The organism is Achromobacter denitrificans NBRC 15125 (assembly GCF_001571365.1).
Classification (GTDB): Bacteria; Pseudomonadota; Gammaproteobacteria; order Burkholderiales; family Burkholderiaceae_B; genus Achromobacter; species Achromobacter denitrificans.
On record NZ_BCTQ01000016.1, the window covers coordinates 54,445 to 109,449 of the forward strand.

Below are 55,005 nucleotides of genomic sequence, written 5' to 3' on the forward strand. Positions count from 1 at the left end.
ATGGCCAGACCGTGATCGTGTTCGCGGTGACCGACCCCGAGGCCGGCAAGCGCGGCATCTCCGCCTTCATCGTGCCCACCGATACCCCCGGCTACAAGGTGCTGCGGGTGGAGGACAAGCTGGGCCAGCATGCGTCCGACACCTGCCAGATCGCCTTCGAGGACCTGCGCATCCCGGCCGAGTACCGGCTGGGCGAAGAGGGCGAGGGCTACAAGATCGCCTTGTCCAACCTGGAAGGCGGCCGCATCGGCATCGCCTCGCAATCCGTGGGCATGGCGCGCGCCGCCTTCGAATGCGCGCGCGACTACGCGCGCGACCGGCAGGCTTTCGGCAAGCCCATCATGGAACACCAGGCCGTGTCGTTCCGGCTGGCCGACATGGCCACGCAGATCCACGCGGCGCGCCAGATGGTGCTGCATGCCGCGGCCTTGCGCGCCGCGGGCCGCCCGGCCCTGACCGAGGCGTCGATGGCCAAGCTGTTCGCCTCCGAGATGGCCGAGCGGGTGTGTTCCGCGGCCATCCAGACCCTGGGCGGCTACGGCTATCTGAAGGACTTCCCGGTGGAGCGGATCTACCGCGACGTGCGCGTGTGCCAGATCTACGAAGGCACCAGCGACATCCAGCGCCTGGTCATCGCCCGGAACCTGTAGGGCCTGGCTTGGCCCGGCTCAGCGCCGCGCCGCCGCCCGCCGGCCGCGGCGGGCCCACAGGGCATAGATGAGAAGGTTGCCGGCCACCAGCAGCACCGCCAGGATGATCTGCGTCTCGCGCGTGATGGCTTCGGGATAGATCAGCGGCACCAGGTAGTGCTCGATGAAGCCGACGTCGTAGCCCTGGTCGCCCGCCCGTTGCCGCAGCGACACTTCCAGCGGGGTCAGCGGACAGATCCAGCCCATGCCGATCACCAGCGCGCCCCAGGCGAGCGCGGGCAGATGCAGGTAGGCGATCCAGCGCTTCCAGAGGGCGAGCAGGCCGCCGAACACCACGAAAGCCACGAACAGGCCGTGGACGGCCAGCACCAGGTCGGCCAGCAGGCGATAGTCCATTGCCGCGTCCGCGCCTCAGGTTTTCAGGTCGCGCAGCAGCTTGGTCAGCTCGGGGGCGGTCATCAGCGACACGCCCTGCGCGCGGGCGTATTGCAGCGCCTTGTCCGACACGTCGCCCAGGGCGATGTAGATGGCCTCGCGCGCGCCGCGCCGCTCGCGCTCCGCCTGCAGTTCCCGCAGCGGCTCGACGCCGACGCGGGCGGCCTTCCAGCGCTTGGCGCTGACGATGGCCACGTGGCCGTCCTTGCTGAGCGCGAAGTCGGCGCCAGCGACCTGCAGGCGTTCCACCTCGCAGCCATCGCGGCGGAAGCCGGCCTCGACGGTGCGGGCGAAATCCGTCCACGACATACCGGCCGCCGCCGCGGCCACGGCCTGCACCCGCGTGTCCGAGGGTGCGCGCAACTGTTTGTAGGCCGCCATGATGGCGATGACCGCGAAGGGCACCGCCGCGAAGACGCCCATCGCGGCGTACTCCAGGGGCAGGGCGGCGAAGCCGCCCGCGGACAGCAGCACGGCCACCCCCGCGCTCATCCACCACGGCGAGCGCAGCAGGACGGCGAAGATGGAGTTCTGGGACATCTTGAATTTCATGGCGGCTCGCGGCGTGGCGGGAACGGGGGAGGAAGGGATCAGGCCGGGTCGTCGGCGGCTTCGGCGGCGCGCACGACGATGCGAGCGTCGCCGCAGGTCACGATCTGGCCGGCGCGGATCTTCGCCGTCTTGCGGGTTTCCACGACCCCGCCCACGCTCACGTGGCCTTCGGCCACGAGCATTTTGCCCGCGCCGCCGCTATCGCACACGCCGGTGGCCTTGAGCAATTGGTTGACTTCTATATAGGGGCTGCCTTCGGCAAGCGTGAATTCGATGATGGGCATGTCGCGCGTGATGGGAGTGTGAAGGGGGCGGGGGCTCAGGCCTGGCCGCCGGTGCCGCCGGCCGCGCCGGGCGCGTCGTTCGGCGGTTCCGGCATGGCGGGAGCGGCCGGACGGTTGTTGTTCTCGGCGCGCGCCATCCAGGCGATCAGGGACGAGCGCATCGCTTCCTCGACCGACATCTCGATCGGCTGCACCCATTCCTGCGGCACGAAGACGGTATAGCCCCCGATCATGTAGCCCATGGGCAGGTAGACGGCCACGCGGCCGTCCTGCGAGAAGCCCTCGGGCAGCCCGTCCATGTTGCGCCGCGTGACCAGGCCGACCAGCTCCAGCTGCTGGCCCGGGATGCGCAGGATCACCACCTGCTGCGCCGTGTTCTTGGAGCTGGGCGAGAAATAGTCCGCGAAGCTCTTCAACGACGAATAGATGCTCTTGACCACCGGCAGGTTGGTGAACGGCATTTCCAACAGCGTCAGCACGCGCTGCACCCGTTCCTTGGACACCAGGTAGCCGATCGCGAGAATGCCCAGGATGCCCAGCGCCAGCCCCATGCCCGGCACATAGAATCCGCCGATGAAGGGGCGCAGGAAGGTCAGCGCCACGGCCTCGGTCCAGGCCAGGAAGATATAGAGCAGGTAGATGGTCAGCGCCAGCGGCAGAACGGTAATCAGTCCGCGGAAGAAGTACTTATAGAGACGGTGCATAGGCAAAAGGCAAAGAAAATTGGGGTCGGGTGCGCGGCGGCGCAGGCCGGGGGGTCGCCAGCATAGCAGCCGGCGGGGCACTATCCGGTAACAAACCGCAGGGAAAGCATGCCGCAGGGGCGGCCAGGGGAGGAACAGGCCCTAACGGTCCACGGGCAGGTACAGCGTCTCCTTGATCTCCTCCATGACCACGTAGCTGCGCGATTCGGCGGAGGCCGGGAGACGCTTGAGGATTTCGCCCAGGAGGCGGCGGTACTCGTTCATTTCGGTCAGGCGCGCCTTGACCAGGTAATCGAAGTCGCCCGACACCAGGTGGCATTCCATGACCTCGGGCACGTACAGCAGTTCCTTCTTGACCTTGTCGAACACGTCCCCGGACTTGGCCGACAGCTTGATTTCCAGGAAAACCAGCAGGTTCTTGCCCAGCGCGGACGGGTTGACGCGCGCATGGTAACCCGTGATGACGCCATCGCGCTCCATGCGCTTGACGCGGTCCGAACAGGGGGTGGCCGACAGGTTCACCCGGTCGGCCAATTCGGTCACCGAAATCCGCCCTTCGCGCTGCAGGATATCCAGGATTTTCAGGTCGATACGATCTAGGTCGCGCATTTCACTTTTGGCGATCGGAAAACAGGAGGGGGGCGAGAAAAACCACTGCCAAAGGAATTTTTTCAGTGTCTTTCACTGCGAGGAGGCTCATAGACTACCGAAATTCCTGCACAAAACCAAACACTGGAAAGAATCATGCATGTGATCGTCCTCGGCAGCGGCGTCATCGGCACCACGACCGCCTACTACCTGGCCCGCCAGGGCGCGAAAGTGACGGTGCTGGACCGCCAGCCCGCGGCCGCGCTGGAGACCAGCTACGCCAACGCCGGCCAGGTCTCGCCGGGCTATTCCACCCCCTGGGCCGCGCCCGGCATTCCGCTGAAGGCCATCAAGTGGCTGTTCCAGAAACATGCGCCGCTGGCGATCCGCCTGGACGGCAGCCTGTACCAACTGAAGTGGATGGCCGCCATGCTGGCCAACTGCTCGGCCGACCGCTATTCGGTGAACAAGGAGCGCATGCTGCGCCTGTCCGAATACAGCCGCGACTGCCTGCGCGAACTGCGCGCGTCCACCGGCATCCATTATGAAGAGCGCGCGCGCGGCACCTTGCAGCTGTTCCGCACCGAGGCCCAGCTCGTAGCGGCGCGCCGCGACATTGCCGTGCTGGAAGAAGTGGGCGTGCCCTACGAACTGCTGGACCGCAACCGCCTCGTGACCGCCGAGCCCGCGCTGGCGCGCTCGGTCGGCAAGCTGTCCGGCGGCCTGCGCCTGCCCAACGACGAAACCGGCGACTGCCAGTTGTTCACCACCCGGCTGGCCGAAATGGCCGCGGGCCTGGGCGTGGAATTCCGCTACGGCCAATCCGTTGCCGGGCTGAGCACCGCGGGCGGCCAGGTCACGGGCGTGCGCGTCGGCAACGAGGTCCTGACCGCCGACCGCTACGTGGCCGCCTTCGGCAGCTACACCCGCGGCTTCCTGGAACCGCTGGGCCTGGATTTGCCGGTGTACCCGGTCAAGGGCTACTCCCTCACCATCCCCATGACGGACGAGTCCGCCGCGCCGGTCTCCACCATCCTGGACGAAACCTACAAGATCGCCGTCACGCGTTTCGACAAGCGCATCCGCGTGGGCGGCATGGCCGAACTGTCGGGCTTCGACCTGCGCCTGAAGGACGCCCGCCGCAAGACCCTGGAGCTGGTCGTCAACGACCTGTTCCCGGGCAGCGGCGACGTGGCCCGCGCCGAATTCTGGACCGGCCTGCGCCCCATGACGCCGGACAGCACGCCCATCGTCGGCCCGACCCGCTACGGCAACCTGTTCCTGAACACCGGCCACGGCACGCTGGGCTGGACCATGGCCTGCGGCTCCGGCAAGCTCGTCGCCGACCTGGTCATGGGCCAGCGCCCGGCGATCCGCGCCGACGGCCTGGACCTGTCCCGCTACGACCGCAAATCCTCCGCCAGCCGTCCGCTCGTCCTCGACAGCAAGGGCGCCTGACGGCGCGAGGCGCCTCGTCCCATTGCCTCGGGAGGGTTCGAGGCAAAAAACGCCCCCCGCTGGGGGGCGGCAAGCACGCGTAGCATGCGCGGCGTGGGGGTCCAATACAGGCATCTCTTTTGCCTACAATGGCGCATGACCCATTTCCTGCATACCGCCGACTGGCAAATCGGCCGTCAATACGGCCAGTTCGAAACCGATGACGCGGCCATGCTGGCCGAGGCGCGCTTCGATGTCGTGGCGCGTATCGCCGCCCTGGCGGTCGAACGCCGCGTCGATGCCGTGCTGGTGGCCGGCGACGTCTTCGACACGCAGGGCGTGTCGGACCGCACGATCCGCCGGCTGTTCGCGGCCATGGCGGCCTATACCGGGCCGTGGGTGATGATCGCCGGCAACCACGATGCCGCGCTCGCGGACAGCGTCTGGAGCCGCGCGGCGCAGCTGGGTTGCATCCCGTCCAACGTGCACGTGCCCGTGGGCACGGGCGTGGTCGACCTGCCGGCCATCCGGCTCGCGGTCCTGGCCGCGCCGCTCACGCAACGCCATACCTACGACGACGTGACCCAGGCCTTCGACGCGCTGGAGACCGAGCCCGGCCGCATCCGCGTGGGCCTGGCGCACGGCAGCGTGGCGGGGCGCCTGCCGGACAATATCGACGCCACCAATCCCATCGCGCCGGACCGCGCGGCGCGCGCGCGCCTGGACTATCTGGCGCTGGGCGATTGGCACGGCTGCCTGTCGATCGACGAGCGCACCTGGTATGCCGGCACGCCGGAGCAGGACCGCTTCCGCGGCAACGAGCCGGGCTACGTGCTGGACGTGCGCATCGAGGCGCCCGGCGCGGCGCCGGCGGTGGAGCGGCTGACCACGGGCAAGTACCGCTGGTCGGCCTGGTCGGAAACGCTGAGCCTGCCCAGCGACGCGCAGGCCCTGGCCGAGCGCATGGCCGCCTTGCGCGCCGAGGACGTGTTGCGGCTGGACGTGCAGGGGCACGTCAACATGGAAACCTGGGAGGCGCTGCAACAGGCCGTGGACCGGGCCGCCGCGCAGGTGCGCGCGCTGCTGCCGGATCTCTCCGGGCTGAAACTGGAACCGGACGAAGCCGACCTGGCCGAGTTGCGCGTCAGCGGCTACGTGGGCGAGGTGGCGGCGGAGCTGCAGGCCTTGCAGTCGGACGCCGCGCAGGCGGCGGTCGCGGGCGAGGCCTTGCGCCTGCTGCTGCGGTTCCAGCGCGAAAGCGTCACCCCGGGAGGCGCGAAATGAAGCTCGCGCGCATCGCCCTGGAAGAATTCCGCAAGTTCCGCCAGCCGCTGGTGCTGGACGGCCTGCAAGACGGCCTGAACCTGTTCGTGGGGCCGAACGAAGCCGGCAAGAGCACGGTGGCCATGGCCATCCGCTCGGCCTTCCTGGAACGCTACAGCACCAGCAAGGTGGCCGACCTGGCGCCGCGCGGCGAATCCGGCGCGCGTCCCAGCGTGGAGCTGGCCTTCACCCATGCCGGCCACAGCTATGTGCTGAAGAAGCAGTTCCTGTCGCGCGCGCGCTGCGAACTGCTGGTCGATGACGGCGCGAAGCGGCTGGACGGCGAAGAGGCCGAGAACGCGCTGGCCGCGCTGCTAGGATTCGAACTGGCCGCGCGCGGGCAGAGCAAGCCCGACCTCGCCGGCATCCCCGGCCTGCTGTGGATCCAGCAGGGCGAGGGCCAGAACCTCCAGGAGGCGGCCGGGTACGCCGGCACGCACCTGCGCGATGCCTTGACGCAGCTGTCGGGCGAGCTCGCCTCGGGCGACGGCGACCGCCTGTACGAGCGCGTGGCGGCCGAGCGCGGCGCGCTGCTGGATGCGCGCAACGGCCGGCCCAAGGGCGCGTACAAGGAAGCCGAGGACGCGCTGGCGAGCGCGCTGGCGGAACGCGACGAAAGCGCGCAGGCCATGGCCCAGTTGAACGCCGATGTCGACCGCCTGGCGGAACTGCGCCGCGCGCACGAGCGGGCCCAGGCGACCGAGCCGTGGAAGGATTTCGAGGCCAAGGCGGCCGAGGCGCGCGCCAGGCTGGCCGCCGTGGCCAAGGAGCGCGAAGCGTTCGAAGGCCTGCGCCGCGAACAGGCGCAGGCGGCCCAGACGCTGGCCTTGCTGCAAGACCAGGTGCGCCGGGACCAGCAGGACGAGGCCGATCTCCAGGCGCTGGCGGGGGAGGCCCGCGCCGCCCGCGCCCGCGCCGAGGCCTCGCGCGAGCCGTTGGCGCGCGCGCAGCGGCAGCGCCAGGCCCATTCCGACGCGGTGGACGCCGCGCGACTGCGCGTCGCGTCGGTGCAGGCCGTGGCCGACCGGCGCGACCTGGAACGCCAGCTGGCCCAGCTCGATCCCGAGATCGAGCGCCTCGACCACGCGTTGAAGGAAACCACCGCGCTCATCGAACAAGGTTCAGCGCTCAAGGCGGAAAGCGTGCGCATCGAAATCGCCGACGCCGACATCGACGCCTTGCGCAAGGCCGAGCGCGAGCTGGCCGCCTTGCTGCTGCAGCAGCAGGCCATCGCCACGCGCCTGTCCTACCGGCTGGAACCGGGCAGCGACGCCCGCCTGGACGGCCGGCCGCTCAGCGGCGCCGACGAAGTGCTGCTCACCGCCGCGGCCGAACTGGACCTGCCCGGCGTGGGCAGCTTCCGCATCGAGCCGGGCGGCAAGGACCTGCCCGTGTTGAAGCGCGAGGTCTCCGAGGCCCAGGCGGCCTGCGCCGCGCTGCTCAAGCGCGCGGGCGTGGACACGCTGGCCGAGGCCGAGCAGCGCCATGCGCGCTACAGCGCGCTGTTGCGCGAGCTGGACGGCATGCGCAAGACCCTGGGCATCCATGCGCCCAAGGGCGTGGACGCCTTGCGCACCCAGCGCGACGAGGCGCTGGCGCGCCGTGCCCAATTGGAGGAACGCCTGTCCAAGCTGCCGGCCGCCGACGCGGCGGGCGGCGACGACCTGCCGGCGGCGGCGCAGGCGCTGCGCGAGGCCGAGGCCGTGGCGGCCCAGGCCGAGAAGGCGCTGGCGGCCGCGCAACGGGCGCTGGACGCCGAGGGCGCCCGCGCCCAGCTGCTGGAAGGGCAGGCGGCGGCCCGCGGCGCCGACCTGCAATCGCCCGAACGCGCCGCGCAGCGCCAGTCCCGCGCGAGCCGGCTCGCCGAGGCGCGCAGCGGCCACGACGAACTCGAACGCCGCGCGCGCGAGGCGCAGGCGGCGCTGGCCGGCCACCAGCCCGAGCTGGTCGAGCAGGACGTCCAGCGCTACGAAAAATCCGCCGCCATCGAGCGCGACGCGCAGCACAAGCGCCACGGCGAAATCCTGCAACTGCAAGGCAAGCTGGACCAGGCGGGCGCGCAGGGCCTGGGCGAACGCCTGTCGGAAGCCGCCGCGGCGTGCGAGCGCCTGGAACGACGGCGCGACGAACTGGCCGGCCGCGCCGCGGCCCTGGACCTGTTGCTGAAGCTGCTCACGGACCAGCGCGCCGCTGCCACGCAGCGGTTGCAGGCGCCGCTGGCGCGCCGCCTGAATCACTACCTGGCGCTGCTGTTTCCCGAGGCCGACCTGCGCCTGGACGAGTCGCTGCTGCCCGCGGCGCTGCGCCGCGGCGGCGGCGAAGACATGCTGGCCGCGCTCAGCTTCGGCACGCGCGAACAGCTCGGCATCCTGGCGCGCTTCGCCTATGCCGACCTGCTGCGCGAAGCCGGGCGGCCGACGCTGCTGCTGCTCGACGACGCCCTGGTCCATACCGACGATGCGCGGCGCGATTTCATGAAGCGCGCGCTGTTCGACGCCGCGACCCGGCATCAGATCCTGATGTTCACCTGCCACGGCGAAGCATGGCGGGACATGGGCGTGGAGCAGCGGCGGATCGCTTGACGGCAGGGCGCGCGGACGGGTAGGCTACGCCCATGCCTGATTCCACGCGCCTCGCCGATCCCGCTTCCGCTGCCCGCGCAGCCGGCAGCCGCGCGCGCCTGGCATTCCGGCATTCCGCGGTTTCTCCCGGTTTTTCTCCTGTCGTCTCCACGGTGGTATCGCCGCCCGTCTCGCCGCCCAGCGGCGTGGTGGCGGGCGCATGCCCGCCTTGCGCGGTCGTCGTCGGCTGACGCCGTCCGCTCGCGACTCCAACCCCTCCCCAAGCCCGTTCGCCTGACGCCCTGACGCGATGCGTCCGTCTTGCGCCTGCTTGCGCCTGCGCGCGGCCCTGTGCCGCGCCGGGGCCGGGGTGGAGTCTGTCATGACTTCGACAGGTAGAAACCTTATGTCTTTCGATCGATCCACGTGGACTTCCTACGGGTCCACCACCTTGTTCGTGCTGCTGTGGAGCGGCGGCGCGATCTTCGCCAAATGGGGGCTGTTCCACGCCTCCGCCTTCGGCTTCCTGCTGCTGCGTTTCATCCTGGCCCTGGCCGCGCTGCTGCTGATCTGCGCGCACAGGCGGCGCTGGCTGCCCGAGCCGGGCACGCGCGTCACCGTGGCGGCGACCGGCCTGCTGCTGATCGGCGGGTATTCCATCTGCTATCTGCTCGCGCTGGATCACGGCATTACGCCGGGCGTGCTGGCCACGCTGCTGGGCGCGCAGCCCATCCTGACCCTGGCCCTGGTGGAACGGCGCTATTCGCCCGCCCGCGTGGCCGGGCTGTGCCTGGCGCTTTGCGGCCTGGCGATGGTGATGGTCCAGAGTATCGCCATGGCGCGCTTTTCGGTGACGGGCATGGCCTGCGCCTTCGGCGCGCTGGCCTGCATGACGGCGGGCGCGATCCTGCAGAAACGCGCCAACCAGGCGCCGATGGACGTGATGCCCCTGCAGTACGCGGTCAGCCTCGCGCTGTGCCTGCTGTTCGTGCCGTTCCAGCCCATCCGCGTGGAGTGGGTGGCGGGCTTCGTCCTGCCGCTGCTGTGGATGGGGCTGGTGATCTCGGTGGGCGCGACCCTGCTGTTCTACCGCATGATCCAGGCCGGCAACCTGGTGAACGTCACCAGCCTGTTCTACCTGGTGCCCGCCGGCACCGCCGTGCTGGACTACCTGGTCCTGGGCAACCGCCTGTCCGCATTGAGCCTGGCCGGGATGGCGGCGATCCTGCTGGGCCTGATGCTGGTGCTGCGGCGTCAGGCGAGGGCGGCAGCCGGGGCCTAGCTCCGCGATCCGGCCTTCTGGGCGGCCGACGCGCGGCCGGCCTGGAGGCTGGGGGCCGCGGCTTCGTCGCGCCAGCCGTTCCAGGATTCTCCGGAGCCCTCCGGCACGTCCTCGTGCTCCTGGCCGTCCCAGTGCCCGCTGACCAATTGCTCCGGCCGCGTTTGCGCCACGACCCGGGCGCAGGCCGACCAGGCGTCCAGGCGCACGCTCAGGCCGGCGTAGATCCCGTGTCCGGCGCCGGCTTCGATGAGGCCCGCGGCCTGCACCCCTTCGCCGGCCCGGATCGCGCCTTCGGCGCGGATGTCCTCGCCCGCGATCAGGCCCCAGCCGGAGGCCAAGTGATCGCCGCAGACGATGGAGCCGCCGGCCTGGATGCCGCAGGCCGCGTCGATTTCCTTCTCGGCGCGCACGTCGCCGCCGGCCTTGATGCCCTGGCCGCATTTGATCGCGCCTTGCGTTTGAACGTCCTGCCCGGCATGGAGGTGGCCGGTCACGGCCAGGTCCTGGCCGGCGCAGATGTCCCATTTGGCGCGCACGTTGCCGACGCAGTCCAGGCGGGTGGCGGTCTCGATGCCCCAGTCCGCCGAAATGTCGCCGCCGGCGCGCAGGTTGCCGCCGCTGGCGATGTTGGCGCCCGCCGTGATGTTCTCGCCGGCCATGATGGTTTCTCCGGCGCGGATTCCGCCGCCGGTCACGATGCTGCGGCCGGCGCGCACGACGGAGTCCACGTTGATGCCCATGCGCACTTCCAGGGTGCCGGCGAAGACGATCGCGTTGGCGTCGACGGCGTCCAGCTTGAGCACGGCGTCGGTCGGGCCGAACTGGTCCAGCAGCCAGCAGGCGTCGCTGACGCGCCCGTCGGCGACCAAGGCGTCAAGCACGGCCTGGTAGTCCCCCTGTCCGTTGTGGTCGCGGAGGAACCATTTGTAGCCGCCCGCGCAGGGGTTCTTGGCTTTGACGAATTTCTTGGTGAGTTGCATGGCGCTTGGAAAAGGTCGGTGCGTGGCCTGGCCGCAGGCCCTCCAGGGCATGCGGAAAACGTAACGAATGAGGCGAGGCGGGACGCCCGGCCACGCGGCAGGGCGTCCGTCGGCGGGCGGCGGAGCTGGGATGCGCGGATGTGCGCAGGCAGCCGGCGGCGGGCCGGTAAGGCTTCTAGAGAGGGGAAAAGCGGGCGATTAGCCGGGCTTGGAACGCGCGTAGGCGGAACGCGCGGCGACTTCCTGCGAGCTCAACAGGGTTGAGCGCAGGGCGCAGATGGCGCATGCGGCGCAGGGGAGGGGAGAAAAATGGGATCGCACGGACGCACATGCTACCAGCCGGGCGATTGCAGTCAAGCGCCGGCCCCCGCGAAAGGGGCCGGCCGGGGATGCGCGGGATCAGTTCGTGGACTGGATATTGCGCTCCTTGGCGATGCGCTGGCGCAGTTCGAGCTCGCGCTTGATCTGGGCGGCGTATTCGGCCGGGGTGTTGCCGTCCACCAGCGAGCCGCCGTCGGCCAGGCGCTGCACGGTCTTGGGATCCTGGAGCGCCTTGACGGCGGCGTCATGGATGCGGTCGATCACCGCCTGCGGCGTGCCGGCGGGCGCGACCAGGCCGTACCAGGCCATATTGTCCATTTCCGGCAGGCCGCCTTCGGTGAAGGTGGGCACGTCCGGCAGCGCGGGCAGGCGCTTGGGGGCCGCCACGGCCAGGGCGCGCAGCTTGCCGGCCTGGATGTGGGGCATGGACGAGGGCAGGTTGTCGAACTGGGCGTTGACCTGGCCGGCGATCACGTCGTTGAGGGCCGGGCCCGAGCCGCGGTAGGGCACGTGCACCATGTCGGTCTTGGTCAGCGATTTGAACAGCTCGCCGTCCAGGTGGCCGATGCCGCCCGAGCCCGAGGAGGCGTACGCGTACTTGCCGGGATTGGCCTTCAGCAGGGCGATGAATTCGGCCAGCGTCTTGGCGGGCACGGCGGGGTTCACCGTCAGCACGTTCGGCACGTTCACCATATTGGTGATGGGCGCAAAGTCCGTCAGCGGGTTGTACGGGTTCTTGGGGTTGGTGGCCGGGTTGGTGGCCATGGTGCTCACGGTGGCCACGCCCAGGGTGTAGCCGTCGGGGGCGGAGCGCACCAGCGCGTCCGCGCCGATGGAACCGCCGCCGCCGCCGCGGTTTTCGACGACGACGGGCTGGCCGAGTTCGCGGCCCAGCCCTTCGGAGACGATGCGGGCCACGATGTCGGTGGTGCCGCCGGCGGCGAAGGGCACGATGAGGCGGATGGGCTTGTTGGGGTAGGGGTCGGCGGCTTGCGCGCCGGTACTAAAGCAGACGCCTGCGATGGCGGCGGCCAGGACGGCCTTTGCTTGGGACAGCACGGTCAAGAGTCTTCTCCATAATTATCGAAATCCGACCCGGCCGGCTGCTATGGCCGGCGTCGGTGAAGCGCGCCGGGCTCTGATGCCGGCTCGGCCGACGCTTCGTGGGCGCCATTCCACACAGGAATCCCGACCCGGTCAACTCGGGTCGACCCTGAGCGGATCAGCTTGTTTGCGTTGTCGCAATAACGCGCGGAATAGCTGCCGATCACGAAAAAACCCCAATGCTGACAACGAGATGAATCGAGCGGCAATACCGTCGATTGCGCAATCATTGCGCATCGATCGTGTCGTCATCGCCCCGGTTCACACATAAATTCCTGCATAACTTACAAGAATCTGATATTTTTCGGATGAGATTCTTGGCCGGTCTTGCAAGAAAACTATTGCGTTTGTTTCTGTCTGCGCCGTTCAATGGCGTTGGTTGATGTCCCCGCGGGGCAACGTGTAGTGCAGCGACGCACCGGGCCAGGGTTCCGTCCGTTTTTCAATCCCCGGTCTGTTTCGTCTTTCGCTGCCTTGCGCTGGCGGGAGGGGGCCCGGACATTCTCGGAACGCCATGTCGCTGATCCTGATCCTCGCTCTGCCGTTCGCCGGCAGCCTGTGCGCCGCGCTGCTGCCTTCCAATGCCCGCAATGCCGAGGCGTGGTTGGCGGGCCTCATCGCCCTGGCCTGTGTGGTTCTGATCGCCAGCCTGTATCCCGACGTCGCCCACGGCGGCGTGGTGCGGGTCGACATGCCCTGGGCGCCCGCCCTGGGCCTGCAATTCACGCTGCGCATGGACGGCTATGCCTGGCTGTTCGCCCTGATCGTCTCCGGCATGGGCGCCCTGGTGGTGCTGTACGCCCGCTACTACATGTCGCCGGAAGACCCGGTGCCGCGCTTCTTCTCCTTTTTCCAGGCCTTCATGGCCGCGATGCTGGGCGTGGTGCTGTCGGGCAACCTGATCCAGCTGGTCATGTTCTGGGAAATGACCAGCCTGGCGTCCTTCATGCTGATCGCCTACTGGCACCACCGCCTGGACGCCCGGCGCGGCGCCCGCATGGCGCTGACCGTCACTGGCGGCGGCGGGCTGTGCCTGCTGGCCGGCGTGCTGATCCTGGGCCATATCGTCGGCAGCTACGACCTGGACCGCGTGCTGGCCGCCGGCGACCTGGTGCGCGCCGACCCCTGGTATCCGGCCGTGCTGATCCTGGTGGCGCTGGGCGCCCTGACCAAGAGCGCGCAATTCCCGTTCCATTTCTGGTTGCCCAACGCGATGGCCGCGCCCACCCCGGTGTCGGCCTACCTGCACTCCGCCACCATGGTGAAGGCGGGCGTCTTCCTGCTGGCGCGCTTCTGGCCGGTGCTGTCCGGCACCGACGAATGGTTCTGGATCATCGGCGGGGCGGGGCTGATCACGCTGGTGCTGGGGGCCTACGCCGCCATCTTCCAGCAGGACATGAAAGGGGTGCTGGCCTATTCCACCATCAGCCACCTGGGGCTGATCACGCTGCTGCTGGGCCTGAACAGCACGCTGGCCCTGGTGGCGGCCATCTTCCACATGATCAACCACGCCACCTTCAAGGCCTCGCTTTTCATGGCGGCCGGGGTGGTGGACCACGAAACCGGCACGCGCGACCTCGGCCGGCTGTCCGGCCTGTACAAGGCCATGCCCATCACCGCCACGCTGGCCATGGTGGCGGCGGCGTCGATGGCGGGCGTGCCGTTGCTCAACGGCTTCCTGTCCAAGGAAATGTTCTTCGCCGAGACCACGTTCGTCAGCGGCGACCGCATCACCGAGATCGGCCTGCCGCTGCTGGCCACCGTCGCCGGGGCGTTCAGCGTCGCGTATTCGCTGCGTTTCATCCTGCAGGTCTTCTTCGGCCCGCCGGCGACCGACCTGCCGCGCGCGCCGCACGAGCCGCCCCGCTGGATGCTGTTCCCGAGCGCGCTGCTGGTGTTCATGTGCCTGCTGGTGGGCGTCGTGCCCAGCCTGACGGTGGGCCCGTTCCTGGCCTCGGCGGCGCAGAGCATCCTGGGGCAGGACATGCCCGAGTACAGCCTGGCCGTCTGGCACGGCGTCAACCTGCCGCTGGTCATGAGCCTGGTGGCCACCACGGCCGGCGTGCTGCTCTACCTGGCCCTGCGCGCCCACCAGCGCGCCAACCCCGGCCGCGTGCCCTTCATCTACCGCCTGGACGGCCGCCGCAGCTTCGAGGCGCTGCTGGACGGCTCCAGCGTCGCGGCCGCCTGGCTGCTGCGCTGGCTGGCGTCCTCGCGGCTGCAGGTGCAGATGCTGCTGATCGTGCTGGGCACCCTGTTCGTGGCCTGGCTGCCGTTGCGCGCGGGCGGCTGGCTGGACGGGGCGGGCCATCTGACCCCCGTGGATCCGGCGTTCGCGCTGCTGTGGCTGGTGGGCGGGGTCTGCGCCCTGGCCGCGGCCTACCAGGCCAAGTACCACCGCCTGGCGTCCCTGGCGCTGGCCGGCGGCGCCGGGCTCATCACCTGCCTGACCTTCGTCTGGTTCTCCGCGCCCGACCTGGCCCTGACCCAGCTGTCGGTGGAAGTCGTGACGCTGGTGCTGCTGTTGCTGGGCCTGCGCTGGCTGCCGCGGCGGATCGCGCAGGACGAGGATGAGGGCCTGACCGCCACGCTGCGCGCCCGCGGCCGCCGCCTGCGCGACCTGCTCATGGCCGTGGCGGCGGGCACCGGGATGTCGGCGCTGGCCTATGCGGTGCTGACGCGTCCCCAGGGCGAGACCATCTCCTCCTACTTCGTGGACCGCGCGCTGCCCGACGGCGGCGGCACCAACGTGGTCAACGTCATCCTGGTCGACTTCCGCGGCTTCGATACCTTCGGCGAGATCACCGTGCTCGGCATCGTGGCGCTCACGGTCTACGCGCTGCTGCGCCGTTTCCGTCCGGCCACCGAGAGCGCGGACATCCCGCGCCAACAGCTGGACCAGGATGGCGGGGTGCCGGCGGCGCCCGACATCAAGTCCCCGGTGCCCGACGGTTCGATGATGGTCCCCACCGTGCTGGTGCGGCTGCTGCTGCCCACGGCGGCGCTGATTTCGGTGTATTTCCTGCTGCGCGGGCACAACGAGCCCGGCGGCGGATTCGTCGGCGGCCTGATCTTCGCCACCGCCGTCATCCTGCAATACATGGCAGGCGGCGTGTACTGGGTCGAGTCGCGCAGCCGCCTCAACCCGCAGAACTGGATCGGCATCGGCCTGCTGTTCGCGGGGTCCGCCGCGATGGCCGCCTGGCTGGCCTACAAACCCTTCCTGGCCGCGCTGGCCTGGGACATCGCGCTGCCGCTGGTCGGCCACGTGCACCTGTCCAGCGTGCTGCTGTTCGACCTGGGCGTGTACATGCTGGTCGTGGGGTCCACGGTGCTGGTGCTGGTGGCGCTGGCTCACCAATCGCTGCGCGCGCAACGCAAGGCCGCCGCCGAAATCCAGGCGGCCGCCGCTCAAACAGGGGAAGCCTGATGGAATTGATCTATGCCGTCGCGATCGGCGTCTTGGCGGGTTCGGGCGTATGGCTGCTGCTGCGGCCGCGCACGTTTCAGTTCATCATGGGCCTGTCGCTGGTTTCCTACGCGGTGAACCTGTTCATCTTCGGCATGGGCCGGCTCACGTCGGGCCGCCCGCCGGTGGTGGACCCGGCCGCGGCCCATGATCCTTCCTGGTATGCGGATCCGCTGCCGCAAGCCCTGGTGCTGACGGCCATCGTGATCGGTTTCGCCACCACCGCGTTGTTCCTGGTTGTGCTGCTGGCCTCGCGTGGCCTCACGGGTACCGACCACGTTGATGGACGGGAGTCCCAATTTTGAGTTTCTGGCTGCAGCATCTCCCCATATTGCCCATCATCACCCCGCTGCTGGCCGGCGCGGCGATGCTTTTGCTGGCCGATACCAGCCGCTACGCGCGGGCCGGGATCGCGCTGGTCTCCACCCTGGGCCAGCTGGCCGCGGCCATCGCGCTGCTGGCGGTGGCCGGCGGGGCCGTGCCGGGCGTCTGGCCCGACGGGGTAGGGGTCTACCTGGTGGGCGACTGGCCCGCGCCTTTCGGCATCGTGCTGGTGGTGGACCGCCTGGCCGCCGTGATGCTGACGCTCACCGCGGTGCTGGGCCTGGCCTCGCTGGTCTACTCGCTGGCCCGCTGGGACCGCGCGGGCGTGCATTTCCATTCCCTGTTCCAGTTCCTCTTGATGGGGCTCAACGGCGCCTTCCTCACCGGCGACCTGTTCAACCTGTTCGTGTTCTTCGAGGTGCTGCTGGCCGCGTCCTACGGCCTGCTGCTGCACGGCTCGGGCGTGGCGCGCGTCAGCGCGGGGCTGCAGTACATCGCCGTGAACCTCGTGGCTTCGTTCCTGCTGCTGATCAGCATCGCGCTGATCTACGGCGTCACGGGCACGCTGAACCTCGCCGACCTGGCGCTGCGCGCCGGCAACCTGGCGGGCGCCGACCGCATGCTGTTCGAGGCCGGCGCCGCCATCCTGGGCGTGGCCTTCCTGGTGAAGGCGGGCGCCTGGCCGCTGAACTTCTGGCTGGTCAAGGGCTACGGCTCGGCCGGCGCGCCGGTCGCGGCCATGTTCTCCATCATGACGAAGGTGGGCATCTACGCGCTGCTGCGCATCGGCTCGCTGCTGTTGCCATCGGGCGCGCCGGCGGCCTTCAGCCTGGACTGGATGTTCGCGGCGGGCCTGGCCACGCTGCTGTTCGGCGGCCTGGGCCTGCTGGCCACGCAGCAACTGGAGAAGATGGTCGGCTATTGCGTGATCGTCTCCGCCGGCACGCTGCTGACCGCGCTGGGCATGCCGGGCGTGACGCTGACCGGCCCGGCGCTGTTCTACCTGATCAGCTCGGTGCTGACCACGGGCGCGTTCTTCCTGCTGGCCGAACTGATCGAGCGCACCCGCAGCTTCGGCGCCAACGTGCTGGCCGTCACGCTCGATGCCTTCGACCTGGACGATCCGGCCTCGGTGAACCGGTCCGACGACGTGGTGGGGGTGGCGATTCCCGCGGCCATGGCTTTCCTGGGCCTGGCTTTCATCTGTTGCGCGCTGCTGGTGACCGGGCTGCCGCCGCTGTCGGGCTTCGTCGCCAAGCTGTCGCTGCTGTCGGCGGCGGTGTCCGCCGCCAATGAGTCGGCCCTGCCGATGGACGCCTGGATCCTGGTGGCGGCCGTGCTGGTGTCAGGCCTGGCGGGCCTGATCGGCCTGGGCCGCACCGGCATCCGCGTATTCTGGGCGAGCGACGACCGCAGCACGCCGCGCCTGCGCGTGATCGAGGCGGGCCCGGTGGCCGTGCTGCTGCTGCTTTGCGTGGGCCTGGCCGCCGGCGCCGGACCGGTATCGGCCTACCTGGACGACGCCGCCCGCTCCCTGGACCAGCCCAAGTCGTACATCGAGGCCGTCATGTCCGCGCAGACGGTGCGCGGCGTCAAGGGGGGAAGCTGATGCGCCGCCTCTATTTCGTATTCCTGCCCACGTTCCTGTTCGTGCTGTGGCTGGTCCTGAACCAGAGCCTGTCCGCCGGCCAGATCGCGCTGGGCATCGCGCTGGCGCTGTGGTTCACCTGGGCCGCCTCGCGCCTGCGTCCGTTGCATGCGCGGCCGCACCGCCTGTGGAAGGCCGTGCCGCTGTTCCTGCACGTTACGTGGGACATCATCAAGTCCAACATCGCCGTGGGCAAGCTCATCCTGAACCCGCGGCCCAACGATTTTTCACCCGGGTTCATCATGATCCCGCTGACCATGCGCGACCCGCACGGCCTCGCGATGCTGGCCTGCATCGTGACCTACACGCCCGGCACGGTCTGGGTGAACCTCACCGACGACCACCACCTGAAGCTGCACGTCCTGGACCTGCAGAACGAAGGCGACTGGATCAAGCTGGTGCAGGAGCGCTACGAGCGCCCGCTGATGGAGATTTTCGAATGAACACCGTACTTTATTGGGCGGCGTCCTTTGCCTTGCTTTGCTTCGCGCTGGGCATGGTGTGCGCCACCGTCCGCCTGCTGCGCGGGCCCACCGCCCAGGACCGGGTCCTGGCCCTCGACACCCTTTACATCAATGGCATGCTGACCATGCTGGTGTTCGGCATCCGCTCTGGCACCTCGGTGTATTTCGACATCGCCTTGCTGATCGCGCTGTTCGGCTTCGTCGGATCCACCGCGATGGCCCGCTTCCTGCTGCGCGGGGAGGTGATCGAGCCATGATCGAAGCCCAGATCCCGCTGTGGGCCGGCATTCCGGCCAGCATCCTGCTCGTATTCGGCGGCCTGCTGGCCCTGACTGGTTCGGCCGGCCTGCTGCGGTTCCGCACCTTCTACGCGCGCATCCACGCGCCGACGCTGGGCAACACCATGGGCTGCGGCTGCGTCCTGGCCGCGTCCATCCTGGTGTTCTCCGCGCTGTCGGCTCGCCCGGTATTCCATGAGGTCGTCATCACCTTGCTGCTGATCGTGTCCTCGCCCGTGACCGCCATGCTGCTGATGCGCGCCGCCACCTACCGCAACCGCCTCACCAAGGCCGATGCGGACAGGGACGCGCGTTAGCAGACGCACGTTAGTAGACGCGCGTTAGTAGACGCGCGTTAGCAGACGCGCGTTAGCAGACGCGCGTTAGCAGACGCACTTCCTCGGCCCGCTCGTCGCCCAACGCCCGGCGAGATCTCATGTTGCATTGCGGCAATTGAAACGTAGACTTACGATTTCACGTCGCTGGACACCTCGCCGACGCGGCATCGTGGGATAGTGGGATGACGGCCTGCTCTCCATCGAGCGAGCAGGCCCTAAGCGAGCGGCGGCGTCCCCCGGGGCGCGCCGCTCTGGTGCAAACGCTATTGAAGGAGCTGGCCATGAAGACACGACCCATGCACACCAAACGCCTTGCGGCGACCCTTTGCGCGGCAGGCCTGATGCTGGCCGCGGGGGCGCTCCACGCGGCTGATGCGACCGGCCGCGGCTCAGCCCAATCCCAGTATCAGCAGGACGTGGCGGCCTGCAAGAGCGGCGCGACCGGCCAGGACCCTGCCGCCTGCATGCGCGAAGCCGGCGCGGCCCGCCAGGAAGCCGGCCGCCAGAATCTGAAGGAAGGCAGCACCGACCAGTATCAGCAGAACATGATCGACCGCTGCAACCGCCTGCCGGCGGCCTCGCGCCAGGATTGCGTGACGCAGATGACCTCGCCCACCAACGTGCGCGGCAGCGTGCAGGGCGGGGGCGTCCTGCGCGAAACGGTGATCCAGGTGCCGGCGGATTCGGTTCCGCCCGCCTCCGGCGCCACCGGCGTTCCGGGCGCGGCGCCAGCGCCCGCCGGCGGCACGATGAGCTCGCCCATCCGCCAGTAGGGCCGGGCAGGGGCCGGGAACCCCGCGTTCCTGGCCGCAAGAGGCGCAGCCGCCGCCACATTCAGGCAAAATGGCGGCTGTCGCCCTTTTTCACGCATATTCATGTCCGACGTCATCGCCCTGGTTTTCGATTTCGACGACACGCTGGCCTCGGACAGCACGTCCGGCTTCCTGGAGAGCATCGGGGTGGACACGGCTTCCTTCTGGAAGGACGAGGTCGACCCGCTGCTGTCGCAGCAAGACTGGGACCCGGTGCCCGCCTATCTGTATCAAATGATCCGCCTTTCCCGGGAAGGCAGGCATGGACGCATCACGCAACAGCGCCTGAAGGACTGGGGCGCCCGCCTGGAGTTGCACGACGGCGTGCCCACGCTGTTCCAGCGCCTGCGCGCCGCCGTCCGGGCCGAGCAGCCGCAAGTGCAACTGGAGTTCTACCTGATTTCCAGCGGCATCGGCGACGTGGTCCGCTCCACGCCCATCGCCCATGAATTCACCGAGATCTGGGCCTCCGAATTCGTCTATGGCGCGGACGGCGGCATCGAATTCCCGCGCCGCATCGTCAGCTTTACCGACAAGACCCGCTACCTGTTCCACATCCAGAAAGGCATCATCGGCCGCGACTTCCGCAACAAGCCCTTCGAGGTCAACCGCAAGGTGCCCGAGGACCGCCTGCGCGTGCCGTTCGATCAGATGGTGTTCGTCGGCGACGGCTACACGGACATTCCCTGCTTTTCGCTGATCCGCCGCGCCGGCGGTTACGCCTTCGGCGTCTGGGATCCGAAACATCGCGACAAGCGCAGCCGGGCCTGGGGCTTCATCGAGGAGGGCCGGGTGTCGAACCTGAACCAGGCCCGCTACGACGAAGAGGCCGAACTCTACCAATGGCTGGAAGAGGCCGTGACCAGCCTGGCCGGCCGCATCGCATTGAAGTCCCGGGTGTACCGTGGTTGAGGCGGACGCCACGGCGGCGGTCTCGCCCTGGACCGCGCAGGACGCCCGTTTCATGACCCTGGCGCTGGAAGAGGCCCAGGCCGCCTACGACATCGGCGAAGTGCCCGTTGGCGCGCTGGTGGTGTCGGCGCAGGGCGATATCCTCGGCCGCGGCTACAACCGCACCATCATCGACCACGACCCCACCGCCCACGCCGAGATCGTGGCGCTGCGCGGCGCGGCCCGGGCGCTGGAAAACTACCGGCTGCCGGGCATCACCGTGTACGTCACCCTGGAGCCCTGCGTCATGTGCATCGGGGCCATGCTGCACGCGCGGCTGGCCCGCGTCGTGTTCGGCGCCTACGATCCCAAGACCGGCGCCTGCGGCAGCGTGCTGGACGTGGGCTCGGTGCCCAGACTCAATCATCACACTTCAGTCACCGGCGGCGTGCTGGCGGAACCCTGCGGCGAGTTGCTGCGCCGGTTCTTCCGTGAGCGCCGCAGCAAGGAATCCATCGCATGAGCACCCCCAAAGCCGCCAAGCCGCGCGGCGCGAAAGCCGCCGCAAGCCACGATCACGGCCACGACCACGGCCCCGAATGCGGCGACGATTGCGGGCATGACCACGCCCACGATCACGCGCTGCCCGACGCGCGCGGCATCTACCTGATCTCGCCCTCGTCCGCGGTGCGCGATCCGGCCACCGTCGAACTGGCGCGCACGCGCCTGCAGGCGCAGGGGTTCAAGACCGCCCTGGACCGCACGGCATTCGCCGAGCACCAGCGCTTCGCGGGCACCGATGCCCAGCGCCTGGCCAGCCTGGCTCGCGCCGTCAAGCAGAAGCTGCCCATCGTCATGGTGACCCGCGGCGGCTACGGGCTGAGCCGGCTGCTGCCCGCCATCGACTGGAAGGCCATGGCCGACAGCGGCAAGCGCTTCGTCGGCATGAGCGACTTCACCGCCTTCAACCTGGGCCTGCTGGCGCAGACCGGCGCGGTCAGCTACACCGGCGCCACCGCCGTCGCCGACTTCGGCGGCAAGAAGGTCGACGACCTCACCGAAGCCCTGTTCGGCGAAGTGATGCGCGGCGAACTGGAAATCCTCAGCTTCGAGACCCAGGACGCGGATCCGGTGGATTGCCGCGGCATCTTCTGGGGCGGCAACCTCGCCATGGTGGCGTCGCTGGTGGGCACCCCCTACATGCCCAAGGTGCGCGGCGGCATCCTGTTCCTGGAAGACGTGGCCGAGCATCCCTACCGCATCGAGCGCATGCTGATCCAGCTGCACCAGGCCGGCATCCTGGCCCGGCAGAAAGCCATCGTGCTGGGCCGCTTCTCCGACTACAAGCTGGCGCCCCACGACAAGGGCTACGACCTGCACGAAGCGGTCGCCTGGCTGCGCCGCACCGTCAAGGTCCCGGTGGTGACGGGGCTGCCTTACGGCCACGTGGCCACCAAGGCCACGCTGCCGATCGGGCAGAAGGTCGGCCTGGCCACCGAGCGGGGGCTGGCGCACCTGGTGCTGGACGAGCACCACCACTAAGCCGGCCGGCGCGGGGCGCTAGCGGGCCCGGACCGCGGGCGCGCCCGCCACGACCTCGCGCGCCAGATCCGGCAACGCCTTGAAAAGCAGCCGCGTGGCCGCGGTGGCGGGGCGCTGGCGGCTGATGTCCATCAGCACCGTCTGGCGGATGACGGGATCGGTCAGGCGGATCGGAACCAGGCTGCCGTCCGCCACTTCCGCCGATACGGCGTGGGCGGGCAGGATGCTGTGCAGGCCGCCGCGCCGGATGGCGTCCTTGATGACGACGCCCGAGTCCGCCTCCAGCACGACGTTCAACTCCATTCCCGCGCGCAAGGTCAGGCTGTCCAGCACCGTGCGCAGCGCGTTCGGGCGCACGGGCAGCGCCAGGGGCGCCGCGGCCAGGTCGGCCAGGCGCAGCTCGGGGCGCGCCGCCAGCGCCGATCCGGCGCAGGTAACCACCGTCATTTCCGTTTCGCACAACACTTCCAGCAGGCGCGTGGAGGCGGTGCGATAGCGGTTGTAGATGCCGATATCGATCTTGCCGTTGGCCAGCCAGGCTTCGATCTCCCCGCTATAGCCTTCGAAGACCCGCAGCCGGATGCCGGGATAGCGCGCCTGCGTGTAGGTCAGCAGCATGCCCGTCAGCGGCTGCGACAACGAGGGAATCACGCCCAGATTGACGATGCCGGCCGGCTTGCGCTGGGCGGCTTTGGCTTCCTCCAGCAACTGATCGGCTTCGAGCAGCAAGGCCTGGGCGCGCGGCATCAGGCTTTCGCCCAGCTCGGTCAGGAGCACCCCGCGCCCGGTGCGAAAGAACAGCCGTCCGCCGAGCTCCTGCTCCAGCTCGGACAACTGGCGGCTCAAGGCCGATTGCACGATGCCCAACGCGGCGGCGGCCCGCGTCAGGCTGCCGGCTTCGGCGATGCGGGTGAATATCCGCAGGTTCTTGAGGTCCATGGCTATAACCCATCTCGAATCGAGATAACTGGTTTATCGAAAATGCCCGTTCCGGATGGCTCGATTTCAGCACAGAATTCCTCATCCCTCTCGTATTCGCGCAGCGTGACATGCCGGATCGCTCCGGCAAGCCCCAAGGAGTCAGCAGATGAGTTTCGAGGAAAGTGCCGGCCCGCTCAAAGGCCTCCGCATTCTTGATCTGTCCACCGTGGTGGCCGGCCCCTGGGCCGCGACGCTGCTGGCGGACCTGGGCGCCGACGTGCTCAAGGTGGAAATCCCCGGGGTGGGCGATCCCTTGCGGGCGCTTGCGCCGCACAAGGAGGGCGTGCCCCTGTGGTGGAAGGTGGCGAATCGCAACAAGAAGGGCATTTCGGTCGACCTGCGCACCGCCGAAGGGCGCGACATCGTGGCGCGCCTGCTGCCCGGTTTCGACGTGCTGGTGGAGAACTTCCGCCCCGGCACGCTGGACGGCTGGGGCATGTCGCGCGAATGGCTGCACGAGCAGAATCCGGCGCTGACCATCCTGCGCGTGACGGGGTTCGGCCAGACCGGCCCCTACCGCAACAAGCCCGGATTCGCCCGGGTGTTCGAAGCGATGAGCGGCCTCACCAATATTTGCGGCGAATCGGACGGGCGGCCCCTGCACATGGGGTTCCCCATCGCCGACGCCGTGGCCGGCCTGTTCGGCGCGCTGGGCATCGTCGCCGCGCTGTACCGCGAGAAGGTGGCGCCGCGAGGGCAGGGCCAGGAAATCGATTGCTCGCTGATGGAATCGATGTTCCGGGTGATGGACTTTCTTCCCATCGAATACGACCAGCTCGGCATCGTCCGGGGGCGGCTGGGCAACAGCAGCCAGTATGCGGCGCCGGGCAACGTGTACCGGACCCGGGACGGCCATTGGGCCTCCATCGCGGCATCCACGCAGCGCATTTTCGAGCGGCTTTGCGTGGCGCTGGAACTGACCGGCGTGGCCGAGGATCCGCGCTACCGGACCAATCCCGACCGGGTGCGCAACCGCGAGGCGCTGGACGCGCTGGTGGCCGACGCCATCGCGCGCCGCACGCTCGATGAACTGGCGGCCCTGCTGGACGCACATGCCGTGGGATTCAGCCCCATCTACGACATCGCGGACATCTTCCGGGACCCGCACATCGCGGCCCGCGAGGGCATCGTGTCCGTGGACGACGACGAACTGGGGCCCGTCAGGATGCAGAGCGTCGTGCCGCGGTTCTCCGAGACGCCGGGCGCCGTGCATCACGCCGGGCCCAGCCTCGGGCAGCACAACGAGGAGGTGCTGGGCGCGCTGGGTTACTCCGGCGCGCAGCGGGCGGGCCTGCGGGAGCGAGGGGTGATCTGAAGCCGGTTCCATCGCCACGGAGCCGCTTGCAGACAGGCCCGGGCGCCATCAGGAGGAGACAGCAATGCGTGCATGGACAGCAGGGTGGATATTTGCGATCGGCCTGATCGCGGCGGCGCCGGCGCAGGCGGCAGCCGAATGGCCCGCCAAGCCGGTCAAACTGCTGGTGGGGTTCCCGCCGGGGCAGGCGACGGACGCGGTGGCGAGGATCCTGGCCGAACGCCTGTCCGCCAAATTGAAGCAGCCGGTCATCGTGGAGAACCGGCCGGGGCAGGGCGGCAGCATCGCGCTGGCGGCGCTGGCGAAGTCCGCGCCCGACGGCTACACCATGATGCTATCGGCCACGGCGTCGCTCGTTACCAATCCGCATCTGTACAAGTCCACCGGCTACGACACCTTGCGCGATTTCGAGCCCGTGGGGCTGGTGGCCGACCTGCCGATGGTGCTGGTGGCCAATGCCTCGCAGTCATTCGACGACGTGGCGGGGCTGCGCGACTACGCGAAGCAACATCCCGGCGCGCTGAACTTCTCGTCGTCCGGCAACGGCACGCTGTCGCACCTGGGAATGGTGATGCTCCAGCGCGAGGCCGGGCTGCAATTGACCCATATTCCGTATCAGGGCAGCGCCAAGGCGATGACGGACATGATCGCCGGCAACGTCGCCATCGGCCTGGACACGGTGGCGGTCACGCTGCCGCATATCCAGTCCGGGCGCCTGAAGGCCCTGGCGGTGGGCGCCAGCCAGCGCCTGCCGATGCTGCCGGACACGCCCACCTTCGCCGAAGCGGGCTATCCCGCCTTCCAGGCGAATCCATGGCTGGGGATGCTGTTCCCGAAGGGCACGCCCAAGGACATCGTGCAGCGCATGAACCGGGAAATCGGCGAGGCCGTGGCCACGCCCGCGCTGGCCCAGTCGCTCAAGTCCATCGGGGCGTTCGCGCGGGTCGATACGCCGGAGGATTTCACGCAGCTGCTGCGCCAGGAATACCGCGGCTGGGGCGAACTCGTCCAGCTGTCGGGCAGCCGCGTCGACTAGGGCCCGGGCCCGCCGCAACGATCAATCACAAAGGAAAGCCGATGAAGCATGACGATCCCTTCAAAGCCCTGGTCCTGACGCAGGATGACGGCAGGACGCAGTCCGAGCTGCGGGACCTGACCATTGCCCGCCTGCCGCCCGGCGACGTGACGGTCAAGGTCGATTATTCCAGCCTGAACTACAAGGACGCGATGGCGGTGACGGGCAAGGGCCGGATCGTGCGCGACTTTCCCATGGTGCCCGGCATCGACCTGGCGGGCACCGTGCTGGAGTCCAGCGCGGCGGACTACCCGGTCGGCACGCCCGTGGTCCTGACGGGCTGGAGCGTGGGCGAACGCTTCTGGGGCGGCTACAGCCAGGTGCAGCGCGTCAAGTCGGAATGGCTGGTGCCGCTTGCGCCGGGCCTGGACAGCTTCAAGGCCATGGCCATCGGCACGGCCGGGCTCACCGCCATGCTCTGCGTCATGGACATCGAGGCGGCGGGCGTCGCGCCCGGCGCCGGGACGGTGCTGGTCACCGGCGCGTCCGGCGGGGTGGGCAGCGTGGCCGTGGCGCTGCTGGCCCGCCTGGGATACCGGGTCGCGGCGCTGGTGCAGCCCGGGCGCGAATCCGTCCACCCGTACCTGACGTCGCTGGGCGCGGCCGAGATCGTGTCGGGGCCGGAATGGGCGGAGCCGCCCAAGCCGCTGGAGAACCAGCGCTGGGCCGCCGCCGTCGATACCGTGGGCTCGAAAGTGCTGGCGCGGGTCCTGGCGTCGATGGAATATGGCGGCGCGGTCGCGGCCTGCGGCCTGGCCGGCGGCGCGGACCTGCCCGGAACGGTCATGCCCTTCATCCTGCGCGGCGTGCGGCTGCTGGGGGTGGATTCGGTGATGTGCCCGATTTCCAAGCGGCGGCAGGCCTGGGAGCGATTGGGCCAGGTCTATGAGGAAATGCCGTTCGGCGACATCGCCGTCACCGCCGGCCTGGCGCAGGTGCCGCAGCTGGCCGCCCGGCTGATGGCGGGGAACAACCGGGGGCGATACGTCATCGACGTGAACCGGTAGCGCGCAGGCGCGGCGGCGGCCGACGGGCCGCGCCGCCAGGGCGAAAACGCGGGGCGCGGGGAGGGGAAACGCGGAGCCGCAAAGGGGCAAACGCGTCCGGCGGGGCGCGTGACGGACGGGCTTGGTACAATGTCAGGTTTCCCGCATGCGTCCCCGACGCCCTTAGCCTCTAAAAAATACCGTGATATCCACTGCCAATCTCACCATCCAGTTCGGTCCCAAACCTCTTTTCGAGAACGTTAGCGTCAAGTTCGGGGAAGGCAACCGGTACGGGCTGATCGGGGCCAATGGGTCCGGCAAGTCGACATTCATGAAGATCATCGGCGGCGACCTTGAGCCGTCGGCCGGCAACGTATCGCTGGAACCGGGCGTGCGCCTGGGCAAGCTGCGCCAGGACCAGTTCGCTTTCGAAGACCTGCGCGTGCTGGACGTGGTCATGATGGGCCACACCGAAATGTGGGCCGCGATGTCCGAGCGCGACGCCATCTACGCGAACCCGGAGGCGTCCGAGGACGACTACATGCGCGCGGCCGAACTGGAAGCCAAGTTCGCCGAATACGACGGCTACACCGCCGAAGCGCGCGCCGGCGAACTGCTGCTGGGCCTGGAAATCGCCGTCGACCTGCACAACCTGCCGATGCGCGAAGTCGCGCCCGGCTGGAAGCTGCGCGTGCTGCTGGCCCAGGCGCTGTTCTCCAATCCGGACGTGCTGCTGCTGGACGAACCGACCAACAACCTGGATATCAACACGATCCGCTGGCTGGAGAACGTGCTCAACGGCTACCAGAGCACGATGATCATCATCAGCCACGACCGCCACTTCCTGAACCAGGTGTGCACGCACATGGCCGACGTGGACTACGGCGAGATCCGGATCTACCCGGGCAACTACGACGACTACATGCTGGCCTCCACCCAGGCCCGCGAGCGTCTGGTGGCCAACAACGCCAAGGCCAAGGAACGCGTGGCCGAACTGCAGGACTTCGTGCGCCGTTTCGCCGCCAACAAGTCCAAGTCGCGCCAGGCCACCTCGCGCCTCAAGCAGATCGACCGCATCAAGTCCGAGCAGGTCGTGGTCAAGCCGTCGTCGCGCCAGAACCCCTACATCCGCTTCGAGCAGAACAAGGTCATGCACCGTCTGGCGGTCACGGTCGAGCACCTGTCCAAGGCCTACGACGCGCCCGTGATCCGCAACTTCTCCGCCATGGTCGATGCCGGCGAGAAGATCGCCATCATCGGCGCCAACGGCGTGGGCAAGACCACCTTGCTGCGCCTGCTGGCCACCGACCTGCAACCGGACTCCGGTTCGGTGAAGTGGTCGGAGAACGCGGACCTGGGCTATATGGCGCAGGACGTGTCGGATCAATTCCTGCAAACCGACGTCAACCTGCTGGACTGGATGGGCGAACACCGCCAGCCGGGCGACGACGACCAGTCGATCCGCTCCGTGCTGGGCCGCTTGCTGTTCTCGGCGGACGATCTACCCAAGGCGCCCAAGGTGCTGTCCGGCGGCGAAAAGAACCGCATGACCTTCGGCCGCCTGATGCTGGGCCGGCACAACGTCATGCTGCTCGACGAGCCCACCAACCACCTGGACATGGAATCGATCGAGTCGCTGCAGTTCGCGCTGGAAAAGTACGAAGGCACGCTGGTCTTCGTGTCCCACGACCGCGAGTTCGTGTCCGGCCTGGCCACGCGCGTGATCGAAATCCTGCCCTCGGGCGAGATCGTCGACTACCGCGGCACCTACGACGACTACCTGACCTCCCGCGGCATCGACGCCTGAGGTCCGAGCTTGCGCGGCGCGGCCCCTTGAGGGCGGCCCGCCGCGTTCAGCCTGCTGCAAACCTGGCTGGGCTATCATCCGGGTAAACCCTGGCGCCGCTTCGGCCAGGCATTCCTGCCGCTCCCCCACATGTCCCCCACACCGCATGCCGCGCCCGATGGCGCGCAGATCGGCATGTTCACGCTGACGTTCCGCATCGTTTCCATCGCGTTCTTCACCTTCATCTGCTATCTGGCCATCGGCCTGCCGCTGGCCGTGCTGCCCGGTTACGTGCACGACCAGCTCGGCTACGGTTCGGTGCTGGCCGGCCTGGCGATCAGCGTGCAATACGCAGCCACCTTGCTCAGCCGCTCGCACGCGGGCCGCATGGCGGACACGGTGGGGCCCAAGCAGACCGTGGTGATCGGCATGGCGGCTTGCGCCGCCAGCGGGGTGTTCCTGCTGCTGGCATACGCCTTCGAGCGCAGCGCCTGGCTCAGCCTGGCGATGATCATCGTCAGCCGGTTGGCGCTGGGCTTCGGCGAAAGCTGGGTGGGCACGGGCTCGGCCACCTGGGCCATCGCTCGGGTGGGGCCGCTGCATACCGCGCGCGTCATTTCCTGGAACGGCATCTGCACCTACGGCGGCCTCGCGCTGGGCGCGCCGCTGGGCGTGTACCTGGAGCAGCAATGGAGCATGGGCGCGCTGGGCGGCGCGGTGCTGCTGCTGGGGCTGGCCGGCCTGGGCATGGCGGTGTCGCGCGCGGCGGTCGCCATCGTGGGCGGGCACCGCATGGCATTCAAGAGCGTGGTGCTGCGCGTCTTCCCCCATGGCATGGCGCTGGGCCTGGGATCGGTGGGCTTCGGAACCCTGGCGGCCTTCGTGGCCCTGTACTACGCCAGCGCGTCCTGGGACGGGGCGGCGCATGCGCTGAGCGCGTTCGGCTGCGCCTTCATCGGGGTGCGGCTGCTGTTCGCCGGCACCATCACGCGTTTCGGCGGCTTCCGCGTGGCGCAGGCGTCCTTCGTGGTCGAGGCCGCGGGCCTGCTGTTGCTGTGGCTGGCGCCCAACCCGGGCGCGGCCTTGCTGGGGGCGGCGTTGACCGGCTGCGGTTTCGCCCTGGTATTTCCCGCCATCGGCGTGGAGGCCGTGGCTCGCGTGCCCCCTGGCAGCCGCGGCGCGGCGCTGGGCGCGTACTCCGCCTTCCTGGATCTGGCGCTGGGCGTCACCGGCCCCATCGCGGGGTATATTTCGAGCGGATTCGGCTATCCGGCCATCTTCCTGGCGGCCGCCATGTCGGTGCTGACCGGTTTCCTGATTGCCTTCGGCCTGCAGCGCCACGCCGTCCGGACGGCTTCCAGGGCCTGACCTTTATTACGAAAAGAAGTTAAGACATTCAATATTGATCGTTTGGATTCATATAACGAATTGTTAGATTTGAGGCTCGTTTTCCACGCGCGCCACGATTCGTTCCATGAACCTCACTTTCGACCACGTACACAAGCACTTCGGCGAACTCCCCGTCGTGGACGGTTTCGCCAGCGAAATCAAGGCCGGTGAACTGGTCGCGCTGGTCGGCCCGTCGGGCTGCGGCAAGTCCACCTTGCTGCATCTGGCGGCAGGCCTGGAGAAGCCCACCCAGGGCGCCGTGCTCGCCGACGGCCAGGCCGTCTCCGGCCCGCACCCCAGCCGCACCCTGGTGTTCCAGGAGCATGCGCTGTACCCCTGGCTGACGCTGCTGGACAACGTGGCGCTGGCGCTGGAATTCCAGAAGGCGCCCAAGGCCCGCGCCCGCGAGGCTGCGCGGCAATGGCTGGCGCGCGTCAGCCTGGCCGGCTTCGAAGACTACTACCCCCACCAGGTTTCGGGCGGCATGCGGCAACGCGCCGCGCTGGCCAGGGCGTTCATCGCCCAGCCGCAGACGCTGCTCATGGACGAGCCCTTCGGCGCGCTGGACGCGCTCACCCGGCTCAGCCTGCAGGACGTGCTGCGCCAGCTGATCGCCCAGGAAAAGCCCACCGTGCTGCTCGTGACCCACGACGTCGACGAGGCCCTGTTCCTGGCGGATCGCATCATCGTCTTCAGCCCGCGCCCGGCGCGCGTGCTGCGCGAGTTCAACCTGGCGCACCACGAAAAGACCCACGACCTGTCCGGCCTGGCCGCCGAGAAGCGCGAGATCCTGCGCCTGCTCGGCATCGCGGTGGACGGGGCGGGCGCGCCCGCCGACCTGGCCCTGGCCGCCTGACGGTCCCTTTTCGGATTCTTCCTGGCGGCGCTCGCGCCGCCGCCCCCCGATTCCCCTGGAGCTCTCCTCATGAAATTGAAGCAATGGCTGTCCCTGCCGCTGGCTGCGGCGCTGCTGGCCGCGGCCCCCGCGATGGCCGCCGAAAAATTCCGCGTGGGCTACCTGCGCGTCATGGACGATGCGCAAGCCATCGTCGCCCAGGAGGGCGGCTACTACAAAAAGGCCGGCCTGGATTCCGAACTGATCGAATTCAAATCCGGCACCGACCTGATCAAGGCCATCGTCGGCGGCCAGCTGGACATCGGCGTGCTCGGCTTCACCAACGCCGTGGCCTGGGCCTCCAAGGGCGCGGACCTGAAGGTGGTGGGCGGCGCGCAGCAGGGCTACCACTCGCTGATCGTGCGCGACGATTCCGGCATCAAGGACATCGCCGGCCTGAAGGGCAAGACCCTGGCCTCGCAGGCCGAAGGCAGCACGGCGGACGTGGTCCTGAAGGGCGTGGTGCTCAAGCAGGGCAACCTGGGCGCCGACGACGTCAACGTCATGGGCGTGAGCCCCGCCGTGGCGGTGCAGTCGCTGGTGGGCAAGCGCGTGGACGCGGCGTTCCTGTTCGAACCCTATGACCGCATCGCGCAGCTCGTCGCCCCGGTCAAGCAGATCTACGAAGTGGGCCAGGCCTGGCCGTTCCCGTGCATGGTCGTGATTACTTCCGGCGAAACGCTGGCCAAGCGCAAGGACGACGTCTGGAAGGCCCTGGACGCGCAGAATCAGGCCATCGAGCTGTTGCAGAAGGAACCGGCCCAGGCTTCCAAGCTGATCGCCTCGTATTTCATCGCGGAGCCCACGCTCAAGACCCTGACCCGCGGCGAACTGCCGCGCGAGACGGTCATCGCCGAAGCCATCGGCACGCAGGTCTTCACGCCCAAGCTGACCGAGAAGGACACCCGCCGCATGCAGGAAATCGCCGATATCCTGCAGGCCCAGGGCTCGCTCAAGACGCGTGACGGCAAGCCGTACGACGTCTCCAGCATTGTCGACCTGTCCTGGCAAGAGGCTCGCAAGCTTTGAGCGCATCCACCCGAGTCACCGGCGCCCGCAAGCATCTCGCGGGCGTGCTGGGCGTAGTGTTCATCCTGGCGCTCTGGCAGTTGGCGTCGTTCGCGCTGCCGGACTTCCTCATGCCGGGCGTTCCGGCCGTCGTCGAGCGCCTGTTCGAGGACCTGGGCAAGCAATCCTTCCACCAGAGCCTGCTGGGCACGCTGGGCCGGCTGGGCGCGGGCTACGGCCTGGCGCTGGCCGCCGGCATCGGCTTCGGGCTGGTGGCGGCCGTGCTGTTCTTCTTCCGCGAAGTGCTGCGCAGCGCCATCGTCATCCTGCAATCGATCCCCTCGATCGCCTGGGTGCCGCTGTTCCTGATCGTTATGGGCTTCGGCAACACGCCCATCATCGTGGTGGTGGCGCTGTCGGCGTTTTTCCCGGCCGCCCTCAGCGTGATGAACGCCACGGAATCCGTGCAGCGCGTCCACGTGGCGGCGGCGCGGGTCATGGGCGCCACGCCCTGGGGCCTGGTCAAGCGCGTCTACCTGCCGGCCGTGATGCCGGAGCTCATTACGGGCGCGCAGCTGGCCTTCGGCAATGCCTGGCGCGCCCTGATCTCCGCGGAAATGCTGATCGGCTTCGGCAAGGGCCTGGGCCGCTCGCTGGCGTATTCGGGCGAGATCGCCGACATGACCGGCGTGATGACCAACATCCTGGTTATCGCGGTGCTGGCGGCGCTGATCGACCAGTTCGTGCTTGAGAACCTCAAGCATCGCCTGCTGCGCTACCAGTACGTGTGAGCGCGACGGAGGCCCGCATGATTCGCCATCTACGCCTGTTCGCCCTTGGCGCCTGCCTGGCGGCGGGCGCCGCGCACGCCCAGGCCGAACCGTTCGCGGCGGCGCGCGGGCGGGGGGAACTGGTGGTGGGGGTCCCGTACCTGGCGCCGCCGCCCGAGGCCGGCGCCAAGATCCGCACGCCGGACGGCCTGGACGCCGCCGCGGCCGAGCGGCTGGGGCAGAGCCTGGGCCTGCCGGTGCGCCTGCGGCAGCTGTCGGCCGAGCAGGCCGCGGCCGCGCTGGCGACGGGCGAGGCGGACCTGGTGCTGGCCGACGGCGCGGCGGGCCTGCCGGCGTCGGTCGCCGCGCAAGCCACCGGCTACGCGGTCCGCCCCAAGGCCGTGATCCGCAGCGACACCCGGCTGCGGCGGCCGGACGACGCGCGCGGCCGCAGCGTCTGCATGGCCGAGGCCGCCACGGCGTCTCGCGCCCTGGCGCAGCGCTGGGGCGCCGTCGTGCGCACTTACCGCGTGCCGTCCGACGCCCTGGTCGCGGTGCGCGAAGGCAGCTGCGACATCGGCCTGGTGGACGACGCGGTCTGGGAACCGCTGATGCGCTTTCCGGAGTGGAAGAAATTCTCGTCCACGCTGTCCGCCGACGGCGACCGGCATGAGCGGGTGTGGCTGCTGCGGGCGGACGACTCCGCCAGCCGCGGCTGGCTCGACCAGCAGATGCGCGACTGGAACCGCGCCGGCGCCTGGAAGGCCATGACCGTCAAATGGGCCCGCGACGTGGCGTTCGACGTCTATCTGGACCAGGAAGTCCCGGACTGCCACGGCTAGCGCCGGCGCGGCGGCCGCAGCCTGCACTTACAATGCCGGGCATGACGCACACGTTGACCGCTCCCTGCACCTACCAGGAAGACATCAAGAAAAGCCGCTTCGTCGCGCACGCGACGCCGGTGGCCACGGTGGAAGAGGCCATGCGCTTCTTCGCCGAACGCGGCGATCCGGAGGCGACCCACAACTGCTGGGCCTACCGCATCGGGCAAGAGTACCGTTTCAACGACGATGGCGAGCCCGGCGGCACCGCGGGACGCCCCATCCTGCAGGCCATAGAAGGGCAGGACATGGACCGCGTGGCGGTGCTGGTGGTGCGCTGGTTCGGGGGAGTGAAGCTCGGGGCGGGCGGATTGGTGCGCGCCTACGGCGGCTGCGCGGCGAATTGCCTGCGCCTGGGGGAGCGGACCGAGATCGTGGATCTTGCAACCGTTTCCTGCGCCTGCGGCTTCGCGGAATTGCCGCTGCTCAAGTCGCGCCTGGCCCAGGCGGGCGCCACGATCCAGCAGGAAGATTTCAACGCGGAAGGGGCCGTGCTGCGCTTCACGGTGCCGCGCGCGGCGGTCGACGAATTGGCCGTGACCGTGGCCAACATCACGCGCGGCCGAGCCGGATGGGATGTGACGTAGGATGGGTGAAGCGCGAGATTACTCGCGCAAGAACGCAATTGCCCAGCGCGCGAAACCCATGCGGCCGTGGGCAGATAATGCTTGGCATCGGCCGGAAAACACGCGATTGCGGCCGCATGGGTTTCGCGCGCTGGATACCTGAGTTCTTTCTCAAGAACTCTCGCGCTTCACCCATCCTACGCATCCTGCCCGTTTTGCGCGGCGGCGATTTCCTTGTGGACCTGTTCCATGTCCACTTCCTTGATCTTGGTGAGTAGCTCGTTCAGCTGGCCGGCCGACAGGGCGCCGGGCTGCGAGAATAGCAAGACCTTTTCGCGGAAGACCATCAGCGTCGGGATCGAGCGGATGCCCAGCGCGCCGGCCAGTTCCTGTTCGACGTCGGTATTCACCTTGGCGAACGTGACGTCGGGGTGCTCGGCGGCGGCCTGTTCGAAAACCGGCGCGAAGCCGCGGCACGGGCCGCACCAGGGCGCCCAGAAGTCGACGATCAGGGTGCCGTCGGGGGTGATGGCGTCTTGGAAGCTGTCTTTGGTGAGTTCAACGGTACTCATTTTGAATCCTTGCCGCGCGAGCGGCGAAAAAGCGGTGTCTGATCAGGCGACGCTGCGGCATTGCATGCTCTTTGGGCCATAGTAGAGCCGGTCGCCGTTGCGTCGCAATGGTTGGCGCCGGGGCGGGCCCGGCCGGCGGCGCTCAGGCGGGGGCGCCCTGCTTCAGGGAAGCCACGATCTCGAAAGAGCGCAGGCGGTCGGCGATGTTGTAGAAATCGGAAACGATCATCACCTCGTCGGCCTCGGTTTCGGCTACCAGCGCCTCCAGTTCGCGCCGGACGGTATCCGGGCCGCCGACGATGGCGGCGCCCAGTCTTTGATTGACCGCCTCGCGCTCCCATTCGTTCCACACGCCGTCCATGCTGTCCACGGGCGGCTGCAGTTGCAGCCGGTGGCCCCGCACCAGCGACAGGAACTTCAGCTGCTGGGTGGTGGCCTGGTGGCGGGCTTCCTCGTCGGTTTCCGCGGCCACGACCGGCACGCCGATCATGGCGTAGGGCCGGGCCAGCGTCGCCGACGGCTTGAACAGGTGGCGGTACAGGCGCATCGCCGCCATGCCCTCGGGCGAGAAGTGCCCGGCGAACGAGAACGGCAGGCCGAGTTCGGCCGCCAGCCTGGCACTGAAATCGCTGGATCCGAGCAGCCAGATCGGGATGTCCAGGCCTTCGCCCGGAATGGCGCGAACCGGCTGTCCGGGCCGCGACGGCGCCAGGAAGCCGCGCAATTCTTCCACCAGCGCCGGGAATTCCAGGCCGCTGCGCGGACCGCGGCGCAGCGCGTGCTGCGTGGCGCCGTCGCTGCCGGGCGCGCGGCCCAGGCCCAGGTCGATGCGGCCGGGGTACAGGGTTTCGAGCGTGCCGAACTGCTCGGCGATGATCAGCGGCGCGTGGTTGGGCAGCATGACGCCGCCCGAACCCACGCGCAGGGTGTTCGTATGGCCGGCCACGTGCCCGATCAGCACGGCGGTGGCGCTGCTGGCCACGCCGTTGATGTTGTGGTGCTCGGCGAGCCAGAAGCGCTTGTATCCCAGGCGCTCGACGTGCTGGGCCAGCGCCACCGTGTTGCGGAAGGCGTCGGCCGCGTCGCGGCCCTGCACAATGGGGGCCAGGTCGAGGACGGAAAAGGGGATGCGGGCGAGGCTGCTCATGCGGAAACCTCCGGGCTCGCGGGGCGACAGGACAGGGCGGGGATAGGGGGCGTGAAACGCAAGGCGGACTCCATATACCGTGATACATGGGGAGTGTATCGGCGAAATCAACCTGGGCCGCCAGCAACCTTATGGGCCGGCGGGTTGATTGAATTTGCCTATCCCGCTGATTGGGGAAAGCGTCGCCCCGGGAGCCTTCTTGCCGAAGGCCCCGGGGCGGCCGGGCCTTATCCGGGGAAGAAGGCGTAGCGGATCACGAACAGGGCGGCGACCAGCCAGGTGGCCGGATGCACGTCGCGAATCTTGCCGGTGGCGGTCTTGAGCACCACGTAGCTGATGAAGCCGAAGGCGATGCCGTTGGCGATCGAGTACGTGAAGGGCATGACCAGCGCCGTCAGCGCGGCCGGGGTGGCCTCGCACACGTCGTTCCAGTCGATGTCGATCAGCTCGCGCATCATCAGGCCGGCAACGTAGAGCAAGGCGGGCGCGGTGGCGTAGGCGGGCACGGCGCCGGCCAGCGGGGAGATGAACAGCGCGGCCAGGAACAGCAGCGCCACGATCAGCGCGGTCATGCCGGTGCGGCCGCCGGCCTGCACGCCCGAGGCGCTTTCCACATAGGCGGTGGTGCTGCTCGTGCCCAGCATGGAGCCGGCCACGATGGCGGTGCTGTCGGCGAACAGCGCGCGGCCCAGGCGGTTGGGCCGGTTCTCGGGCATCAGGCCCGCGCGGCGGGCCACGCCCACCAGCGTGCCGGTGGCGTCGAACACCTCCACCAGCACGAACACCAGGATCACGTGCACGAAGCCGCTGTGCAGCGCGCCCATGATGTCCAGCTTGAACAGCGTGGGCGACAGGCTGGGCGGGGCGGCGAAGATGCCCTTGAATTCGTTGTAGCCCAGCACCATGGACAGCAGGGTCACCGCGACGATGCCGATCAGGATGGCGCCGCGCACGCGCAGAGCGTCCAGCGCCGCGATGATGAAGAAGCCCAGGATGGCGAACAGCGGGCCGGGCTTGGTCAGGTCGCCCAGCGTGACCTTGGTGGCGGGATGCGCCACGACGATGTCGGCGTTGGACAGCGCGATAATGGCGAGGAACAGGCCGATCCCCGCGGCGATGGCGCTGCGCAGGGAATGCGGGATGCCCTTGACCAGCCATACCCGGATGCCCGAGATCGTCAGGAACAGGAAGATCACGCCCGAGATGAACACGGCGCCCAGCGCCTGCTCCCAGGTATAGCCCATGGTCTTGACGACGGTGAACGCGAAGAAGGCATTCAGGCCCATGCCCGGCGCCATGCCGATGGGCCAGTTGGCGATCAGCGCCATCACCAGCGAGCCCAGCGCGGCGGCCAGGCAGGTGGCGACGAACACCGCGTCGCGGTCCATGCCGGTCGACGACAGGATGTCGGGGTTGACGAAGATGATGTACGACATGGTCAGGAATGTCGTCAGGCCGGCCACGAGTTCCGTGCGAGCGGTCGTGCCGTGTTCACGCAGCTTGAATAGCTTCTCCAGCATTCGAGTCCCCAGTATGTTTGCAGGCTTGCGGTTGCCGCGGGCGGGCGGGGCCGTCCGCGCATTATTGATGGTATGGATGAACAAACCCGCGTATTTTCGCATCAGTTGTAAACTCTGCCGCCATGATCATTCTCGGCTTTGAAAGCTCCTGCGACGAAACCGGCGTCGCGGCCGTCTGTACGGAACGGGGCCTGCTCGCGCACGCGCTGCACACCCAGATCGCCATGCACCAGGAATACGGTGGCGTGGTGCCGGAACTCGCCTCGCGCGACCACATCCGCCGCGTCGTGCCGCTGACCCGCCAGGTGCTCGAAGACGCGGGCCTGCAAATGTCCGACATCGGCGCCGTGGCCTACACGGCCGGCCCCGGTCTCGCCGGCGCCTTGCTGGTGGGCGCCAGTGTCGCGCAGTCGTTCGCCTGGGCCCGGCACCTGCCGGCCATCGGCATCCACCACCTGGAAGGGCATCTGCTGTCGCCGATGCTGGCCGATCCGCGGCCGGACTTCCCCTTCGTGGCGCTGCTGGTGTCCGGCGGCCATACCCAGCTGATGCGGGTGGACGGCGTGGGCCGCTACGAATTGCTGGGCGAAACGCTGGACGACGCCGCGGGCGAGGCCTTCGACAAATCCGCCAAGCTGATGGGCCTGGGCTACCCCGGCGGTCCGGCGTTGTCCAGGCTGGCCGCCAGCGGCGACGCCACGCGCTTCGACCTGCCGCGCCCCATGTTGCACAGCGGCGACCTGGATTTCAGCTTCAGCGGCCTGAAAACGGCCGTCCTGACCCGGGTGAAGGCCGCCGAGGCGGCCGGCGGGCTGGACGAGCAGGCCCGCGCCGACCTGGCGGCGGCCACCCAGGCCGCCATCGTCGAGGTGCTGGCGGCCAAGGCCATTCGCGCCCTGAAACAGACGGGCCTGAAGCGGCTGGTGGTGGCGGGAGGCGTGGGCGCCAACCAGCTGCTGCGCGCCAAGCTGGACGCGGCGCTCAAGCCGCTGAAGGCGCGCGCCTATTTCCCGCCGCTGGAGCTGTGCACCGACAACGGCGCGATGATCGCCTTCGCCGCCGCGGAGCGCGTCAAGGCGGGCCTGGCGGTCCTGGACGCGGAGGCGCACAGCTTCACCGTGAAGCCGCGCTGGGACCTGGCGGATATCGCCTGAATCCGAGGACGTCCCCCGCCCGCCGGCGGCGAGCGGCCAGTCCGCGGGCTGCTACCGGGCAGCAGACGGGCGCGTCGGGGTGGCCCTAGGCGCGCGCCAACCCGGCAACGGGGCGAAAAACGCCGCGCCAGGACGGCAAAAGGGCGGCAGAGGCCGCCCTGTATTCCTGCCAGCCGCCTTGCCGCCGGTCTTATTTTTTCTTGCCGCCGATCCGGCTTTCCGTGCCCTGGAGCAGGCGGGTGATGTTGGCGCGGTGACGGTAGAACAGCAGGATGCCGATGATGGCCAGCGCCACGCCCATGGCGGGCTGCGCGTACCAGGCCAGGCCGGAGCCGAACACGTAGTACACCGGGGCGAAAAAGGCCGCCACGAGCGACGCCAGCGACGAATAGCGGAAGAAGATGGCGATGATCAGCCAGGTGGCGGCCGTGGCCACCGCCAGCCAGGGCTGGATGGCCACCAGCACGCCCAGCGCCGTGGCCACCCCCTTGCCGCCCTTGAAGCCCAGGAAAACGGGGTATAGATGGCCCAGGAAGGCGGCCAGCGCCACCGCCGCCAGCGCCCCGACGGGGATGCCAGGGGCGATCTTCTCGGCCAGCCAGATCGCGAACCATCCCTTGGCGGCGTCGCCCAGCAGCGTCAGCGCGGCGGCGGTCTTGTTGCCGGTGCGCAGCACATTGGTGGCGCCCGGGTTCTTGGATCCGTAGCTGCGGGGGTCCTGCAGGCCCATGAGCTTGCTGACCACCACGGCGAAGGGCACGGAGCCGATCAGGTAGGCCAGCAGGATGAGCGCCAGATTGAACGCCAGGGAGGGTGCGGTTATCGCCATGGAAAGGGAGTCCGTTATTGTCGTAATGGCTGCGGATTCTACCGCGCTCCACGCCGGGGCCGGCTACGGGTTATCGAGCGGGGTCCCGACAGGGCGGCGCAAGCCGGTCATACGGATGGCGCCCGCGGACGGTACAATCCGACACGTCCACCCGTGTCATATTTTCTTTCGGATGCACAATGCGAATTCTGGTTTCGAACGATGATGGTTACTCCGCCCCCGGGCTCGAAGCGCTGGTTGCGGCGCTGCAAGGGCTGGGCGATCTCACCGTCGTCGCGCCCGAGACCAACCACAGCGGCGCATCGAACTCCCTGACGCTGAACCGCCCCTTGTCGGTGCGCACCGCCTCCAACGGCTTCATCGCCGTCAACGGCACGCCCTCCGACTGCGTGCACGTGGCCCTCACCGGGCTCATGGACGCGCGCCCGGACCTGGTCGTGTCGGGCATCAACAACGGCGCCAACATGGGCGACGACACCCTGTACTCGGGCACCGTGGCCGCCGCCAGCGAAGGGTATCTGTTCGGCATCCCCGCCATCGCGTTTTCGCTGGCGGAGAAGGGCTGGGCGCACATCGATTCCGCCGCGCGCGCCGCGCGCCTCGTGGTCGAGCGCCACCTGGCGCAGCCCCTGGCCGCGCCGGTGCTGCTGAACGTCAATATCCCCAGCCGCCGCTTCGAAGACATGCACGGCTTCGCGGTCACGCGGCTGGGCAAGCGCCATCCGTCGCAGCCCGTGGTGCGCACCACCACGCCCTACGGCGATACGGTGTACTGGATCGGTCCGGTGGGCCTGGCGGCGGACGCAGCGCCGGGCACCGACTTTCATGCCGTCGAACAGGGCACGGTGTCCGTCACGCCGCTGCGGCTGGATCTCACCCAGCACAGCCAGCTCGACGAGATCCGTGCGTGGGCGGAGCCGCTATGCGCAAACGCGTAAGCCAACCGGACGTGTCGCAGGCCGTGCCCGGACGCAGCGGCCCCGTCCGCTACGAGTCGGGCCGGCTCAGCCCCGGCGTCACGCCGGCCAACAGCAACACCCGCATCTCCGCGGCCACGCTGCAGCGCCAGACCCAGGCGCCGGCGCCCGCGGCCGGCGGCAACCTGGGCCTGAACTCCGACCGCCTGCGCCAAGCGATGGTGGAGCGGCTGCGCGCCCAGGGCATCAGCGACGAACGCGTGCTGACCGCCATGGGCGCGGTGCCGCGCCATCTGTTCGTGGACGAGGCGCTGGCCAGCCGCGCCTACGAAGACGCGGCGCTGCCCATCGGCCATTCGCAAACCATTTCCCAACCCTGGGTGGTGGCGCGCATGATCGCGGCCGCCTGCGAAGACCGCGCGCCCACCCGGGTGTTGGAAGTCGGCGCGGGCTGCGGCTATCAGGCCGCGGTGCTGGCGCAGTTCGTGCGCGAGGTGCATTCCATCGAACGCATCCGCGGGCTGTACGAACTCGCGCGCGAGCATCTGCGCGCCTTGCGGCTCACCACGAGGATCCGCCTCATCTATGGCGACGGCATGCTGGGCCTGCCCGGCGTGGCGCCGTTCGATGCTATCGTTGTGGCTGCCGCTGGCCTCGCCATTCCGCAAGCGCTCTTGTCGCAGCTTGCGCCGGGTGGCCGCCTGATCGCTCCGGAAGGGGGCGCCAACCAGCGCCTGGTTCTGATCGAACGCACAGGCGCGGCCAGCTGGAAACGTACTGAATTAGAGGCCGTGCGCTTTGTGCCGCTACGGGCCGGAATACAATCTTGAGCAAACAGGAGAAACGTATGCTCAACGGGCAGTTGCAACTGACCGATATCACTCTGGGCGCGTCGTCGACGCGCCTGCGCCGCCCGCTCTTCATCGCGGGGGCGCTCAGCCTGGCCATCCTGGCCGGCTGCGCATCCAAAGGTACTCGCGCTCCGGTGGTCGACATGACCGGCGGGCAACCCGCGCCGTCGGCACAGCCCGGCGGCACCTACGTAGTCAAGCCGGGCGACACGCTTTACAAGATCGCCCGCGCCAACAATGTGGACATCGAGAACGTCAAGCGCTGGAACAACCTCAGCGACCCCAACCAGATTTCCGTCGGGCAGGTCCTGAAGATGTCCGGCGGCTCGGGCGGCGGCGCGCAAACCGCGCCGGTCGCCGGCGCCAAGCCGCAGCCGCGTCCGCTGGACCAGCCCGAAACCGCCACGCCCGCGCCTGACGCCACGGCGACGCCGGCCCCCGCGCCGGTCGAGACCAAGCCCGCCACGCGCGCGGCGGATGCCGGCGTCATCAACTGGGCCTGGCCGGCGAACGGCCAGATCGTGCAGGGCTTCAACGCCAGCAGCAAGGGCATCGACATCGCCGGCGCGCTGGGCGATCCGATCACCGCGGCCGCCGACGGCCTGGTCAAGTACAGCGGCAACGGCGTTCGCGGCCTGGGCAACCTGATCATCGTCGAACACCAGAACGGCTTCATCACCGCCTACGCGCACAACCGCGCGGTGCTGGTGAAGACCGGCCAGACGGTCAAGCGCGGCGCCAAGATCGCCGAACTCGGCCAAAGCGATACCACCTCGCCGCGCCTGCACTTCGAAATCCGTCGCCAAGGCACGCCGGTGGACCCGATGCAGTACCTGCCCGCCAAATGACGCCCACCCTGGTATTCGACCTGGAAACCATCCCCGACGCCGACGGGCTGCGCAAGCTCAACGGCTGGGGGGCCGAGGTCCCCGACCAGGAAGTGGTGGAGCGCGCCCTGACCGCGCGCCGCGAGGCCGTGGGCCACGATTTCCTGCCGCTGCACCTGCACAAGGTCGCGGTGGTGGGCTGCGTGTTCCGCGACGACCAGGGCTTTCGCGTCAAGACGCTGGGCCAGCCCGATGATCCCGAGGCCGCCTTGCTGGCGGGCTTCTTCAAGACCATCGAGCGCTACACGCCCAAGCTGGTGAGCTGGAACGGCTCGGGCTTCGACCTGCCGGTGCTGCATTACCGCAGCCTGATCCAGGGCGTGCCCGCGCCGCGCTACTGGGACATGGGCGAGGAAGACCGCGATTTCAAGTTCAACAACTACATCTCGCGCTATCACTCCCGCCACCTGGACCTGATGGACCTGCTGGCCAAGTACAACGGCCGCGCCAACGCCCCGCTCGACGAACTGGCCAAGCTTTGCGGTTTTCCCGGCAAGCTGGGCATGGACGGCAGCAAGGTGTGGGAAGCCTGGAGCCAGGGCCGCGCCGACGAAGTGCGGGCCTATTGCGAAACGGACGTGGTCAACACCTGGCTGGTGTATTGCCGCTTCCGCTTCCTGCGCGGCGAACTCGACCGCACCTCCTACGAAGCCGAAATCGCCCTGGTGCGCGACACGCTCACCGCCAGCGACGCGCCGCACTGGAAGGAATACATGGCGGCCTGGGACGCCGACTGAAGCCGCTTGGAGGCCTCGCGCAAACGGGGGCCCAGGCAGACCGACGACGGGGCCCTCGCGGCCCCGTCGTCGCGTCCGGAGGCCGCGCAATCGACTGAAACATGGCCGACGCGGACGAAACCCGGATGAAACCGCCCCGATCGCACAATGGTCTCGCTTTCTTCACTCACAGGAGACCTTCATGTCCCGATTCGCTATCCGCTCCAATTTGGCCGCTCTTGCTTTTGTCGCCGCGACGGGCGGCTTGGTGGCCGGCACCGTTATGGCTGCTCCTCCTCCTCCCGCCGATGGCGGCCCGGCCGCGATGCACGAACGCCATCATGGCGGCGGCTTCCACAAAGGCATGCGCGACGGCCTGTTCATCCCCGGCCTGGGGCCCGTGTCCAAGGCGCAGGTCGCCGAACTGAAGCTGGACGACAAGCAGCAAGCCCTGTTCAAGACCGCCCAGGACGGCCAGCGCAGCCTGCATGAAGCCATGCGCGCTTCCGGCGGCAAGCGCCACGACCTGCTGAAGGCGCAGCTGGACAGCGGCAAGCTGGATCCGCGCGCCCTGATCGAGCAGTCCGAGAAGTCTCGCGATGCCTTCGGCACCCAGGCCAAGCAGGTGCGCGATCAATGGCTGGCGGTCTGGGACAGCCTGAACGACACCCAGCGCGGCCAGGTGACCAAGATGCTCAAGGACCGCGAAGCCAAGATGCAGGAGCGCATGGCCAAGATGGAAGGCCGCCACGGCAAGGGCAGGGGCCCGGCCGACGCCGCGCCGCCCGCCGCTCCCGCCGCCAACTAAACCCGCCAACCACCAAACCCGGCGCCCGGCCGCGAGGCCGGCCCGTCCTTCCAGGCCCCGCACGCGTTCGCGCGTCGCGGGGCCTGGCGCTTTGGCGCGCTCCCCATTGCGGGGCACGGGCAGGGCAAGGGGCGGGGGCATGCACGTTTCTGGTGCGTTGCGCGCCCGGCATGCACCCGGCGCGCGCCTGCCGGCGCCGTCCGCCGGCCGTCCGAAGGTTGGCACGGACATTGCTTCATGGAAGGAGAGCCGGTCGCCAACGCTGCGATGCCGGCCTGATGGATGCGCCGCAAGGCCGTCCGCCTCCTCGATAAATCCGATCAGGACTCCGCACCATGAAGAAGACGCTGCCCGCCTTGCCCTTTGTGCTTGCCGCTTGTTTCGCCGCGTCGGCGCAGGCCGAACCCACCGACCTGGGAGGCGGCTTTTCGCTGAGCGGCAACGCCACGATCGCCAGCGACTACCGGTTCCGCGGCTACTCGCAGACCGACTTCCGGCCCGCCGCGCAACTGGGCTTCGACCTGACCCACAGCTCCGGCTTCTATCTGGGCAACTGGAACTCCAACGTCTCCAGCTTCGTGTTCACCGACGGCAACCTGGAAATGGACTTCTACGGCGGCTGGAAGGGCGACGTCGGCGGCGGCTTCGCGCTGGACGCGGGCGTGCTGCATTACTACTACCCCGGCTCCAGCTCGCCCAAGGGCGGCAACTACAACAACACCGATCTCTACCTGGGCGTGTCCTACGGCAGCTACAGCCTCAAGTACTCGTATACGCCCAGCGACTTCTTCAGCACGCCCGACAGCAAGGGCACCTGGTACCTGGACGGCACGGCCAACTTCGACCTGGGCGACGGCTGGGGCCTGGTCGGCCACCTCGGCTACCAGAAGCTCAAGAACCAGACCAATATGGACGGCGATTCCATCGGCCACTACGTCGACTACAAGGTCGGCGTGACCAAGGACCTGAAGGGCTGGATCCTGGGGCTGGCGGCCGTGGGGGCCACCAAGGACAACTGGCTGCCCACCAAGTACGGCCATACCTCGGGGCGGCTGGGCGCGGTCTTCTCCGTATCGCGCTCCTTCTGACCGGTATCCGTGGCGGCGCCTTGATCCGCGCCGACCTTTGGGGCGGGTGCAGTCCGCGGCTTGCGGCCTGGTCCCGCCCCTTTTTTGCGTCCCGCCGCCCGGGCCGCGGGCGTGGGCCGCCCGGAAATCCATTTCCGGGATCGGTCCCAGTCCTTTTACAATAGCGGGTTGCGTGTAATTCTGGACTGCGTGAGATGTCTGACGTTTTGAATATCGAATCCCTGGACCTGGAAGCCAGGGGCATCGCCCGCCGCGACGGGAAAGTCGTATTCGTGGAAGGCGCCTTGCCGGGCGAGCGGGTCTCGACGGTCACGGTGCGCCGCAAGCCCTCGTACGAGATCGCGCGCGTGGAAGAAGTGCTGCGGCCGTCGTCCCAGCGCGTGGTGCCGCGCTGCCCGCATTTCGGCGTCTGCGGCGGCTGTGCCATGCAGCACCTGGAGCCCTCCACGCAGGTGGCCATCAAGCAGCGCTCGCTGGAAGACACGTTCTGGCACGTGGGCAAGCTGCGCCCCGCGCGCATTCTGGCGCCCCTGCAGGGCCCGACCTGGGGCTACCGCTACCGCGCCCGGCTGTCGGTGCGCGTGGTGCCGAAGAAGGGCGGGGTGCTGGTCGGTTTCCACGAACGCAAGAGCAGCTACGTGGCCGACATGCGCGAATGCCACGTCCTGCCGCGCCACGTGAGCGACCTGCTGCTGCCGTTGCGCGCGATGATCGCGTCCATGTCGGCGCCCGACCGCATGCCGCAGATCGAGGTGTCGCTGGGCGAGGGCGTGACCGCGCTGGTCCTGCGCCACCTGCTGCCCCTGACCGACGGCGACATCGCCATCCTGCGCGCCTTCGCCGCCGAGCACAACGTGCAATGGTGGCTGCAGGCCAAGGGGCCCGACACCGTGCATCCGCTTGAGCGCGAGCACGACGACACGCTCTGCTACACCATGCCGGAATTCGGCCTGCGCATGCCGTACCGGCCCACTGACTTCACGCAGGTCAATCACGCCATCAACCGCGCCATGGTGTCGCGCGCGCTGCAACTGCTGGAAGTGCAGCCCACCGACCGCGTGGCCGACCTGTTCTGCGGCCTGGGCAATTTCACGCTGCCGCTGGCCACGCAGGCCCGCGAGGCCGTGGGCGTCGAGGGCAGCAAGGCGCTGACCGACCGGGCCCTGGAAGCCGCGTCGCGCCATGGCCTGGCCGGCAGCACCAGCTTCGCCACCCTGAACCTGTTCGAAGTGGACGTGGATTGGCTGCGCGGCCTGGGCTATTTCGACCGCATGCTGATCGACCCGCCGCGCGAAGGCGCGCAGGCCGTATCGCAGGCCCTGTCTCAACTGGAGCCGCAGGAGCGCCCGCGCCGCATCGTCTACGTGTCCTGTAATCCGGCCACGCTGGCGCGCGATGCCGCCATCCTGGTGCACGAAGGCGGCTACGTGCTCAAGAGCGCGGGCGTGATCAACATGTTCCCGCACACGGGCCATGTGGAATCCATCGCGGTATTCGAATCGCTGGACGCGGAAGGCGTCCACGCGGTGAAGGAACGCGCGCGGGAACGCGCCGCGAAGGCGGCCGCCGAAGCCGAAGCCGCCGAAGCCGCCAAGCTGGCCGCCGCAGCCGAGGCCCAGGCCGCCATCGAGGCGGCCGGCGAGCCCGTCCAGGGCTGATCCGGCGGGCCTGGGCGCCGCCTCAGTGCGTGCAGCCCAGGCCTTCCAGAATGGGGCAGTCCGGCCGGTCGTCGCCGTGGCAGTTCCGTGCCAGGTGCTTGAGCGTGGCCGCCATGTCGCGCAGGGCCTCGGCCTTGCGCTCCAGTTCCTCCACGTGTTGCAGCGCGATCCGCTTGACGTCGGCGCTGGCGCGGCTGCGGTCCTGCCACAGCGCCAGCAATTCGTTCATCTGTTCCACCGAGAAGCCCAGGTCCCGCGCCCGACGAACGAAGCGCAGCGTGTGCAGATCGTGTTCGCTGTAGACGCGATAGCCCGAGTCCGTGCGCACCGCGGGGCCGATCAGGCCGATGCTTTCGTAGTAGCGGATCATCTTGGCGGAAATGCCCGAGCTTTTCGCCGCTTCGCCGATGTTCATGCCAGCCTCCTGTCGTTGATCGTCCCCATTCTACGCTTGACCTTGACATAATTGGAAGGTTTAAGCTGTGTTCACGGTGGACGAAACCGTGTCCCCAACCCTGAATCCTCTGGAGATAAGCATGAGCATCGAGTTCCAAGTGCCCGACATGACCTGCGGCCATTGCGTCAAGACCATCGCCGGCGCCGTGAACGAGGCGGCGCCGGGCGCCACCGTGACCGTGGACCTGCCCACGCACCGCGTGACCGTCACCGGCGCCGAGCAGGCCGACAAGATCGAGGCCGCCATCCGCGATGCCGGCTACGAGCCGACGCGCGTGTAGTTCCCTAGGCCGTCAGGCGCGATATGATAGTTCGCGCCTGGCGGTTGCAATTTCTTCATTGGTTAAAGCTATCAATCAATTTAAATTATTAAATTTGATTAATTGATAGTCAGCATTTATCATTCTATCCATGGTGGTTGAACAAGACCCCGCAACCCAAGGAGAGATTTGAATGCTGCAAAACCGCGAAGGCCAACGTGTTCCGAACGTAACGTTCCCCGTCCGCCAGGACAACGCCTGGAAGAAGGTCACGTCGGACGACCTGTTCAAGAACAAGACCGTCGTGGTCTTTTCGCTGCCCGGCGCCTTCACGCCGACCTGCTCCTCGACCCACCTGCCGCGCTACAACGAACTGGCCCCGGCCTTCTTCGCCGCCGGCGTGGACAGCATCGTCTGCGTGTCGGTCAACGACACCTTCGTGATGAACGAATGGGCCAAGGACCAGGAGTCCGCCAACATCACGCTGCTGCCCGACGGCAACGGCGAGTTCACCGAAGGCATGGGCATGCTGGTCGACAAGAGCGACCTGGGCTTCGGCAAGCGCAGCTGGCGTTATTCGATGTTGGTCAAGGACGGCGTGGTCCAGAAGATGTTCATCGAGCCGGAGAAGGAAGGCGACCCGTTTGAAGTGTCGGACGCCGACACCATGCTGGCCCACTTCGCTCCCTCGGCGAAGAAGCCCGACCAGGTCGTCGTGTTCTCCAAGCCGGGTTGCCCGTTCTGCGTCGAAGCCAAGGCGTTGCTGGATGCCAAGGGCTACGCGCCGATCGAGATCCCGCTGGAAAACAAGGTCCGCGGCCGTGTGATCGGCGCCGTGTCCGGCAAGGGCACCGCTCCCCAGGTGTTCATCAACGGCTCGCTGATCGGCGGCCTGGAAGAGCTGAAGGCGCACTTCGCCTAAGCGTCGGACAGGGCGGGGCGCCAGTCCCGCCCGCCATCCCGCCGGGCCGCGTCGCGGCCCGGCATCCCGCGAGTTTCCCTTGTTCCGCATCTTCGCGCGGCCCCGAACGGCGCCGCGGGACGGCGTTCGTCCCGAGGATGCGCAACAAGGCGGAATGCGCCTTGCAAATCCTGCTCCACGACTTACCGGGAGATACCCAGACATGAAGACTCTGCACACCGACATCGCCGTCATCGGCGCCGGCACCGCCGGCCTGGCCGCCTATCGCGCCGCGAAAGCCGCCGGCCAGCGCGCGCTGCTGATCGAGGGCGGCCCCTACGGCACGACCTGCGCCCGCGTGGGCTGCATGCCGTCCAAGCTGCTGATCGCGGCCGCCGAGGCAGCCCACGGCGCCGCGCACACGGAAGCGTTCGGCGTGCATGTGGGCGGCGAAATCACCGTGGACGGCGTCGAGGTGATGGACCGCGTCAAGCGCGAGCGCGACCGCTTCGTGGGCTTCGTGCTGGAAGGCGTGGAGAACATCCCCGCCGAGGACAAGTTGCGCGGCTACGCCCGCTTCGTGTCGGATACCGTGCTGCGCGTGGACGAGCACACCGAAGTGCATGCTTCGCGAGTCGTGATCGCCACGGGGTCGCGCCCCTCGGTGCCGCCGCCTTTCCGCGCGCTGGGCGACCGGCTGGTGGTGAACGACGACGTGTTCGCCTGGAACGAGCTGCCGGGCCGCGTGGCGGTGTTCGGCCCCGGCGTGATCGGGCTGGAACTGGGCCAGGCGCTGGCCCGGCTGGGCGTGGAAGTGCGCGTGTTCGGCGTGAGCGGCAGCCTGGGCGGCATCAGCGATCCGCAGGTCCGCCAGGTGGCGCGCAAGATCTTCCAGCGCGAGTTCTATCTGGATCCGGACGCCCGCGTCCTGGAAACCACCCGCGTGGGCGACGAAGTCGAAGTGCGCTACGTGGCGCTGGACAATAGCGAGCGCACCGAGCGCTTCGACTACGCGCTGGTGGCCACCGGCCGCCGTCCCAACGTGGACGGCCTGGGCCTGGAGAACACCACGCTGAAGCTGAATGCGCACGGCGTGCCGGAGTTCGACCGCGAAACGATGCAGGCGGGCGATTCGCCCATCTTCATCGCGGGCGATGCCAACGCGGATGCGCCGCTGCTGCACGAGGCCGCCGACGAAGGCCGCATCGCGGGCGAAAACGCGGCCCGTTACCCGGCGGTGCGCCAGGGCCTGCGCCGCGCGCCGCTGGCGGTGGTGTTCTCGGACCCGCAGATCGCGCTGGCGGGCAAGGGCCATGCGCGGCTGATCCCCGGCACCTACGTCACGGGCGAAGTGGACTTCAGCGACCAGGGACGCTCGCGCGTCATGCTGAAGAACCGCGGCATGCTGCACGTCTACGCGGACATCGAAACCGGGCGCTTCCTGGGCGCGGAAATGGTCGGCCCCAGCGCCGAGCACATCGGCCATTTGCTGGCCTGGGCGGTGCAGCAGGAGCTCACCGTGGCGCGCATGCTGGAGATGCCGTTCTATCACCCCGTGATCGAAGAGGGCCTGCGCACGGCGTTGCGCGACGCGGCGGCGAAGCTGGCCCGGGCGCAGGAAGCCTTGCGGCGCGAGGAGCCGGAAAGCGAGGCCGCGTAAACGCGAAGCCGCGCGCTTTTGTCTCGGGCGGCTCCACGAAAAAAGGCCACGATACGTCGTGGCCTTTTCGTCGCCCCGGCGGCTCAGTCGTCGGACTGCTTCTTGGGCACGGGGAACGGGTTCTCGCGGTATTGCAGCGTGAATCCGGCCCGGTCGTCCTGCCCCAGCACGCGCGCCAGGTAGGGCATGGCGGGCTTCAGGGCGTCGTGCAGGGTCCAGGGCGGGTTGATCAGGAACATGCCGCTGCCATGCAGGCCGTAGCCGTCGATGGTCGCCTTCTTGACCGTGAGCGTGGCGTGGAGCCAGCTCTTGACCTTGAGGTTCTCGAAATGGCGGGCCATTTCGCCGGCCTCGCGGCGCTGCACCAGCGGATACCAGACGGCGATGGTGCCGGTGGCGAAGCGCTTGATGCATTCCTTGACCGTGAGGAGCGTGCGGCGGTAATCGTTCTTGTCTTCGTACGACGGGTCGATCAGCACCATGCCGCGGCGCGTGGGCGGCGGCAGCAGCGCCTTGACGCCCTCGAAGCCGTCGTCGCCGTAGATCGTGGTCTGGCGCAGGGCGGTGCGGCCCTGGTGCTCCAGGTTGGAGACCAGCGTGTCGATTTCGGTGGGGTGCATCTCGAAGAGACGCAGCCGGTCCGAGGGGCGCATGGCGTCCAGCGCCAGCCAGGGCGAGCCGGGATAGCGCTTGAGGCGGCCGTTGGTGTTGTAGGCGCGGATGCGGGCGATGTAGTCCGCCAGGAGCGGAGGCAGGTCTTCGGCTTCCCAGAGCCGGCCGATGCCGTCGGCGAATTCGGAGGTCTTGGACGCCCAGTCGCTGTCCAGGCTGTACAGCCCGGCGCCGGCGTGGGTGTCGACGACCCAATAGGGCGCGTCCTTTCTGTTGAAGTAATCCAGCGTGTGGATCAGGATGGCGTGCTTGAGCACGTCGGCATGGTTGCCGGCGTGGAAGGCGTGGCGGTAACTGAACACGGCGAGACCTGTCTCAGGCGGCCGGCCGGATGGCGGCCAGCTCGTCGGTGAAAATGCCGTCGATGCCCCAGTCGAGCAGCAGGCGCGCGCGCTCGGGGTCGTTGACGGTCCAGGCGGCGATCCGGTAGCCGGCCGCATGAACGGCATCGATCAGCTCGCGGGTCGCGTCTTTCTGATTGATGTTCAGCGCCACGCACTCGTACTTGGCCAGCCGTTCGCGCCAGTCGGCGGGGACTTTCTCCACCAGCAGGGCGCGGGGCAGCTCCGGCGCGGCTTCCTGGGCGGCCGCGAGCGCTTCCTCGGCGAACGAGGACAGCAGCGGGGCCAGGGCGGCGCCTTGCCACAATTGGCGGGCGGCCAGCGCCACCGCGCGGCCGGTTTCGGCTTCGCGGCCCGGGCAGGGCTTGATCTCGACGTTGCTGGCGATGCCGTTGGCGACGGTATAGCGCGCCACCGCGGCAAACGTGGGCAGCGGCTCTCCCGCATAGGCGGCCGAGTGCCAGCTGCCGAAGTCCAGCTGCGCCAGTTCCGAGTAGGTCTTGGCGGCGGCGGGGCCCCTGCCGTTGGAGGTGCGGTCCACGTCGTCGTCGTGCATCAGCACCAGCACGTCGTCGCTGCTGAGCTTGACGTCGTACTCGAACATGGTGAAGCCGTGCTCGGCGCCGACGCGCATGGCGGCCAGCGTGTTCTCCGGGGCCAGCCGGCCGCCGCCGCGATGGGCGATGTAACGGGAATAGGGCCAGGAGGGGAGTGTTGCGCTCATGGGGGTGTTGCTATCAGGTTCTTGGGACAGGGTTGCAAGGATACTCCTACTTCATGGGCGCCTTGCCCTGCGACACGTCCATGATCATCCGCGCCGCCAGGTACAGGCGCGGCACGATGCTGTCGATCTGGATGTATTCGGCGTCGTTGGAGTGGGCGCCGAAGCCGCTCAGGCCCATGCCTTCGATCACGGGGCCGCGCGCCTTCAGGGCGGCGAAGGCGGCGTCGGTGCCGCCCCCGCTGGCGCGGTCCACGACCTTCAGCGGCAGGTCGAGCTCCTGGTAGATCCGCACGCCGTGCGCGGCCAGGGCGCGGGAGGCGGGCGTGGCCTCCAGCGGCGGGCGCCGGACTTCGAACTTCACGCTGACCTTGGATTCGGGCAGCAGCTTCTTCTGGATGCCGGCCTCCAGGCTGCGGGAAAGCGCGTCGAAATCGGAGACGCGCAGCGCCCGGGCGTCGGCCTGAGCGGTCGCCTGCCCCGGAATGACGTTGCGGTTGGTGCCGGCCTGGGCCACGGTCCAGTTCAGCTTCAGCCCCTCTTCGGGCTTGGAGAGATTGTCCAGCTGCAGCAGCTGGTGCGCCAGTTCGTACAGCGCATTGACGCCGCCCTCGGGGCGCGCGCCGGCGTGGGAGGTCTTGCCCTGCACGGCCAGGTAGGCCGCGCCGATGCCGCTGGTGGCGAGCGTCAGGCGGGCCTGGGCGCCGCCGCCTTCGAACGAGAACACCGCGTCCTGGTCCGCGCCCAGGCGGGTGATGGTGCTGCGGGCGCCGGGCGAACTGATTTCTTCGTCGCCGTTGATCAGCACGGTGAGCGTGCCGTAATCGGCGAAGCCCAGCTTCTGCAAGAGGGCGATGGTGTGGAGGATCATCGCCACGCCGTGCTTGTCGTCGGCGATCCCCAGGCCGTAGGCCTTGCCGCCGTCGACGCGGAAGGGCTGGTCTTTCAGCATGCCGTTGCGGTAGACGGTATCCATGTGGGCGATCAGCATGATCTTCTTGTCGCCCTTGCCCTTGAATTCGGCGTGGACCATGGGCCCGACCTTCTCGGGGGTGTCGTCCAGCCTGAAGACGTCGGTGGCCGGCACGATCTCGACCGTTCCGCCCAGCGCCTTGAGGCGGTCGCGGATCAGCTCGGCGATGCGTTCCACGCCTTCCACGTCCTTGCTGCCGGATTCGATGCCGACCAGGTCCCGCATGGTGTCCAGCATGCCCTGGCGCTGCGCCTGGGCGGCCTCGTGGACGGCGGCGACCGGCTCGGCCAGGGCGGCGTGGGCGCCGCCGAGGAAGGCCAGGGCGAGACAGGCGCGCAGGATAGGGGGACGGGGGAAGGAGAGGGGCATCGGCGGAGACCTCGGTGCGTGCGTGGAGGGGCCGGGTCCGGGAAGGGGCTCGGCTTCGGGCAAACCCTGAGGCCACGATACGGGGCGCGCCGGGCGGCGGAAATGGTGATTCCCCGGGTTGACGGCGCCCGCATTCCATGCCGGCGAGGCCCTTGCGGCCCGTCGGTCGCCCGTGCGCGCGAGGCCCGGGGGCGGGTCCGGCGGCCCCAAGTTTCTTCCAGGCTCCCGGACGAATGAGAAATGCTAAAATCCGCCCGCTGATCCGGTAATGACCGGTATGGGAATAGGGCGAATCGGGTTCGCCTTTTTTTATGCGTTTTCTTGCGGCTCCGGGCAGATACCCCCGGAGCGCGGCAACAGGGATTCCATGTTCGAATTTATTCGCAGCCACCGGCGCTGGATGCAGTTGATTTTGCTGCTACTGATCGTGCCGTCCTTCTTCCTGGTCGGGATTCAAGGCTATGACAGTTTCATGCGGGCCGAGCCTGAATTGGCCACGGTGGCCGGGCAACCGGTTTCGCGCGCCGAATTCGACCAGGCGCACCGCAACCAGCTTGAGCAATTCCGCCAGCGCCTGGGCGCGCAGTTCGACCCGGCCGTGATCGACACGCCGGCGCTGCGCGAAGGCCTGCTGAACCAGCTGATCAATCAGCGCCTGCTGGCCAACGTGGCGATCGACAACCGTTTCTCGGTGTCCGACGAAACGTTGCGCAACACCATCGCCGCGATTCCGGAAGTGCAGGACAACGGCCGCTTCTCGCCCGAGCGCTATCGCCAGGTGCTGGCCGCGCAGGGCATGTCGCCGACCTCGTTCGAAGCCGGCCTGCGCCGCGACCTGGCCGTGGCCCGCGTGCTGGAGCCCGTCGGCCAGTCGGCCCGCGCGCCCGCCGAGGTCGTCGCGTCGCTTGAAACGGCCCTGACGCAGATGCGCACCGTCCAGCTGCGCCGCTTCGCCGCCGCCGATTTCCGCTCGCAAGTCAGCGTCAGCCCGGCCGACATCCAGGCCTGGTACGACGCCAACAAGCAGCAGTTGCAGATCCCCGAACAGGTCCAGGTGCAGTACGTGGTGCTGGACGAAGCCGCCGCCACGCAGGGCGTGCAGGTCAAGGACGAGGATCTCGCCGCGTACTACGAACAGAACAAGAACCGCTTCGGCCAGCCCGAACGCCGCCGCGCCAGCCACATCATGATCGAGCTGGCCCCCGGCGCCTCGGAAGAGGCCCGCAAGGCAGCCCGCGCCAAGGCCGAGGATCTCGCCAGGCAGGCCGCCGCCGATCCGGCGCAGTTCGCCGAACTGGCTCGCAAGAACTCGCAGGACGCCGGCTCGGCCGCCAATGGCGGCGACCTGGGCTGGCTGGCTCCCGGCATGCTCTCGGGCCCGCTGGAGAAGGCCATCTTCGGCCAGACCAAGGACCAGGTCTCGGGCGTGATCGAAAGCCCGTCCGGCCTGCACATCGTCAAGGTCACCGAGATCCAGCCCGCCGCCATCAAGCCGCTGGCCGAGGTCAAGGACCAGATCGTGGGCGAAGTCCGCAAGCAGGTTGCCGCCGTGCGTTTCTCGGAAATGGCCAGCCAGCTGAACAAGCAGGTCTACGACCAGCGCGACAGCCTGCAGCCCGCCGCCGACACCGTCGGCCTGAAGCTGCGCACCGCCTCCGGCGTGACGCGCGAAGGCTTGCTGCCCGCCGACAAGGTCGGCCCGGGCTCGGCCGCCGACAGCCCCGATGCCGCGCTGCTGGACAACCCCCGCGTGCGCCAGGTGCTGTTCTCGCCCGACGTGCTGCGCGAGAAGCAGAATTCCGGCGTGATCGAACTGTCGCCCGACACCATGCTGGCCGTGCGCGTCGCGGCCGTCGAGCCGGCCCACGTGCCGCCGCTGGACAAGGTCTCCGAGTCGATCCGCGCCAAGCTGGTGGACGAGCGCTCGGCGGAAGCCGCCAAGAAGGCCGGCGAGGCCGCGCTGGCCGAGGACAAGGCCAACCCGGCCGCCGCGCCTGAAGGTTTCTCCGCGCCGCTGACCGTGTCGCGCCAGGATCCCAAGGACCTGCCGCGCCTGGTGTTGGACGCCGTGATGCGCCTGCCGGCCAGCACGCTGCCCGCCTATACCGGCGTGCAATCGGGCGCCGACTACACGCTGGTGCGCCTGGAGAAGGTCGAGGCCGGCAAGGTCGATCCGGCCGACAAGGAACGCCTGGCGCAACAGCTGTCGGGCGCCTGGGGCCAGGCCGAAAACGAAGCGCTGATCCGCATGCTGCGCGAAGAGTACAAGGTGCAGGTGCTGCCGGCCGCGGCCGAAGTCATCCGCGGCGACCAGCCGGCCGCCGGCTGATCGCGGGGGCCTGTTCTCGACCGAACAGGCCCTAGCGCCTGTTAATCGAGCAGCGGCCGCAGCGTCGGCCACACGTTATCCAGCAGTTTGGGCTGGGCGTCCTCGTTGGGATGGATGCCGTCGGCCTGGAACATCGCCCGGTTCGTTGCGATACCTTCCATCAGGAAGGGCACGAGCCGGGCGTTTTCGTCTTTGGCGACCGTGGGGAATACCTGCGCGAAGCGCTGGGTGTAGTCCCGGCCGTAGTTGGGCGGGATCTGCATGCCCACGATCAGGACGCGGGCGTCGGCCTGGCGGGCCGCCTGCGTCATGGTGCGCAGATTCTGCTCGGTCATCGTCAGGGGCAGGCCGCGCAGCGCGTCGTTCGATCCCAGTTCCAGGACCACCACGGCCGGCGCATGCTGGCGCAGCAGGGCGGGCAGGCGCGCCACGCCGCCGCTGGTGGTGTCGCCGCTGATGCTGGCATTGACGACCCGGTAGTTGGGGTATTGTTCCGACACGCGGGCGGAGAGCAGGGGCACCCAGCCGGTGCCGCGC

At 68.6% G+C, this 55,005-nt stretch carries 55 protein-coding genes (2 of these 55 cut by a window edge); 38 read left to right on the plus strand and 17 right to left on the minus strand.

The window, feature by feature from the left end; all coding sequences use genetic code 11:
• Nucleotides 1-650 carry the 3' portion of an acyl-CoA dehydrogenase family protein gene (locus tag ADE01S_RS15020; RefSeq protein ID WP_062682517.1) on the plus strand. It extends 478 nt beyond the left edge of the window, so 650 of the gene's 1,128 nt are visible here — the last part of the coding sequence; the start codon falls outside the window, past its left edge; it ends in the stop codon at nt 648-650.
• An 18-nt stretch (nt 651-668) separates the two neighbouring features.
• On the opposite strand, the gene ADE01S_RS15025 is transcribed toward ADE01S_RS15020, so the two are convergent.
• The 5 genes from ADE01S_RS15025 to ADE01S_RS15045 form a co-directional block, all read right to left on the minus strand.
• Complete coding sequence (locus tag ADE01S_RS15025; protein ID WP_062682518.1) at nt 669-1,046, minus strand: DUF2784 domain-containing protein; 378 nt, start codon at nt 1,044-1,046, stop codon at nt 669-671.
• 15 nt (nt 1,047-1,061) lie between these two features.
• Nucleotides 1,062-1,637 (minus strand): restriction endonuclease, encoded by a 576-nt coding sequence (locus ADE01S_RS15030; RefSeq protein ID WP_062682521.1) that lies wholly within the window; start codon nt 1,635-1,637, stop codon nt 1,062-1,064.
• Nucleotides 1,638-1,675: 38 nt separating this feature from the next.
• Entirely contained in the window at nt 1,676-1,921 is a 246-nt protein-coding gene (locus ADE01S_RS15035; protein WP_062682524.1) for an RNA-binding S4 domain-containing protein, read from the minus strand.
• Between the two features lie 35 nt (nt 1,922-1,956).
• Entirely contained in the window at nt 1,957-2,625 is a 669-nt protein-coding gene (locus ADE01S_RS15040) for a DUF502 domain-containing protein (RefSeq protein WP_062682525.1), read from the minus strand.
• 141 nt (nt 2,626-2,766) lie between these two features.
• A complete protein-coding gene (locus ADE01S_RS15045) occupies nt 2,767-3,234 on the minus strand; it encodes an Lrp/AsnC ligand binding domain-containing protein (RefSeq protein WP_062682527.1) in 468 nt (155 codons plus the stop codon).
• A 135-nt stretch (nt 3,235-3,369) separates the two neighbouring features.
• On the opposite strand from ADE01S_RS15045, the gene ADE01S_RS15050 reads away from it, so the two are divergent.
• From ADE01S_RS15050 to ADE01S_RS15065, 5 genes are all read left to right on the plus strand, one after another.
• Nucleotides 3,370-4,671 carry a D-amino acid dehydrogenase gene (locus tag ADE01S_RS15050; protein ID WP_062682528.1) on the plus strand — a complete coding sequence of 434 codons (1,302 nt, stop codon included), beginning with the start codon at nt 3,370-3,372 and terminating at the stop codon, nt 4,669-4,671.
• A 135-nt stretch (nt 4,672-4,806) separates the two neighbouring features.
• Entirely contained in the window at nt 4,807-5,934 is a 1,128-nt protein-coding gene (locus tag ADE01S_RS15055) for a metallophosphoesterase family protein (protein ID WP_062682530.1), read from the plus strand.
• Nucleotides 5,931-8,555 (plus strand): AAA family ATPase, encoded by a 2,625-nt coding sequence (locus ADE01S_RS15060; RefSeq protein ID WP_062682532.1) that lies wholly within the window; start codon nt 5,931-5,933, stop codon nt 8,553-8,555. The genes ADE01S_RS15055 and ADE01S_RS15060 overlap by 4 nt, the downstream gene beginning before the upstream one ends.
• 32 nt (nt 8,556-8,587) lie before the next feature.
• Entirely contained in the window at nt 8,588-8,785 is a 198-nt protein-coding gene (locus tag ADE01S_RS31585) for a hypothetical protein (protein ID WP_131828745.1), read from the plus strand.
• Between the two features lie 155 nt (nt 8,786-8,940).
• Nucleotides 8,941-9,816: a DMT family transporter gene (locus ADE01S_RS15065; protein WP_062682534.1), complete on the plus strand. Its 876-nt coding sequence runs from the start codon at nt 8,941-8,943 to the stop codon at nt 9,814-9,816.
• On the opposite strand, the gene ADE01S_RS15070 is transcribed toward ADE01S_RS15065, so the two are convergent.
• Both ADE01S_RS15070 and ADE01S_RS15075 read right to left on the minus strand, forming a co-directional pair.
• Nucleotides 9,813-10,796, minus strand: a complete 984-nt coding sequence (locus tag ADE01S_RS15070) for a hypothetical protein (RefSeq protein ID WP_062682535.1) — start codon at nt 10,794-10,796, stop codon at nt 9,813-9,815. The two genes, ADE01S_RS15065 and ADE01S_RS15070, sit on opposite strands and share 4 nt — an antisense overlap.
• A gap of 399 nt (nt 10,797-11,195) precedes the next feature.
• Complete coding sequence (locus ADE01S_RS15075; RefSeq protein ID WP_062682536.1) at nt 11,196-12,182, minus strand: Bug family tripartite tricarboxylate transporter substrate binding protein; 987 nt, start codon at nt 12,180-12,182, stop codon at nt 11,196-11,198.
• Between the two features lie 553 nt (nt 12,183-12,735).
• On the opposite strand from ADE01S_RS15075, the gene ADE01S_RS15080 reads away from it, so the two are divergent.
• From ADE01S_RS15080 to ADE01S_RS15125, 10 genes are all read left to right on the plus strand, one after another.
• Nucleotides 12,736-15,651, plus strand: coding sequence for a monovalent cation/H+ antiporter subunit A (locus ADE01S_RS15080; RefSeq protein WP_062682537.1), 2,916 nt, complete (start codon nt 12,736-12,738; stop codon nt 15,649-15,651).
• Nucleotides 15,651-15,995 (plus strand): Na+/H+ antiporter subunit C, encoded by a 345-nt coding sequence (locus tag ADE01S_RS15085; RefSeq protein WP_062682538.1) that lies wholly within the window; start codon nt 15,651-15,653, stop codon nt 15,993-15,995. Before ADE01S_RS15080 ends, ADE01S_RS15085 begins: the two co-directional genes overlap by 1 nt.
• Nucleotides 15,992-17,623: a monovalent cation/H+ antiporter subunit D gene (locus ADE01S_RS15090; protein WP_062682539.1), complete on the plus strand. Its 1,632-nt coding sequence runs from the start codon at nt 15,992-15,994 to the stop codon at nt 17,621-17,623. Before ADE01S_RS15085 ends, ADE01S_RS15090 begins: the two co-directional genes overlap by 4 nt.
• On the plus strand, nt 17,623-18,105 hold the full coding sequence (locus ADE01S_RS15095; protein WP_062682540.1) for a Na+/H+ antiporter subunit E: 483 nt from the start codon (nt 17,623-17,625) through the stop codon (nt 18,103-18,105). The genes ADE01S_RS15090 and ADE01S_RS15095 overlap by 1 nt, the downstream gene beginning before the upstream one ends.
• On the plus strand, nt 18,102-18,383 hold the full coding sequence (locus ADE01S_RS15100) for a K+/H+ antiporter subunit F (RefSeq protein ID WP_062682541.1): 282 nt from the start codon (nt 18,102-18,104) through the stop codon (nt 18,381-18,383). Before ADE01S_RS15095 ends, ADE01S_RS15100 begins: the two co-directional genes overlap by 4 nt.
• Entirely contained in the window at nt 18,380-18,721 is a 342-nt protein-coding gene (mnhG, locus tag ADE01S_RS15105; RefSeq protein ID WP_062682542.1) for a monovalent cation/H(+) antiporter subunit G, read from the plus strand. The genes ADE01S_RS15100 and mnhG overlap by 4 nt, the downstream gene beginning before the upstream one ends.
• A gap of 302 nt (nt 18,722-19,023) precedes the next feature.
• The gene (locus tag ADE01S_RS15110) at nt 19,024-19,515 is read left to right on the plus strand and encodes a hypothetical protein (protein WP_082775809.1); all 492 of its coding nucleotides are present in this window, start codon (nt 19,024-19,026) and stop codon (nt 19,513-19,515) included.
• Between the two features lie 102 nt (nt 19,516-19,617).
• Nucleotides 19,618-20,466: an HAD family hydrolase gene (locus tag ADE01S_RS15115; RefSeq protein WP_062682544.1), complete on the plus strand. Its 849-nt coding sequence runs from the start codon at nt 19,618-19,620 to the stop codon at nt 20,464-20,466.
• The gene (gene tadA / locus ADE01S_RS15120; RefSeq protein WP_075873411.1) at nt 20,459-20,968 is read left to right on the plus strand and encodes a tRNA adenosine(34) deaminase TadA; all 510 of its coding nucleotides are present in this window, start codon (nt 20,459-20,461) and stop codon (nt 20,966-20,968) included. The genes ADE01S_RS15115 and tadA overlap by 8 nt, the downstream gene beginning before the upstream one ends.
• A complete protein-coding gene (locus tag ADE01S_RS15125; RefSeq protein WP_062682545.1) occupies nt 20,965-21,987 on the plus strand; it encodes an LD-carboxypeptidase in 1,023 nt (340 codons plus the stop codon). The genes tadA and ADE01S_RS15125 overlap by 4 nt, the downstream gene beginning before the upstream one ends.
• Nucleotides 21,988-22,005: 18 nt before the next feature.
• Here the strand turns inward: ADE01S_RS15125 and ADE01S_RS15130 are convergent, their stop codons facing one another.
• Entirely contained in the window at nt 22,006-22,926 is a 921-nt protein-coding gene (locus tag ADE01S_RS15130; RefSeq protein WP_062682546.1) for a LysR family transcriptional regulator, read from the minus strand.
• A gap of 148 nt (nt 22,927-23,074) precedes the next feature.
• On the opposite strand from ADE01S_RS15130, the gene ADE01S_RS15135 reads away from it, so the two are divergent.
• The 10 genes from ADE01S_RS15135 (at nt 23,075) to ADE01S_RS15180 (ending at nt 33,660) form a co-directional block, all read left to right on the plus strand.
• The gene (locus tag ADE01S_RS15135; protein ID WP_062682547.1) at nt 23,075-24,283 is read left to right on the plus strand and encodes a CaiB/BaiF CoA transferase family protein; all 1,209 of its coding nucleotides are present in this window, start codon (nt 23,075-23,077) and stop codon (nt 24,281-24,283) included.
• A 64-nt stretch (nt 24,284-24,347) separates the two neighbouring features.
• The gene (locus ADE01S_RS15140) at nt 24,348-25,319 is read left to right on the plus strand and encodes a Bug family tripartite tricarboxylate transporter substrate binding protein (RefSeq protein WP_062682548.1); all 972 of its coding nucleotides are present in this window, start codon (nt 24,348-24,350) and stop codon (nt 25,317-25,319) included.
• A gap of 41 nt (nt 25,320-25,360) precedes the next feature.
• The gene (locus ADE01S_RS15145) at nt 25,361-26,365 is read left to right on the plus strand and encodes an MDR family oxidoreductase (protein WP_062682549.1); all 1,005 of its coding nucleotides are present in this window, start codon (nt 25,361-25,363) and stop codon (nt 26,363-26,365) included.
• Between the two features lie 181 nt (nt 26,366-26,546).
• Nucleotides 26,547-28,151 carry an ABC-F family ATPase gene (locus ADE01S_RS15150; RefSeq protein WP_062682550.1) on the plus strand — a complete coding sequence of 535 codons (1,605 nt, stop codon included), beginning with the start codon at nt 26,547-26,549 and terminating at the stop codon, nt 28,149-28,151.
• Between the two features lie 129 nt (nt 28,152-28,280).
• Nucleotides 28,281-29,498 (plus strand): MFS transporter, encoded by a 1,218-nt coding sequence (locus tag ADE01S_RS15155; RefSeq protein WP_062682551.1) that lies wholly within the window; start codon nt 28,281-28,283, stop codon nt 29,496-29,498.
• A gap of 106 nt (nt 29,499-29,604) precedes the next feature.
• On the plus strand, nt 29,605-30,375 hold the full coding sequence (locus ADE01S_RS15160) for an ABC transporter ATP-binding protein (RefSeq protein WP_062682552.1): 771 nt from the start codon (nt 29,605-29,607) through the stop codon (nt 30,373-30,375).
• A gap of 69 nt (nt 30,376-30,444) precedes the next feature.
• A complete protein-coding gene (locus ADE01S_RS15165) occupies nt 30,445-31,443 on the plus strand; it encodes an ABC transporter substrate-binding protein (RefSeq protein ID WP_062682553.1) in 999 nt (332 codons plus the stop codon).
• Entirely contained in the window at nt 31,440-32,213 is a 774-nt protein-coding gene (locus ADE01S_RS15170) for an ABC transporter permease (protein ID WP_062682554.1), read from the plus strand. The genes ADE01S_RS15165 and ADE01S_RS15170 overlap by 4 nt, the downstream gene beginning before the upstream one ends.
• A gap of 17 nt (nt 32,214-32,230) precedes the next feature.
• The gene (locus ADE01S_RS15175; RefSeq protein ID WP_062682609.1) at nt 32,231-33,034 is read left to right on the plus strand and encodes a transporter substrate-binding domain-containing protein; all 804 of its coding nucleotides are present in this window, start codon (nt 32,231-32,233) and stop codon (nt 33,032-33,034) included.
• A 41-nt stretch (nt 33,035-33,075) separates the two neighbouring features.
• Nucleotides 33,076-33,660, plus strand: a complete 585-nt coding sequence (locus ADE01S_RS15180) for an IMPACT family protein (RefSeq protein ID WP_062682610.1) — start codon at nt 33,076-33,078, stop codon at nt 33,658-33,660.
• Nucleotides 33,661-33,836: 176 nt separating this feature from the next.
• Here the strand turns inward: ADE01S_RS15180 and ADE01S_RS15185 are convergent, their stop codons facing one another.
• The 3 genes from ADE01S_RS15185 to ADE01S_RS15195 form a co-directional block, all read right to left on the minus strand.
• Complete coding sequence (locus ADE01S_RS15185; RefSeq protein WP_062682555.1) at nt 33,837-34,211, minus strand: thioredoxin family protein; 375 nt, start codon at nt 34,209-34,211, stop codon at nt 33,837-33,839.
• A gap of 142 nt (nt 34,212-34,353) precedes the next feature.
• A complete protein-coding gene (locus tag ADE01S_RS15190) occupies nt 34,354-35,358 on the minus strand; it encodes an LLM class flavin-dependent oxidoreductase (RefSeq protein ID WP_062682556.1) in 1,005 nt (334 codons plus the stop codon).
• Between the two features lie 227 nt (nt 35,359-35,585).
• Nucleotides 35,586-36,878 (minus strand): NCS2 family permease, encoded by a 1,293-nt coding sequence (locus tag ADE01S_RS15195; RefSeq protein ID WP_062682557.1) that lies wholly within the window; start codon nt 36,876-36,878, stop codon nt 35,586-35,588.
• A gap of 122 nt (nt 36,879-37,000) precedes the next feature.
• On the opposite strand from ADE01S_RS15195, the gene tsaD reads away from it, so the two are divergent.
• Complete coding sequence (gene tsaD / locus ADE01S_RS15200; RefSeq protein WP_062682558.1) at nt 37,001-38,032, plus strand: tRNA (adenosine(37)-N6)-threonylcarbamoyltransferase complex transferase subunit TsaD; 1,032 nt, start codon at nt 37,001-37,003, stop codon at nt 38,030-38,032.
• 190 nt (nt 38,033-38,222) lie between these two features.
• Here the strand turns inward: tsaD and plsY are convergent, their stop codons facing one another.
• Entirely contained in the window at nt 38,223-38,861 is a 639-nt protein-coding gene (gene plsY, locus ADE01S_RS15205; protein WP_062682559.1) for a glycerol-3-phosphate 1-O-acyltransferase PlsY, read from the minus strand.
• 179 nt (nt 38,862-39,040) lie between these two features.
• Between plsY and surE the strand changes: the two genes are divergently transcribed.
• The 7 genes from surE (at nt 39,041) to rlmD (ending at nt 45,786) form a co-directional block, all read left to right on the plus strand.
• Complete coding sequence (surE, locus tag ADE01S_RS15210; RefSeq protein WP_062682560.1) at nt 39,041-39,799, plus strand: 5'/3'-nucleotidase SurE; 759 nt, start codon at nt 39,041-39,043, stop codon at nt 39,797-39,799.
• Entirely contained in the window at nt 39,784-40,608 is an 825-nt protein-coding gene (locus ADE01S_RS15215) for a protein-L-isoaspartate(D-aspartate) O-methyltransferase (protein ID WP_062682561.1), read from the plus strand. Before surE ends, ADE01S_RS15215 begins: the two co-directional genes overlap by 16 nt.
• 17 nt (nt 40,609-40,625) lie before the next feature.
• The gene (locus ADE01S_RS15220) at nt 40,626-41,477 is read left to right on the plus strand and encodes a peptidoglycan DD-metalloendopeptidase family protein (protein WP_062682562.1); all 852 of its coding nucleotides are present in this window, start codon (nt 40,626-40,628) and stop codon (nt 41,475-41,477) included.
• Nucleotides 41,474-42,253, plus strand: coding sequence for a 3'-5' exonuclease (locus ADE01S_RS15225; protein WP_062682563.1), 780 nt, complete (start codon nt 41,474-41,476; stop codon nt 42,251-42,253). The genes ADE01S_RS15220 and ADE01S_RS15225 overlap by 4 nt, the downstream gene beginning before the upstream one ends.
• A gap of 181 nt (nt 42,254-42,434) precedes the next feature.
• Nucleotides 42,435-43,040: a hypothetical protein gene (locus tag ADE01S_RS15230; protein WP_062682564.1), complete on the plus strand. Its 606-nt coding sequence runs from the start codon at nt 42,435-42,437 to the stop codon at nt 43,038-43,040.
• A gap of 335 nt (nt 43,041-43,375) precedes the next feature.
• Nucleotides 43,376-44,128 (plus strand): TorF family putative porin, encoded by a 753-nt coding sequence (locus tag ADE01S_RS15235; RefSeq protein ID WP_062682565.1) that lies wholly within the window; start codon nt 43,376-43,378, stop codon nt 44,126-44,128.
• Between the two features lie 194 nt (nt 44,129-44,322).
• The gene (gene rlmD / locus ADE01S_RS15240; protein WP_062682566.1) at nt 44,323-45,786 is read left to right on the plus strand and encodes a 23S rRNA (uracil(1939)-C(5))-methyltransferase RlmD; all 1,464 of its coding nucleotides are present in this window, start codon (nt 44,323-44,325) and stop codon (nt 45,784-45,786) included.
• 22 nt (nt 45,787-45,808) lie between these two features.
• On the opposite strand, the gene cueR is transcribed toward rlmD, so the two are convergent.
• Nucleotides 45,809-46,201, minus strand: a complete 393-nt coding sequence (cueR, locus tag ADE01S_RS15245; protein WP_062682567.1) for a Cu(I)-responsive transcriptional regulator — start codon at nt 46,199-46,201, stop codon at nt 45,809-45,811.
• 121 nt (nt 46,202-46,322) lie between these two features.
• On the opposite strand from cueR, the gene ADE01S_RS15250 reads away from it, so the two are divergent.
• The 3 genes from ADE01S_RS15250 to ADE01S_RS15260 all read left to right on the plus strand — a co-directional run bounded on the left by ADE01S_RS15250 (nt 46,323) and on the right by ADE01S_RS15260 (nt 49,063).
• Nucleotides 46,323-46,523 carry a heavy-metal-associated domain-containing protein gene (locus ADE01S_RS15250; RefSeq protein ID WP_062682568.1) on the plus strand — a complete coding sequence of 67 codons (201 nt, stop codon included), beginning with the start codon at nt 46,323-46,325 and terminating at the stop codon, nt 46,521-46,523.
• A gap of 172 nt (nt 46,524-46,695) precedes the next feature.
• Nucleotides 46,696-47,424 carry a glutathione peroxidase gene (locus tag ADE01S_RS15255; protein ID WP_062682569.1) on the plus strand — a complete coding sequence of 243 codons (729 nt, stop codon included), beginning with the start codon at nt 46,696-46,698 and terminating at the stop codon, nt 47,422-47,424.
• 202 nt (nt 47,425-47,626) lie between these two features.
• Nucleotides 47,627-49,063 carry a dihydrolipoyl dehydrogenase gene (locus ADE01S_RS15260; protein ID WP_062682570.1) on the plus strand — a complete coding sequence of 479 codons (1,437 nt, stop codon included), beginning with the start codon at nt 47,627-47,629 and terminating at the stop codon, nt 49,061-49,063.
• A gap of 83 nt (nt 49,064-49,146) precedes the next feature.
• Here the strand turns inward: ADE01S_RS15260 and ADE01S_RS15265 are convergent, their stop codons facing one another.
• The 3 genes from ADE01S_RS15265 to ADE01S_RS15275 are packed head-to-tail and all read right to left on the minus strand — an operon-like array spanning nt 49,147 to nt 52,139.
• On the minus strand, nt 49,147-50,037 hold the full coding sequence (locus ADE01S_RS15265) for a 23S rRNA (adenine(2030)-N(6))-methyltransferase RlmJ (protein ID WP_062682571.1): 891 nt from the start codon (nt 50,035-50,037) through the stop codon (nt 49,147-49,149).
• 13 nt (nt 50,038-50,050) lie between these two features.
• Entirely contained in the window at nt 50,051-50,800 is a 750-nt protein-coding gene (ugpQ, locus tag ADE01S_RS15270; RefSeq protein ID WP_062682572.1) for a glycerophosphodiester phosphodiesterase, read from the minus strand.
• A gap of 46 nt (nt 50,801-50,846) precedes the next feature.
• Nucleotides 50,847-52,139 carry a M20/M25/M40 family metallo-hydrolase gene (locus ADE01S_RS15275; RefSeq protein WP_062682573.1) on the minus strand — a complete coding sequence of 431 codons (1,293 nt, stop codon included), beginning with the start codon at nt 52,137-52,139 and terminating at the stop codon, nt 50,847-50,849.
• Nucleotides 52,140-52,506: 367 nt separating this feature from the next.
• Here ADE01S_RS15275 and ADE01S_RS15280 point away from each other — a divergent pair, with 367 nt between their 5' ends.
• Nucleotides 52,507-54,468, plus strand: a complete 1,962-nt coding sequence (locus ADE01S_RS15280) for a SurA N-terminal domain-containing protein (protein ID WP_062682574.1) — start codon at nt 52,507-52,509, stop codon at nt 54,466-54,468.
• A 41-nt stretch (nt 54,469-54,509) separates the two neighbouring features.
• Here the strand turns inward: ADE01S_RS15280 and ADE01S_RS15285 are convergent, their stop codons facing one another.
• On the minus strand, nt 54,510-55,005 hold the 3' portion of the coding sequence (locus tag ADE01S_RS15285; RefSeq protein WP_062682575.1) for an arylesterase. It continues 152 nt past the right edge of the window; the window shows 496 of its 648 coding nt (coding positions 153-648); the start codon falls outside the window, past its right edge; its stop codon occupies nt 54,510-54,512.

Bases quoted from the DNA above. Each gene is read 5' to 3' on its own strand.
- ADE01S_RS15070 (WP_062682535.1), bottom strand. From the start codon at position 10,796: ATGCAACTCACCAAGAAATTCGTCAAAGCCAAGAACCCCTGCGCGGGC.
- ADE01S_RS15125 (WP_062682545.1), top strand. From the start codon at position 20,965: ATGAGCACCCCCAAAGCCGCCAAGCCGCGCGGCGCGAAAGCCGCCGCA.
- ADE01S_RS15180 (WP_062682610.1), top strand. From the start codon at position 33,076: ATGACGCACACGTTGACCGCTCCCTGCACCTACCAGGAAGACATCAAG.
- ADE01S_RS15135 (WP_062682547.1), top strand. From the start codon at position 23,075: ATGAGTTTCGAGGAAAGTGCCGGCCCGCTCAAAGGCCTCCGCATTCTT.
- ADE01S_RS15140 (WP_062682548.1), top strand. From the start codon at position 24,348: ATGCGTGCATGGACAGCAGGGTGGATATTTGCGATCGGCCTGATCGCG.
- ADE01S_RS15085 (WP_062682538.1), top strand. From the start codon at position 15,651: ATGGAATTGATCTATGCCGTCGCGATCGGCGTCTTGGCGGGTTCGGGC.
- plsY (WP_062682559.1), bottom strand. From the start codon at position 38,861: ATGGCGATAACCGCACCCTCCCTGGCGTTCAATCTGGCGCTCATCCTG.
- ADE01S_RS15225 (WP_062682563.1), top strand. From the start codon at position 41,474: ATGACGCCCACCCTGGTATTCGACCTGGAAACCATCCCCGACGCCGAC.
- ADE01S_RS15095 (WP_062682540.1), top strand. From the start codon at position 17,623: ATGCGCCGCCTCTATTTCGTATTCCTGCCCACGTTCCTGTTCGTGCTG.
- ADE01S_RS15025 (WP_062682518.1), bottom strand. From the start codon at position 1,046: ATGGACTATCGCCTGCTGGCCGACCTGGTGCTGGCCGTCCACGGCCTG.
- ADE01S_RS15195 (WP_062682557.1), bottom strand. From the start codon at position 36,878: ATGCTGGAGAAGCTATTCAAGCTGCGTGAACACGGCACGACCGCTCGC.
- ADE01S_RS15155 (WP_062682551.1), top strand. From the start codon at position 28,281: ATGTCCCCCACACCGCATGCCGCGCCCGATGGCGCGCAGATCGGCATG.
- surE (WP_062682560.1), top strand. From the start codon at position 39,041: ATGCGAATTCTGGTTTCGAACGATGATGGTTACTCCGCCCCCGGGCTC.
- ADE01S_RS15275 (WP_062682573.1), bottom strand. From the start codon at position 52,139: ATGCCCCTCTCCTTCCCCCGTCCCCCTATCCTGCGCGCCTGTCTCGCC.
- ADE01S_RS15235 (WP_062682565.1), top strand. From the start codon at position 43,376: ATGAAGAAGACGCTGCCCGCCTTGCCCTTTGTGCTTGCCGCTTGTTTC.
- ADE01S_RS15165 (WP_062682553.1), top strand. From the start codon at position 30,445: ATGAAATTGAAGCAATGGCTGTCCCTGCCGCTGGCTGCGGCGCTGCTG.
- ADE01S_RS15030 (WP_062682521.1), bottom strand. From the start codon at position 1,637: ATGAAATTCAAGATGTCCCAGAACTCCATCTTCGCCGTCCTGCTGCGC.
- ADE01S_RS15050 (WP_062682528.1), top strand. From the start codon at position 3,370: ATGCATGTGATCGTCCTCGGCAGCGGCGTCATCGGCACCACGACCGCC.
- ADE01S_RS15260 (WP_062682570.1), top strand. From the start codon at position 47,627: ATGAAGACTCTGCACACCGACATCGCCGTCATCGGCGCCGGCACCGCC.
- ADE01S_RS15040 (WP_062682525.1), bottom strand. From the start codon at position 2,625: ATGCACCGTCTCTATAAGTACTTCTTCCGCGGACTGATTACCGTTCTG.
- ADE01S_RS15230 (WP_062682564.1), top strand. From the start codon at position 42,435: ATGTCCCGATTCGCTATCCGCTCCAATTTGGCCGCTCTTGCTTTTGTC.
- ADE01S_RS15045 (WP_062682527.1), bottom strand. From the start codon at position 3,234: ATGCGCGACCTAGATCGTATCGACCTGAAAATCCTGGATATCCTGCAG.
- ADE01S_RS15185 (WP_062682555.1), bottom strand. From the start codon at position 34,211: ATGAGTACCGTTGAACTCACCAAAGACAGCTTCCAAGACGCCATCACC.
- rlmD (WP_062682566.1), top strand. From the start codon at position 44,323: ATGTCTGACGTTTTGAATATCGAATCCCTGGACCTGGAAGCCAGGGGC.
- ADE01S_RS15250 (WP_062682568.1), top strand. From the start codon at position 46,323: ATGAGCATCGAGTTCCAAGTGCCCGACATGACCTGCGGCCATTGCGTC.
- cueR (WP_062682567.1), bottom strand. From the start codon at position 46,201: ATGAACATCGGCGAAGCGGCGAAAAGCTCGGGCATTTCCGCCAAGATG.
- ADE01S_RS15065 (WP_062682534.1), top strand. From the start codon at position 8,941: ATGTCTTTCGATCGATCCACGTGGACTTCCTACGGGTCCACCACCTTG.
- ugpQ (WP_062682572.1), bottom strand. From the start codon at position 50,800: ATGAGCGCAACACTCCCCTCCTGGCCCTATTCCCGTTACATCGCCCAT.
- tsaD (WP_062682558.1), top strand. From the start codon at position 37,001: ATGATCATTCTCGGCTTTGAAAGCTCCTGCGACGAAACCGGCGTCGCG.
- ADE01S_RS15190 (WP_062682556.1), bottom strand. From the start codon at position 35,358: ATGAGCAGCCTCGCCCGCATCCCCTTTTCCGTCCTCGACCTGGCCCCC.
- ADE01S_RS15130 (WP_062682546.1), bottom strand. From the start codon at position 22,926: ATGGACCTCAAGAACCTGCGGATATTCACCCGCATCGCCGAAGCCGGC.
- ADE01S_RS15055 (WP_062682530.1), top strand. From the start codon at position 4,807: ATGACCCATTTCCTGCATACCGCCGACTGGCAAATCGGCCGTCAATAC.
- ADE01S_RS15175 (WP_062682609.1), top strand. From the start codon at position 32,231: ATGATTCGCCATCTACGCCTGTTCGCCCTTGGCGCCTGCCTGGCGGCG.
- mnhG (WP_062682542.1), top strand. From the start codon at position 18,380: ATGATCGAAGCCCAGATCCCGCTGTGGGCCGGCATTCCGGCCAGCATC.
- ADE01S_RS15115 (WP_062682544.1), top strand. From the start codon at position 19,618: ATGTCCGACGTCATCGCCCTGGTTTTCGATTTCGACGACACGCTGGCC.
- ADE01S_RS15255 (WP_062682569.1), top strand. From the start codon at position 46,696: ATGCTGCAAAACCGCGAAGGCCAACGTGTTCCGAACGTAACGTTCCCC.
- ADE01S_RS15100 (WP_062682541.1), top strand. From the start codon at position 18,102: ATGAACACCGTACTTTATTGGGCGGCGTCCTTTGCCTTGCTTTGCTTC.
- ADE01S_RS15160 (WP_062682552.1), top strand. From the start codon at position 29,605: ATGAACCTCACTTTCGACCACGTACACAAGCACTTCGGCGAACTCCCC.
- ADE01S_RS15220 (WP_062682562.1), top strand. From the start codon at position 40,626: ATGCTCAACGGGCAGTTGCAACTGACCGATATCACTCTGGGCGCGTCG.
- ADE01S_RS15060 (WP_062682532.1), top strand. From the start codon at position 5,931: ATGAAGCTCGCGCGCATCGCCCTGGAAGAATTCCGCAAGTTCCGCCAG.
- ADE01S_RS15035 (WP_062682524.1), bottom strand. From the start codon at position 1,921: ATGCCCATCATCGAATTCACGCTTGCCGAAGGCAGCCCCTATATAGAA.
- ADE01S_RS15145 (WP_062682549.1), top strand. From the start codon at position 25,361: ATGAAGCATGACGATCCCTTCAAAGCCCTGGTCCTGACGCAGGATGAC.
- ADE01S_RS31585 (WP_131828745.1), top strand. From the start codon at position 8,588: ATGCCTGATTCCACGCGCCTCGCCGATCCCGCTTCCGCTGCCCGCGCA.
- ADE01S_RS15080 (WP_062682537.1), top strand. From the start codon at position 12,736: ATGTCGCTGATCCTGATCCTCGCTCTGCCGTTCGCCGGCAGCCTGTGC.
- ADE01S_RS15280 (WP_062682574.1), top strand. From the start codon at position 52,507: ATGTTCGAATTTATTCGCAGCCACCGGCGCTGGATGCAGTTGATTTTG.
- ADE01S_RS15215 (WP_062682561.1), top strand. From the start codon at position 39,784: ATGCGCAAACGCGTAAGCCAACCGGACGTGTCGCAGGCCGTGCCCGGA.
- ADE01S_RS15110 (WP_082775809.1), top strand. From the start codon at position 19,024: ATGAAGACACGACCCATGCACACCAAACGCCTTGCGGCGACCCTTTGC.